59 protein-coding genes, 4 tRNA genes and 1 other RNA gene (1 of these 64 running past the window's edge) are annotated in these 56217 nt (G+C 62.1%); 26 read left to right on the top strand and 38 right to left on the bottom strand.

All coding sequences use genetic code 11. The annotated features are described in order from the left end of the window. Window positions 1-112 precede the first annotated feature (112 nt). A complete protein-coding gene (gene map / locus FO013_RS05700) occupies window positions 113-1021 on the top strand; it encodes a type I methionyl aminopeptidase (protein WP_143921608.1) in 909 nt (302 codons plus the stop codon). Window position 1022: 1 nt separating this feature from the next. Continuing rightward, window positions 1023-1856: a polyphosphate--glucose phosphotransferase gene (ppgK, locus tag FO013_RS05695; RefSeq protein WP_143921607.1), complete on the top strand. Its 834-nt coding sequence runs from the start codon at window positions 1023-1025 to the stop codon at window positions 1854-1856. 43 nt (window positions 1857-1899) lie between these two features. On the opposite strand, the gene rnpB is transcribed toward ppgK, so the two are convergent. Next, an RNA gene (rnpB, locus tag FO013_RS05690) (RNase P RNA component class A) lies at window positions 1900-2267 on the bottom strand. A gap of 120 nt (window positions 2268-2387) precedes the next feature. Here rnpB and FO013_RS05685 point away from each other — a divergent pair. Continuing rightward, window positions 2388-3164 carry a YaaA family protein gene (locus tag FO013_RS05685; RefSeq protein WP_260848012.1) on the top strand — a complete coding sequence of 259 codons (777 nt, stop codon included), beginning with the start codon at window positions 2388-2390 and terminating at the stop codon, window positions 3162-3164. A 44-nt stretch (window positions 3165-3208) separates the two neighbouring features. On the opposite strand, the gene FO013_RS05680 is transcribed toward FO013_RS05685, so the two are convergent. Both FO013_RS05680 and FO013_RS05675 read right to left on the bottom strand, forming a co-directional pair. Continuing rightward, window positions 3209-3937 carry a zinc ribbon domain-containing protein gene (locus FO013_RS05680; protein ID WP_143921606.1) on the bottom strand — a complete coding sequence of 243 codons (729 nt, stop codon included), beginning with the start codon at window positions 3935-3937 and terminating at the stop codon, window positions 3209-3211. Between the two features lie 45 nt (window positions 3938-3982). Then, the gene (locus FO013_RS05675; protein ID WP_143921605.1) at window positions 3983-4816 is read right to left on the bottom strand and encodes a Nif3-like dinuclear metal center hexameric protein; all 834 of its coding nucleotides are present in this window, start codon (window positions 4814-4816) and stop codon (window positions 3983-3985) included. Window positions 4817-4970: 154 nt separating this feature from the next. On the opposite strand from FO013_RS05675, the gene FO013_RS05670 reads away from it, so the two are divergent. Continuing rightward, window positions 4971-6512: a fatty acyl-CoA synthetase gene (locus tag FO013_RS05670; RefSeq protein ID WP_143921604.1), complete on the top strand. Its 1542-nt coding sequence runs from the start codon at window positions 4971-4973 to the stop codon at window positions 6510-6512. 44 nt (window positions 6513-6556) lie between these two features. Here FO013_RS05670 and bioB read toward each other — a convergent pair whose 3' ends face one another. Next, the gene (bioB, locus tag FO013_RS05665; protein ID WP_143921603.1) at window positions 6557-7612 is read right to left on the bottom strand and encodes a biotin synthase BioB; all 1056 of its coding nucleotides are present in this window, start codon (window positions 7610-7612) and stop codon (window positions 6557-6559) included. A gap of 331 nt (window positions 7613-7943) precedes the next feature. Here bioB and FO013_RS05660 point away from each other — a divergent pair, with 331 nt between their 5' ends. The 3 genes from FO013_RS05660 to FO013_RS05650 all read left to right on the top strand — a co-directional run bounded on the left by FO013_RS05660 (window position 7944) and on the right by FO013_RS05650 (window position 10037). Further along, window positions 7944-9215, top strand: a complete 1272-nt coding sequence (locus tag FO013_RS05660; protein ID WP_395949466.1) for a uracil-xanthine permease family protein — start codon at window positions 7944-7946, stop codon at window positions 9213-9215. A 69-nt stretch (window positions 9216-9284) separates the two neighbouring features. Beyond that, window positions 9285-9554, top strand: coding sequence for a hypothetical protein (locus FO013_RS05655; RefSeq protein ID WP_143921602.1), 270 nt, complete (start codon window positions 9285-9287; stop codon window positions 9552-9554). Between the two features lie 21 nt (window positions 9555-9575). Then, entirely contained in the window at window positions 9576-10037 is a 462-nt protein-coding gene (locus FO013_RS05650) for a L,D-transpeptidase family protein (protein WP_143921601.1), read from the top strand. Window positions 10038-10075: 38 nt separating this feature from the next. Here the strand turns inward: FO013_RS05650 and FO013_RS05645 are convergent, their stop codons facing one another. After that, window positions 10076-10621, bottom strand: a complete 546-nt coding sequence (locus FO013_RS05645) for a YceI family protein (protein ID WP_143921600.1) — start codon at window positions 10619-10621, stop codon at window positions 10076-10078. Between the two features lie 290 nt (window positions 10622-10911). Here FO013_RS05645 and FO013_RS22790 point away from each other — a divergent pair, with 290 nt between their 5' ends. After that, window positions 10912-11037 (top strand): hypothetical protein, encoded by a 126-nt coding sequence (locus tag FO013_RS22790; protein WP_260848011.1) that lies wholly within the window; start codon window positions 10912-10914, stop codon window positions 11035-11037. An 84-nt stretch (window positions 11038-11121) separates the two neighbouring features. Here FO013_RS22790 and FO013_RS05640 read toward each other — a convergent pair. Continuing rightward, a tRNA-Val gene (locus FO013_RS05640) sits at window positions 11122-11195 on the bottom strand. A 78-nt stretch (window positions 11196-11273) separates the two neighbouring features. Beyond that, window positions 11274-11765 (bottom strand): TetR family transcriptional regulator, encoded by a 492-nt coding sequence (locus FO013_RS05635; RefSeq protein ID WP_143921599.1) that lies wholly within the window; start codon window positions 11763-11765, stop codon window positions 11274-11276. An 82-nt stretch (window positions 11766-11847) separates the two neighbouring features. On the opposite strand from FO013_RS05635, the gene FO013_RS05630 reads away from it, so the two are divergent. Next, window positions 11848-11924 (top strand) — tRNA-Pro (locus FO013_RS05630). A 123-nt stretch (window positions 11925-12047) separates the two neighbouring features. On the opposite strand, the gene FO013_RS05625 is transcribed toward FO013_RS05630, so the two are convergent. After that, window positions 12048-12392 carry a cupin domain-containing protein gene (locus tag FO013_RS05625; RefSeq protein WP_143921598.1) on the bottom strand — a complete coding sequence of 115 codons (345 nt, stop codon included), beginning with the start codon at window positions 12390-12392 and terminating at the stop codon, window positions 12048-12050. A 98-nt stretch (window positions 12393-12490) separates the two neighbouring features. On the opposite strand from FO013_RS05625, the gene FO013_RS05620 reads away from it, so the two are divergent. Beyond that, window positions 12491-13090 (top strand): DUF2249 domain-containing protein, encoded by a 600-nt coding sequence (locus FO013_RS05620; protein ID WP_143921597.1) that lies wholly within the window; start codon window positions 12491-12493, stop codon window positions 13088-13090. Window positions 13091-13132: 42 nt separating this feature from the next. Here the strand turns inward: FO013_RS05620 and FO013_RS05615 are convergent, their stop codons facing one another. Further along, window positions 13133-13561 (bottom strand): DUF1801 domain-containing protein, encoded by a 429-nt coding sequence (locus tag FO013_RS05615; protein WP_143921596.1) that lies wholly within the window; start codon window positions 13559-13561, stop codon window positions 13133-13135. Window positions 13562-13607: 46 nt separating this feature from the next. Continuing rightward, entirely contained in the window at window positions 13608-14084 is a 477-nt protein-coding gene (locus tag FO013_RS05610; protein WP_143921595.1) for an Lrp/AsnC family transcriptional regulator, read from the bottom strand. A 109-nt stretch (window positions 14085-14193) separates the two neighbouring features. On the opposite strand from FO013_RS05610, the gene FO013_RS05605 reads away from it, so the two are divergent. Further along, window positions 14194-15375, top strand: coding sequence for a trans-sulfuration enzyme family protein (locus FO013_RS05605; protein ID WP_143921594.1), 1182 nt, complete (start codon window positions 14194-14196; stop codon window positions 15373-15375). A gap of 93 nt (window positions 15376-15468) precedes the next feature. Then, entirely contained in the window at window positions 15469-16233 is a 765-nt protein-coding gene (locus FO013_RS05600) for a MerR family transcriptional regulator (protein ID WP_143921593.1), read from the top strand. A gap of 6 nt (window positions 16234-16239) precedes the next feature. Here FO013_RS05600 and FO013_RS05595 read toward each other — a convergent pair whose 3' ends face one another. Genes FO013_RS05595 through FO013_RS05585 form a run of 3 tightly spaced genes read right to left on the bottom strand, consistent with a single transcriptional unit; the run spans window position 16240 to window position 17593 of the window. Next, on the bottom strand, window positions 16240-16644 hold the full coding sequence (locus FO013_RS05595; RefSeq protein ID WP_143921592.1) for an HIT family protein: 405 nt from the start codon (window positions 16642-16644) through the stop codon (window positions 16240-16242). 38 nt (window positions 16645-16682) lie between these two features. Next, window positions 16683-17153, bottom strand: a complete 471-nt coding sequence (locus FO013_RS05590) for a peroxiredoxin (protein WP_143921591.1) — start codon at window positions 17151-17153, stop codon at window positions 16683-16685. Beyond that, window positions 17150-17593: a DUF3052 domain-containing protein gene (locus FO013_RS05585; protein WP_260848010.1), complete on the bottom strand. Its 444-nt coding sequence runs from the start codon at window positions 17591-17593 to the stop codon at window positions 17150-17152. Before FO013_RS05585 ends, FO013_RS05590 begins: the two co-directional genes overlap by 4 nt. 262 nt (window positions 17594-17855) lie before the next feature. Here FO013_RS05585 and aceE point away from each other — a divergent pair, with 262 nt between their 5' ends. The 6 genes from aceE (at window position 17856) to FO013_RS05555 (ending at window position 25630) form a co-directional block, all read left to right on the top strand. Then, entirely contained in the window at window positions 17856-20618 is a 2763-nt protein-coding gene (gene aceE, locus FO013_RS05580; protein WP_143921590.1) for a pyruvate dehydrogenase (acetyl-transferring), homodimeric type, read from the top strand. A gap of 150 nt (window positions 20619-20768) precedes the next feature. Beyond that, window positions 20769-21968 (top strand): PucR family transcriptional regulator, encoded by a 1200-nt coding sequence (locus FO013_RS05575; protein WP_143921589.1) that lies wholly within the window; start codon window positions 20769-20771, stop codon window positions 21966-21968. 55 nt (window positions 21969-22023) lie between these two features. Beyond that, the gene (locus tag FO013_RS05570; RefSeq protein WP_143921588.1) at window positions 22024-22929 is read left to right on the top strand and encodes an ACP S-malonyltransferase; all 906 of its coding nucleotides are present in this window, start codon (window positions 22024-22026) and stop codon (window positions 22927-22929) included. 19 nt (window positions 22930-22948) lie between these two features. Then, a complete protein-coding gene (locus FO013_RS05565; protein WP_143921587.1) occupies window positions 22949-23950 on the top strand; it encodes a beta-ketoacyl-ACP synthase III in 1002 nt (333 codons plus the stop codon). A gap of 118 nt (window positions 23951-24068) precedes the next feature. Beyond that, on the top strand, window positions 24069-24320 hold the full coding sequence (locus FO013_RS05560) for an acyl carrier protein (RefSeq protein ID WP_009882400.1): 252 nt from the start codon (window positions 24069-24071) through the stop codon (window positions 24318-24320). 65 nt (window positions 24321-24385) lie between these two features. Beyond that, window positions 24386-25630, top strand: coding sequence for a beta-ketoacyl-[acyl-carrier-protein] synthase family protein (locus tag FO013_RS05555; protein WP_143921586.1), 1245 nt, complete (start codon window positions 24386-24388; stop codon window positions 25628-25630). Window positions 25631-25978: 348 nt separating this feature from the next. Here the strand turns inward: FO013_RS05555 and FO013_RS05550 are convergent, their stop codons facing one another. After that, window positions 25979-26470: a DUF3145 domain-containing protein gene (locus tag FO013_RS05550; protein WP_143921891.1), complete on the bottom strand. Its 492-nt coding sequence runs from the start codon at window positions 26468-26470 to the stop codon at window positions 25979-25981. 212 nt (window positions 26471-26682) lie between these two features. On the opposite strand from FO013_RS05550, the gene FO013_RS05545 reads away from it, so the two are divergent. Further along, window positions 26683-27213, top strand: a complete 531-nt coding sequence (locus FO013_RS05545; RefSeq protein WP_143921585.1) for a hypothetical protein — start codon at window positions 26683-26685, stop codon at window positions 27211-27213. A 187-nt stretch (window positions 27214-27400) separates the two neighbouring features. On the opposite strand, the gene FO013_RS05540 is transcribed toward FO013_RS05545, so the two are convergent. The 5 genes from FO013_RS05540 to FO013_RS05520 form a co-directional block, all read right to left on the bottom strand. Next, window positions 27401-27474, bottom strand: a tRNA-Ile gene (locus FO013_RS05540). A 136-nt stretch (window positions 27475-27610) separates the two neighbouring features. Next, on the bottom strand, window positions 27611-28870 hold the full coding sequence (locus FO013_RS05535; RefSeq protein ID WP_143921584.1) for an EAL domain-containing protein: 1260 nt from the start codon (window positions 28868-28870) through the stop codon (window positions 27611-27613). Between the two features lie 84 nt (window positions 28871-28954). After that, window positions 28955-30433 (bottom strand): MFS transporter, encoded by a 1479-nt coding sequence (locus FO013_RS05530; RefSeq protein WP_143921583.1) that lies wholly within the window; start codon window positions 30431-30433, stop codon window positions 28955-28957. 123 nt (window positions 30434-30556) lie between these two features. Then, complete coding sequence (locus tag FO013_RS05525; protein WP_143921582.1) at window positions 30557-31609, bottom strand: LLM class flavin-dependent oxidoreductase; 1053 nt, start codon at window positions 31607-31609, stop codon at window positions 30557-30559. Between the two features lie 120 nt (window positions 31610-31729). Beyond that, window positions 31730-31802: transfer RNA gene (locus tag FO013_RS05520), tRNA-Asn, on the bottom strand. 224 nt (window positions 31803-32026) lie between these two features. Here FO013_RS05520 and FO013_RS05515 point away from each other — a divergent pair. Both FO013_RS05515 and FO013_RS05510 read left to right on the top strand, forming a co-directional pair. Next, the gene (locus FO013_RS05515; RefSeq protein WP_260848009.1) at window positions 32027-32938 is read left to right on the top strand and encodes a DMT family transporter; all 912 of its coding nucleotides are present in this window, start codon (window positions 32027-32029) and stop codon (window positions 32936-32938) included. Continuing rightward, window positions 32939-34246 (top strand): glycosyltransferase, encoded by a 1308-nt coding sequence (locus tag FO013_RS05510; RefSeq protein WP_313900573.1) that lies wholly within the window; start codon window positions 32939-32941, stop codon window positions 34244-34246. A 21-nt stretch (window positions 34247-34267) separates the two neighbouring features. On the opposite strand, the gene gluQRS is transcribed toward FO013_RS05510, so the two are convergent. The 13 genes from gluQRS to FO013_RS05445 form a co-directional block, all read right to left on the bottom strand. Next, window positions 34268-35227, bottom strand: a complete 960-nt coding sequence (gene gluQRS, locus FO013_RS05505) for a tRNA glutamyl-Q(34) synthetase GluQRS (protein WP_260848008.1) — start codon at window positions 35225-35227, stop codon at window positions 34268-34270. Beyond that, on the bottom strand, window positions 35224-35541 hold the full coding sequence (locus tag FO013_RS05500; protein WP_143921580.1) for a GNAT family N-acetyltransferase: 318 nt from the start codon (window positions 35539-35541) through the stop codon (window positions 35224-35226). The genes gluQRS and FO013_RS05500 overlap by 4 nt, the downstream gene beginning before the upstream one ends. Before the next feature lie 93 nt (window positions 35542-35634). Continuing rightward, window positions 35635-36477 carry an amino acid ABC transporter permease gene (locus FO013_RS05495; protein WP_143921579.1) on the bottom strand — a complete coding sequence of 281 codons (843 nt, stop codon included), beginning with the start codon at window positions 36475-36477 and terminating at the stop codon, window positions 35635-35637. Next, window positions 36474-37136, bottom strand: coding sequence for an amino acid ABC transporter permease (locus FO013_RS05490; protein ID WP_143921578.1), 663 nt, complete (start codon window positions 37134-37136; stop codon window positions 36474-36476). The genes FO013_RS05495 and FO013_RS05490 overlap by 4 nt, the downstream gene beginning before the upstream one ends. Before the next feature lie 67 nt (window positions 37137-37203). After that, the gene (locus tag FO013_RS05485; RefSeq protein ID WP_143921577.1) at window positions 37204-38103 is read right to left on the bottom strand and encodes a glutamate ABC transporter substrate-binding protein; all 900 of its coding nucleotides are present in this window, start codon (window positions 38101-38103) and stop codon (window positions 37204-37206) included. 52 nt (window positions 38104-38155) lie between these two features. Further along, window positions 38156-38905, bottom strand: coding sequence for an amino acid ABC transporter ATP-binding protein (locus FO013_RS05480; RefSeq protein WP_143921576.1), 750 nt, complete (start codon window positions 38903-38905; stop codon window positions 38156-38158). Between the two features lie 145 nt (window positions 38906-39050). Beyond that, the gene (locus FO013_RS05475; RefSeq protein WP_143921575.1) at window positions 39051-40745 is read right to left on the bottom strand and encodes an AMP-binding protein; all 1695 of its coding nucleotides are present in this window, start codon (window positions 40743-40745) and stop codon (window positions 39051-39053) included. A 33-nt stretch (window positions 40746-40778) separates the two neighbouring features. Next, window positions 40779-42479: an ABC transporter permease gene (locus FO013_RS05470; RefSeq protein WP_143921574.1), complete on the bottom strand. Its 1701-nt coding sequence runs from the start codon at window positions 42477-42479 to the stop codon at window positions 40779-40781. A gap of 29 nt (window positions 42480-42508) precedes the next feature. Then, window positions 42509-43261 (bottom strand): molybdate ABC transporter substrate-binding protein, encoded by a 753-nt coding sequence (gene modA / locus FO013_RS05465; RefSeq protein ID WP_143921573.1) that lies wholly within the window; start codon window positions 43259-43261, stop codon window positions 42509-42511. A gap of 73 nt (window positions 43262-43334) precedes the next feature. Beyond that, window positions 43335-43736: a TOBE domain-containing protein gene (locus FO013_RS05460; RefSeq protein ID WP_143921572.1), complete on the bottom strand. Its 402-nt coding sequence runs from the start codon at window positions 43734-43736 to the stop codon at window positions 43335-43337. After that, complete coding sequence (locus FO013_RS05455) at window positions 43733-44155, bottom strand: molybdenum cofactor biosynthesis protein MoaE (protein WP_143921571.1); 423 nt, start codon at window positions 44153-44155, stop codon at window positions 43733-43735. Before FO013_RS05455 ends, FO013_RS05460 begins: the two co-directional genes overlap by 4 nt. Further along, window positions 44152-44622: a cyclic pyranopterin monophosphate synthase MoaC gene (gene moaC, locus FO013_RS05450; RefSeq protein WP_143921570.1), complete on the bottom strand. Its 471-nt coding sequence runs from the start codon at window positions 44620-44622 to the stop codon at window positions 44152-44154. Before moaC ends, FO013_RS05455 begins: the two co-directional genes overlap by 4 nt. Next, window positions 44619-45884, bottom strand: coding sequence for a molybdopterin molybdotransferase MoeA (locus tag FO013_RS05445; protein WP_260848007.1), 1266 nt, complete (start codon window positions 45882-45884; stop codon window positions 44619-44621). The genes moaC and FO013_RS05445 overlap by 4 nt, the downstream gene beginning before the upstream one ends. 42 nt (window positions 45885-45926) lie before the next feature. On the opposite strand from FO013_RS05445, the gene moaA reads away from it, so the two are divergent. Then, window positions 45927-47015, top strand: a complete 1089-nt coding sequence (gene moaA / locus FO013_RS05440; RefSeq protein ID WP_143921569.1) for a GTP 3',8-cyclase MoaA — start codon at window positions 45927-45929, stop codon at window positions 47013-47015. Further along, window positions 47016-47261 (top strand): MoaD/ThiS family protein, encoded by a 246-nt coding sequence (locus FO013_RS05435; protein ID WP_143921568.1) that lies wholly within the window; start codon window positions 47016-47018, stop codon window positions 47259-47261. Window positions 47262-47308: 47 nt separating this feature from the next. Here FO013_RS05435 and FO013_RS05430 read toward each other — a convergent pair whose 3' ends face one another. Continuing rightward, window positions 47309-48424, bottom strand: a complete 1116-nt coding sequence (locus FO013_RS05430; protein WP_143921567.1) for a ThiF family adenylyltransferase — start codon at window positions 48422-48424, stop codon at window positions 47309-47311. A 63-nt stretch (window positions 48425-48487) separates the two neighbouring features. Continuing rightward, the gene (locus FO013_RS05425; protein WP_143921566.1) at window positions 48488-49669 is read right to left on the bottom strand and encodes a molybdopterin molybdotransferase MoeA; all 1182 of its coding nucleotides are present in this window, start codon (window positions 49667-49669) and stop codon (window positions 48488-48490) included. An 87-nt stretch (window positions 49670-49756) separates the two neighbouring features. Here FO013_RS05425 and FO013_RS05420 point away from each other — a divergent pair, with 87 nt between their 5' ends. Next, window positions 49757-50605 (top strand): CPBP family intramembrane glutamic endopeptidase, encoded by an 849-nt coding sequence (locus tag FO013_RS05420; RefSeq protein ID WP_260848006.1) that lies wholly within the window; start codon window positions 49757-49759, stop codon window positions 50603-50605. A gap of 146 nt (window positions 50606-50751) precedes the next feature. Here the strand turns inward: FO013_RS05420 and FO013_RS05415 are convergent, their stop codons facing one another. Then, the gene (locus FO013_RS05415; RefSeq protein ID WP_143921564.1) at window positions 50752-52221 is read right to left on the bottom strand and encodes a peptide MFS transporter; all 1470 of its coding nucleotides are present in this window, start codon (window positions 52219-52221) and stop codon (window positions 50752-50754) included. A gap of 136 nt (window positions 52222-52357) precedes the next feature. Beyond that, complete coding sequence (locus tag FO013_RS05410; RefSeq protein ID WP_143921563.1) at window positions 52358-53620, bottom strand: MFS transporter; 1263 nt, start codon at window positions 53618-53620, stop codon at window positions 52358-52360. Window positions 53621-53881: 261 nt separating this feature from the next. Here FO013_RS05410 and FO013_RS05405 point away from each other — a divergent pair, with 261 nt between their 5' ends. Together FO013_RS05405 and FO013_RS05400 are read left to right on the top strand one after the other, a co-directional pair. Continuing rightward, window positions 53882-54295, top strand: a complete 414-nt coding sequence (locus FO013_RS05405; protein WP_143921562.1) for a phage holin family protein — start codon at window positions 53882-53884, stop codon at window positions 54293-54295. 109 nt (window positions 54296-54404) lie between these two features. Beyond that, window positions 54405-54635, top strand: a complete 231-nt coding sequence (locus FO013_RS05400; RefSeq protein WP_143921561.1) for a hypothetical protein — start codon at window positions 54405-54407, stop codon at window positions 54633-54635. A 60-nt stretch (window positions 54636-54695) separates the two neighbouring features. Here the strand turns inward: FO013_RS05400 and FO013_RS05395 are convergent, their stop codons facing one another. Further along, entirely contained in the window at window positions 54696-55565 is an 870-nt protein-coding gene (locus FO013_RS05395) for an alpha/beta fold hydrolase (RefSeq protein ID WP_143921560.1), read from the bottom strand. Beyond that, on the bottom strand, window positions 55562-56217 hold the 3' portion of the coding sequence (locus FO013_RS05390) for a universal stress protein (RefSeq protein ID WP_143921559.1). Its footprint extends 244 nt past the window's final position; only the last 656 of its 900 coding nucleotides appear in the window; its start codon lies beyond the right edge, outside the window; it ends in the stop codon at window positions 55562-55564. The genes FO013_RS05395 and FO013_RS05390 overlap by 4 nt, the downstream gene beginning before the upstream one ends.

Here is a 56217-nt window from a genome sequence, read left to right as displayed (position 1 = left end):
GCAGGCGACAATACCTGTCTCCACTCTAATTCCTCTCCGATGGCCCCCTCGCACCGGCAGACAGCGCAATTGTGGAATATCGGGGCTCAACCGCTCTAGAATCGAAGTCACCATGACTGATATGCCTCGCCTGCTCACGCCCGGAACCATCTCTCCTGAACTGGGTGTCCCCCAGAACATCACCCGACCCGAATACGTCGGTCGCGCCGATGCCGACGAAGGCAGGGGCAGCAACTTCTACTCCGCCGAGGAGATCGAGAAGGTCCGCGTGGCGGGCAGTATCGCGGCGAACGCTCTGGCCGTTGTGGGTGACATGATCGAACCCGGAGTGACTACCGATGCGATCGACCGAGTCGCCCATGAGTACATGTGCGACCACGGTGCCTATCCTTCGACACTGGGCTATCGCGGATTCCCGAAGTCCGTGTGCACATCGCTCAACGAGGTGATCTGTCACGGCATCCCCGACTCGACGGTCATCGCCGACGGGGACATCGTCAATGTCGACATCACCGCCTACATCGAGGGCATGCATGGAGACACGAACTACACCTTCTATGCCGGCGAGGTCGATGACGAGTCCCGACTGCTCGTGGAGCGGACGTGGGAGGCCACGATGCGCGGAATCAAAGCCGTCAAACCGGGCCGCGAGATCAACGTCATCGGTCGAGTCATCGAGAAGTATGCCAAGCGCTTCGACTACGGAGTCGTCCGTGACTACAGCGGACACGGGGTGGGACGGGAGTTCCATACCGGTCTCATCGTTCCCCACTACGACGCCGCGCCCGCCCACGCCGAGGTGATGGAACCGGGGATGATCTTCACCATCGAACCGATGCTCAACCTCGGAACCGTCGACTGGGACGTCTGGGACGATGCCTGGACAGTGGTCACCAAGGACCGGAAGCGCTCCGCCCAGTTCGAACACACACTTGTCGTCACCGAGACCGGTGCCGACATCCTCACCCTCCCCGATGCCGATGCAGCCATCGCTGCAGGGCCCATGACCCGACAGGACTGAGATGACAGACGATCAGCAGGGACGCTTCGCCATTGGAGTCGACGTGGGCGGAACGGGAATCAAATCCGCGCTCGTCGACACGGAGACCGGCAATCTGGCGTTCAAGCGGGCGCGGGTGCTCACCCCCAAGCCCAGCTCCCCTGTCGCTGTGGCCGAGGCGATCACACAGGTGGTCGAACTCCTCGTGTCCAAGGCGCTCGAGTTGGGAGTCGTCGATGACAGATCTGCTCTGGACGCTCTGCCGATCGGCTGCGGGTTCCCCGGCGTTGTCCGTGATGACCATGTGGACTACGCCGCGAACCTCGACCAGTCATGGATCGGGTCGAACATCACCGCGATCCTCACCGAACACACCGGCCGGCGCTTCTACATCATGAACGACGCGGACGCGGCAGGACTGGCCGAGATGACCTTCGGTGCCGGTCGCAGATACCGGAAGAAGACAGTGCTGCTGACGACCCTGGGCACCGGCATCGGAACAGCACTCTTCACCCAGGGGCGTCTGGTGCCCTACACGGAGCTGGGACACATCGAGATGAACGGCCGGGACGCGGAGACCCAGGCAGCTGAATCGGTCAAGGTGCGCGAGGATCTCAGCTACGTGGAGTGGGCTCAGCGGTTGCAGCAGTACTATTCGCAGGTCGAACTTCTGGTGGCCCCCGATGTGATCCTCATCGGCGGAGGCATCTCGAAATCGCATGCAGAGTTCCTGCATCTGATCAGCACCCGCGCCGAGCTGCGGCCGGCGAAGCTGTTCAACAATGCCGGCATCGTCGGTGCCGCCATTCTGGCTGCCAACAACGGCAAGGCCAAAGTGAAGAAGGGGTCGGCCTAGATCTGACGCGACTGCCAGACGTCGCGACCGCCAGACGTGAGGTGAGGACAGGCCACCGATACGCCGGGTTCTGTCATCGAGTCGGTTGCCCTTCTCGACGGACGGTCATCTATCTGGGACCGATGTTGCCACCGGCCTCGAGCAATCCACCCGACGACTCGGCGAGCAGCCTCGAACGTCGCCTGTCTGATCTTGCTCCGGATGGGGTTTACCCAGCGGTGCCGGTCACCCGGCACCCTGGTGGTCTCTTACACCACCGTTTCACCCTTACCCAGTCGGAACTGGGCGGTCTGCTCTCTGTTGCACTGGCCCGCGGGTTACCCCGGGTGGGTGTTACCCACCATCCCTGCTCTGTGGAGCCCGGACGTTCCTCAGCCCTCGTGAAAGAGCCGCGACCGTCTGGTGACCTGTCCTCGAGTACAGAAGTCTACCCTCATCGCCGGGACCCTTCGTCGCGGCGATGAGCCAGCAGTGATGAATCTAACGTGGACGGCGATTCGAGGCCCAAGGGTTGGGACCTACGATGGTGAGGTGAAGATCCTATTGCCGCCCTCAGAAGGTAAGACTCCCGCGAATTCGGGTTCCCCACTCAACCTCCCAGGACTTTCGGCACCGGATCTCAACCCGCAGCGCAAGAAGGTCCTGAGTGCCCTGCAGAAGGTCTCCAAAAGAAAAGACGCGCTGGGTCAGTTGGGCGTGGGAGCCTCACTCTCAGCCGACGTCGAACGCAATATCAGTCTCGACACCATCCCGTGCGCCCCGGCCCTGCAGACGTACTCCGGAGTCCTCTACGAAGCGATGGGCGCCCCGGACCTCGTTGCCGATGCCATGGCCGACGAGACCCTGGCGCAGCGGCTGCGCAACGTCCACGTGTTCTCGGCACTCTTCGGCCAAGTCAACGGTCTCGATCCGATCCCCGCCTATCGGCTGGCGATGAAGACGGACCTGGGCACCCTCGGAAAGCTGTCTTCGTGGTGGAAGCCGGTCCTGGCCAAATCATTCACGATCGACCCCGCCGAGGTGATCCTCGACTGCCGCTCCAGCGACTACCGAGCCGCTTGGCCGGGCCCGCATGAGCAGGTCGTGACCCTGGGCGCAGTCAAGGTCAACGGCACCAAACGCAGCGTGGTCTCCCATTGGGCGAAGTACTATCGCGGCGAGCTCGTCGGCCGACTGCTCGCAGACGAGCGTGAGCTGCCGACAAGCTCTGCGGATCTGCTCTCACGGGCCGAAGAGTCCTATGAGGTCGAGTTCACCCCGCATGCCAAGAGCCGACCGGCGGCGCTGACGATCGTGCTGCGCGACTGAGGCCCTGCAGCTCTCAGAGGTCAGTCACAGTCCGTGGGCTCGCCTCAGCCTTTGCGCAGCAGAACCGCCTCGCACTCCTCGCACTCATAGGTCTGATTCGGGTCCTCGAGCAGCATGCCCTTCCATGCCATGCCGCTGATCTCCTGGCCACAGGCTTGGCAGTTCGGCCCGTTCAGGATCGCAGCCCCGGGCCCGCCCGCAGCGACATTCTGGTCAAACTGTCGAACTAATGCCTCGGGCAGGTCGGCCTTCAGCTTCTGCGCCGAGGCACTGTTGGCCTCAAGCTCCGCGGCCAACTCCGCCTTGCGGTCCTTGATGGACTTCTGCATGGTACGGCCGGAGGCGATCACCTCGGCGAGGGAGGACTCCACCTCTGAGAGAACGGCCTCAGCGGATTCGAGTTCCTCCATGGAACCGAGCTCAGCCTCCTCGAGTTCAGCGACCCGTTCCTCATGGCCGGAGATCTCGCCCTGCAGATTCACGAGATCTCGGCTGGTCAGTCCGGTTCCGTCGTTGAGTTCGAGAGTCTTCTTCTTGATCTGAGCGTTCTGCGATTCGATGGCCGCGGCATGCTCGGCAACGTCGGTACGGAACTTCTCCACCACCTCGGCGGCCTCGGTCTTCTTGGCCTCGAGCTCTTTGTGCGAAGACACGAGGTCCTTCAACGCCGACGCTTGGGTGGGATTGTCGTGCTCGTGTCGCAGCGCGCGTCCGTGGGAGGCGAGTTCGATGAGTGACTCGAGTTCTGTGCGTTGTTCGGCGGTGATCAGCATTCTGGGTTCCTTGTCATCGAGGCGTCAGGGGTCGTGTGCAGAGAGTCAATAGCGTTCGACCCAGGGATCGGTGTTGACCGCCGAATGCTGCAGGGCGATGCTGAATCCGCGCTCGGCGAATTCGGTCTCCAGCTGTTCCGCGGCCGCGGTGAGCCAGACGGTCTCCGACGCCCAATGGGAGACATCGATGAGCTGTGGTCGACCTCCCTGCCTATTGGCGGTGTCGCGGGCCTCGGTGGCGGGATGGTGGCGAAGGTCAGCGGTGATGTAGACATCTGCGCCGCTGGCCCTGACCTCGTCGAACAGGGAGTCCCCCGCTCCACCGCAGACGGCGACTCGGGTCACGGCTGCGGCCGGGTCGCCGGCGATGCGCACACCCGTCGTCGTCCGCGGCAGACGGTTCGAGAGAGTGCGGGCGATATCGCGGACGGGCGTCGGCGTGGGGAGGTCTCCGACGCGGCCGATGCCGGTGCTCGATCCCTCAGCATGAGGGACGAGTGGGACTGCGTCCTCGATGCCGAGCAGGGAGATGAGCGCATCCGAGACTCCCCCACGCGCCGAATCCGCATTCGTGTGGGCGTTGAACAAGGCGATGTCATTGCTGATCAGGGTGTGAACGGCGCCGCCCTTCAGGGTTGCGGCATTGACGGACTTCACAGGTTTGAGCATGAGCGGATGATGGTTGAACACGAGGTCCGAGCCCAGCACCACCGCCTCGGCGATGACCGCGTCCATGGGGTCGAGTGCGAGCAGGATAGAACGGACCTCGGCATCGGGATCCCCCACGGCCAGCCCCACCGAATCCCAGCTCTCAGCCAGGGCCGCAGGCCACAGTGTTTCGAAGACGTCCACACACTCACTGACCTTCGGGTATCTCATGCCACCACAGTATTACATCCGAGCAGCAGCGGTCAGGCGCTGGTCACCACGGGGCCTCAGCGGGAGCGACTTCGCAACACAGAATTGTCTGGGACACCGGGAAAATATGTGAGACGCGGTTCACCCGGCGATCCTTCGGCTATAGATTTGGGCCATGACTACGAATGCATCGACCACACCGTCGCCCGATCTTCACTTCTCCTCGACCGTCGCCGATATCGCGCGTCGCAGCGCGGGACGTTTCGGCGACGACATCGCCGTCGAGTTCGGCGACCGCACCTGGACCTATTCCAGCCTGGACTCTGCGGTCACGGCCGTCGCGCGTGAACTCGTAGCCCTCGGAGCGCAGAAGGGTGATCGCGTCGCCGCCTACGGGAAGAACTCAGATCTCTATCTCCTCCTCTACCTCGGATGTGCTCGCGCCGGTCTCATCCATGTGCCGGTGAACTATCAGCTCAAGAACGACGAGCTCAACTACATTCTGGAAAACTCCGGAGCGAAGTTCGCTTTCGCCGATGCCGATCTCCTCGACGCAGTCAGCGCAACGCCGACCGGTGCCGCCGTACAGGTCAGGGACTTCGCCACGCTCCTTGAAACTGCCACCGCCACGGACACTGCTCCGGCCGCTCCTGGCGAATTCGACGTCGCGGACACCGACGTCGCACAGCTGCTCTACACCTCGGGCACCACCTCGGCGCCCAAGGGAGCGATCATGACCCACCGTGCACTCGTGCACGAATACATGTCATCGCTGATGAGCCTCGATTTCGCACCCACTGACCGCGTCGTCCACGCTCTTCCGCTGTATCACTCGGCGCAGATGCACGTCTTTCTGATTCCTCTGCTGTCCATCGGGGCGCACAACATCGTCGTGCCCGCACCTGTTCCCGAGCAGCTGCTGGCGATCTTCGAAGAACGCGAGATCAACTCCTTCTTCGCGGCCCCCACGGTATGGGTCGCCCTGGCCAACAGCCCGGACCTCGACACCCGTAACCTGGAGAGCCTGCGCAAGGCCTACTACGGCGCCTCGATCATGCCCGGACCGGTGCTTGGGAAGCTTCGGCAGCGTCTGCCGAAGCTCGGCTTCTACAACTGCTTCGGCCAATCCGAGATGGGGCCCCTGTGCACCGTGCTGCGGCCCGAGGAACACGATGACCACGCCTCCTCGGCCGGCAGACCCGTCTTCTTCGTCGAGACCCGCGTCGTCGACAGCACCGGAAACGATGTCGGCGTCGGGGAACAGGGCGAGATCCTCTACCGCTCGCCGCAGCTGTGCGAAGGCTACTGGGATCGGCCCGAGGCAACCGCTGAAGCCTTCGACAACGGCTGGTTCCATTCCGGTGACCTCGTCACGGTGGACGAATCCGGTTTCATCGAGGTCATCGACCGAGTCAAGGATGTCATCAACACCGGCGGCGTGCTTGTGGCCAGTCGACAGGTCGAGGACGCAATCTTCGAACTCCCCCAGGTCGCCGAGGTGGCCGTCGTCGGGGTCGCAGATGAGAAATGGATCGAAGCCGTCACCGCTTTCGTCGTCGTCAAATCCGACCAGCCCGAGATCACCGAGGCGGATGTGCTCACCCATGTCAAGGACCGTCTGGCTGGATTCAAGGTGCCAAAGCGAGTCGACTTCGTGGCCGAACTGCCCAAGAACTCCGCAGGCAAGATCCTCAAACGTCAGCTGCGCGAGGCCTGAACCTCAGACCAGGTTCCGGCCGCGAATTGGTGCCAGGGTCGCCCTCACGCGTTGGCGCCCTGCGTGGTGCCCGCGCCCCGAGCCCTGATCGTGGGAGGGCGTGAGGCATCGGGACCAGCCTCCTGGCCGATGATGGTGAACCCATTATCTCGGATGAGCGCGATGTCGTCTTCGGCGGCCTGTCCCTCCGCTGTGAGGTAGTCGCCGAGGAAGATTGAGTTCGCCACGTGCAGCGCCTGGGCCTGCAGCGACCGGAGGTGGATCTCTCGCCCACCGGCGAGGCGGATCTCCTTGTCGGGACATACGAATCGTGCTGTGACGACGATTCGCAGACATTGGGCGGGAGTGAGATTCCATTGTCCCTCCATGGGCGTTCCGTCGAAGGGGACCAGGAAGTTGATGGGGATCGAGTCGGAGTCGAGCTCACGCAGCGCGAACAGGGCTTCGACGACCTGTTCGTCGCTTTCGCCCAGGCCGACGATGAGCCCGCTGCACGGAGAGAGTCCGGCCGATTTCGCCTTGGCGACCGTGTTCGTCCGATCGGTGTAGGTGTGGGACTTCACAATGGTGTCGTGAAACGACTCAGCGGTGTTGATGTTGTGATTGTAGGCATCGACACCGGCCTCCAAGAGGGACTCTGCCTGACCGTCCTTGAGGATTCCCAGGCATGCGCAGACCTCGACGTCGTCATGAGCGTCTTTGAGTCGTGTGACGATGTCATTGACGCGTTCGACGTCTCGATTCCCCGGTCCTCGTCCACTGGCGACCAGGCAGACCCGAGAGGCGCCTCCGCGGATCCCGATATCTGCCTGCTTCACCGCCTCGTCGGTTTTCAGCCACGAGTACTTCAGGATCGGTGCCGCCGATCCAAGGGCCTGCGAACAATAGCTGCAGCTTTCGGGGCACAGGCCCGATTTGAGGTTGACCAGGTAGTTGAGCTTGATGGTCATACCGAAGTGCGTGCGTCTGAGTCTGGATCCGGCGGCCACGAGCTCAAGCAGGTCGGCGTCGGACGTTGCCAGCATTGCCACCGCCTGTCCCTCGGTGATCACGCCCCCATCGAGAATCGAGTCGGCAAGGCTGTCGAACCAGTTGGTCATCGGTGGATTCTCCTCTTTGCGGCAGATGAGCGTTCGGTGCAGGCACACGCTCCTGAACGGTGTTCAATAGAGTATCAGGGCTTGGCTGGGTCGGCTCATGCAGGGTGGGTGAAAACGAATAGACTGCTCACGGCAGAGAATGCATGACGAACAGACGCCGCCGCCTTCGGGTGGGCGGATGAGGAGACGAGTGGTGGCATCCCCCAACGAGGCGACACCGGCATCCAGCCCCTTTGACGGCAAGTCGGGTTGGAGGCAGCACGGGGATGGAAAGACGATCCGTCCTGGTGAGACCGTTCTGCCCGAGGAAAGGCTGAGCTGGCCGCGGACAGTGGGAATCGGAGCCCAGCACGTCGTCGCCATGTTCGGAGCGACATTCCTCGTGCCGCTGCTCACCGGCTTCCCTCCCTCGACGACACTGTTCTTCACTGCAATCGGAACACTCCTGTTCCTACTCATCACCAAAGGCATGATGCCCTCCTATCTGGGATCATCCTTCGGACTGCTGGCGCCCATCGGTGCCGTCACAGGGTTCGCGGCCACCTCGGGTGAGGACCTCGACGCCCATGCCATGGCACTGGCTCAGGGCGGCATCATCTCCGTGGGCGTGACTCTCGCGCTGGTGGGTATCGTCGTTCACTTCGCCGGGGTGCGATGGATAGAGGTCACCATGCCGCCGGTCGTCACCGGTTCCATCGTCGCTCTCATCGGGCTGAATCTGGCGCCCGCAGCCTGGGACTGGGTGAAGGAAGCTCCCCTGACCGCGCTCATCACGATAGCCACCATCCTGGTCACCAGTGTGGTGTTTCGCGGAATGCTCGGCCGGCTGTCCATCCTCATCGGCGTCCTCGTCGGCTACGGTGCCGCATGGGTGCAGGGACAGATCGACTTCTCGACTGTTGGTCAGGCTGATTGGGTGGGTCTGCCCGCATTCCACGCTCCCGCCTTCGACCTGGGTTATCTGGGGCTCTTCCTCCCCGTCGTCTTCGTCCTCATCGCCGAGAACATCGGACACGTGAAATCAGTGTCGGCCATGACCGGACGTGACCTTGATTCGATCACGGGCCGCACGCTGTTCGCCGATGGGCTCTCCACGGTCCTCGCCGGGTCAGGCGGAGGGTCGGGCACGACGACCTATGCGGAGAACATCGGGGTCATGGCGGCGACTCGCATCTTCTCAACGGCCGCCTACCTGTGTGCAGGCGTCATCGCCTTGATCCTGAGCCTGTTGCCGAAGTTCGGGGAGGTCATCGCAACCATCCCGCCTGGAGTCCTCGGCGGAGCGGCGACCGTCCTCTACGGGATGATCGGAATGCTGGGTGTGCGCATCTGGGTGGAGAATAAGGTCGACTTCTCCAACCCCATCAACCTCAACACTGCAGCGGTGGCTCTGATCGTCGCGATCGCCAATTTCACGTGGACTCCTGGTGACCTTCAGTTCGAGGGCATTGCACTGGGTTCCGCCTCGGCGATCATCATCTATCAGGTGATGCGCGGCATAGCGAAATGGCGCGGCACAGACCAGGACCTGGACCTCGATCACAAGGCTGGCACCGAGGCCGGTCCGGAGATAGCGGAGGAGGCGCCGCCCGCGTCGCCCTGAAGTCCGTGGCCCGAATGGGCATGTAGGTCCTTCCCCCGATGATGAGGATCCGACGAAGAGGAGACAATCATGAAACCTGTATATTCACTCTCCCGCGGAACGCGCCGCCGGCTGACATCGAGTTTCGCCGTCGCCTTAGTCGCAGGTGGCTTGTTCGCAGGAACCACAGATCAGGCTGCACAGGGACTCGGCGCCGGGCTGATCGACGGCACTTCCGCGGACAAGCCGGATCACCTCGGCGACACATGTTCCCTCAGTTCAACAGCGACAGCGGAGAAGGTGCTTGCCGTCTCGGGCACCGGCGGCTCCACAGCGGAGGTGCAGGCCTGCGAGAAATGAGACGGGCAGTACTATTCGGCGATGAACGTCGACGGATATGTCGGCTCCAACGGCATCGCTGCGGCAGGAGAGAAGCGCGAGGGGGACGGCATGACTCCCTCCGGCGTGTACAGCATGGGCTACGGGTTCGGAGTGAAAACAGAACCGAAGCAGTTCCACGGGCCCGAATACGTCACGGTCACCAAGGACGATGTCTGGGTCGACGGAGACGCAGTGAAGAACTACAACACCATGCAGAAGAAGTCCGAGGGCTACTCTGGGGAATCCATGTACCAGAGTCCGGCCTACGACTACGGCCAGGTCATTGACTTCAACTCTGCCGCAACGCCAGGTAGGGGTTCAGCGATCTTCCTCCACGTCAACACTGGCAGCCAGCAGACAGCAGGCTGCGTATCGGTGTCCGAGGATGAGCTGCTGAGAATCTTCGAGTGGGAAGATGACGGCGCGGTTGAGATGGCGATCAGCAGCCAGGCGCAATTGTGAACCCGACTATCGCCGTTTTTCTCCTGCTGCCGGACCGGCTACCGTTTGATCAGTGAGAATTCGAACTCCAATGTGATCTTGTCGCTGATGAGCAAGCCTCCAGAGTCCAGAGGTGTGTTCCATTTCACTCCCCAGTCCCTTCGGTCAATTCGGCGTTTACCCTCGAACCCGACCCTCAACGCACCGTTCTGATCGGTGTCAACACCCAGGAGTTCAATGGGAACCGAAACGCTCCGAGTGATGTCCCGAATGGTGAGATCTCCGTTGACGATATAACTGCCCTCTTCGACCTCATCGATTCCTGTGGAGACGAACGTGATCGTCGGGTACTTCTCGACGTCGAAGAAGTCGGCGCTGCGAAGGTGTGCATCACGATCGGGGGTTCGAGTATCGACACTATCGGTCTGAATCGTGATGGTCACATCAGTCTTCGAGAGATCGCCTGCATCAATGTGCGCAACTCCTTCAACGACGTTGAAGGCACCACGCACCCGGCTGACCATTGAGTGACGGGCAGAGAAACCGAGACGGGCATGTTGGGGATCAAGGTCCCAAGTTCCGGTCAGCTGTTCATCTGATGACATTGTCGTGCTCCTTCGGCCAAGCTGAGATCGTGGGACCCGGGTGTCGAGAGCCCAAATCAGTACTGTGAAAGTACTGGTGTGCATATGCGTTCAGCGTAGCGGCTATTCGGCTGTACTGTCATGTCGAACATACGTGAAATTGAACAGACAAGCATCCTTGGGCCCAGGAGCCCTGCATTTTGGTGAATCCACTGGGATCACGGAGGAAGTCATTTGCACCCCGAATGGGAATGAAATGGGGAAGGGAATCTCCGGAATGCGGAAAGGATGCCCTATCTCGGCCTCCCCGAATGCGGGCTCCCCTAGTATCCGCAGCCACACTGCACGCCAGCGCCATCGGCAGACGCGCTTCGGAGGCAGCCGGCAACGCCACGGACAGACCATTCCCTGTCATCGAGACCGTCGACGGGATCTGACGCGTTGTTAGTGCGACCGACCTGTGTCGGAAAAAGAAATGTGTCGCGACAGCGTAGGAACGACGTCGCGACACAGCGCAGGGGTGGGCCCAGAGGGACTTGAACCCCCGACCCTCTCGGTGTAAGCGAGATGCTCTAGCCAACTGAGCTATAGGCCCCACAGCAACTCGGGAGCAACACTCCCGAACGCGCTTGATCAGTATGCCATATGGCAGGCAGACAGACGAATTCTTGGTTCAGTCGCTCCCAGCGTGCAGGAGGCGTGCCGCGATTATCGCGAAGTTCTCACCGGCATCGTCATTCTCTATGCCGAAGAGTCTGCGGTTCTGTTCGATCGCCACGGCACCCAGTGCATGTGCCATCACACCCTGGGAGACCGTCTGCCCCAATGCGTCGACGCTCAACGCGCCAGGAGTCACTTCGCCGGGGGAAATCGAGTATCCGAGCAACATGATCTCAGCACCGTCACGGTATGTGAGCAGGATGTCTCTCAACGCCATCGCAGCCACAAGCGGGTCAGAAGTCGACGGGCATCGCGCATCCACCTCAGCGTTCATCCGTGTGGCGATGAGGACGAAGAGCTCCTGTTTATCCTTGACGTGCCAATACAGGGCGGAGGGCTGAACCTCGAGCTCACGTGCGAGCCTGCGCATCGACAGATCGCCCAATCCGTATCGTGAAAGGATGTCGAGGGCAGTTGTCGTGATGCTCCCGGCAGTCAGTGCCAATGAGACCTTCCTTCCATTCGCAGTTGGTCGACCGAACCGATTTTTCAGAACGCGTCGCCATCGCTATAGTAGTTCCTGGTCACGGGATATAGCGCAGCTTGGTAGCGCGCCTCGTTCGGGACGAGGAGGTCGTGGGTTCGAATCCCGCTATCCCGACCATTGTGATGTGTCGCGACATCGTTCCTACGATGTCGCGGCACTTTTTTCTATTTCTTACGGGCCCCGCTGGGCATCCTGCCTGGTCAGAGCCGCTGGAATCCCCACTGGAGCTGGCCCGGTTGATCAGCTGACATCGGTTCGAATCGTCAGCAGGAATGCTGAGTCCTCATGCGCCTGCACTGAATGTCGCTCCGGAGGAATCGTCATGAGGTCTCCGACGCGAAGGTCCCACGAGTCCATCGCTGACGATAAAGCCACACTCCCCCGCAGCACCTGCAACGTCGCCTCCGGCGGTGAATCATGCTCAGCCATCGTCGTCCCCGCCGTCAATGTCAGCAGGGCCTGCTTGAGATAGTGCCCGCTGTAGACGCTGTGGGCTGCCCGACCGCTGGTGGCGCCCCGTGCCTTTTGCAGAAGTTCGGCGGCCAGCTCGCCGAGGTTCTGGGTTTGTGGATTGTCATTCATCATCTGCCCCGTCCTGCTCGTTCGACTTCTGCCGCTTAGACCTCTCAGCCCTGATGTTAACTTGTAGTTGATCGATGTGAGACTGACTTTGGAGGTTGACCATGGCCGGTGGCCCAGTATCCGAAACCTTTGACGTTCGGACGGTTCCCAAGCCTGAGCGGCATCCGCTCATCATGGCGGCCTATCGGAAACTCGATGTCGGTTCCGGTCTGATCCTCATCAACGACCACGAACCCAAGCATCTCAAGCGCGAGATGGAGGCGGAGTTCGCCGAGGCAATGGCCTGGGAACCACAGTCGTCAATTGACGTGGAATTCCGGGTTCTCATCAGCAAGCGAGCAGCGACGCCTCTCCCCCGCGTCCTGGCCGATCTCGAGGAACTTAACGGACCTGCGGAGGCCTCAGGTTCCGTGTGGCAGCTCCAGCCACAGTCGCGTGATCTCGATGCGAACATCATCGCACTCTCACCCGGTGGTGAGATCAAGGAACACATTGGGCCCGGCCTCGACGTGCTCATCCACATCCTCGACGGCGGCGGAACCCTGGAGACAGAGCTGACCACGATCCCGCTCGCGCCGGGCCAGATCGTCTGGTTGCCCCGTCTCTCTCGTCGACGCTTCCTCGCCGACGAGGTTCAGGGCCTGCGGTACTTCTCGGTCCATCAGCGCAAACAGGGACTGACGATCACCAGTCGACACTGACTCAGCCGAAACAGCCGTGCAATGTGGCAGTCCAGACAGCAGTCAGGACGCGGGTTCGGGATCGTCGGGGCGCTCAAACGCAATGGCGATGAGTCTGCGCAGCACCGCCTCGTCGATGTCTTCCAGCTTGCGCACATACACGCATCCGGCACCCTCGGTGTATGTACCGAGGCTGGTCAGCAACGCCGCTCCGGTTGGTGTGTCTTTGAGCCCGTACAGCGATAGCTGAGCCTTACGTGGTGAGAATCCAGTCTTGGGCCAGTGACCACGGTTGCGCGGATTCGATGGTGAAACGTACTGGTATTGTCCGTACCCCACGATCGACGGACCCCACATCACCGGCTGCGTGCCGGTGACCTCGGTGAAGATCGCTGCCAGCGCGAATCCATCCTCGCGTCGCTTGTTCGGGCTGGCAGCTGCGAGGAACTCGTTGACGTCAACGTCGGTGGGCTGTGTCTTCTGAGTGGTCATGGTTCAATTATGGCTTCTCGATGGTGATGAAGCCCCGCAGCGAGGTTCAGGCTCTGTCGGGAATCCAGGCTGAACCATCCTGAACCTTGTAGATGAGGTTGGTGCGGGTGTGCGCGACCGCCGGGTAGCGGGTGAGGTAGTCCAGAACGAATGACTGGACCGCCTCGGTGTCGGTGGCGACGATGTGGAGCAGATAGTCATCGGCTCCGGCCATGTGATACATCCGCACCACCCCGGGGAACTGCGGTGCCGCGGCGGTGAAGGCATCAATCTCGGCTCGGTCATGTTTGGCCAGACGGATGGAGATCAGTGCCTGCAGCGGGATGCCCACAGCTGCGGCATCGATGTCGACCCGAAAGCCTCTGATCACGCCCAGCGTCTTCAGGCGTTTGAGACGAAGCGAAACCGTCGACTCGGAGATGCCGACCGCCGCGGCCAAAGCGGTCCCGGATGCTCTGGCATCATCGCTGAGAGCCTTGAGCAGCTGTCGATCAACATCATCGAGTTCCACTTTCTGCGACATGACTCACAGTCTGGCATAAGAGATTCAAGAAGTTTCGATGAGAACACGGAAAATCACGGATTCTTGACTGATGATTGCGGTTCATAGCAGGAATAGCTTGAATGCTGACATGACCTCACTGCATGCAGAAACTCTCATGGTCCATGGCGGGTTGGAAGGCCTCACCGAGGCTGGAGTCCATGTTCCGGCCATCGACCTCTCGACCACCAATCCAGTCAACGATGTCGCCACCGGCGGTGACTCCTACGAATGGCTGGCGAGCGGGCATTCGCTCAAGGACGGCGATTCGGCCGTCTACCAGCGCCTGTGGCAGCCTGGTGTCGCACGTTTCGAGACGGCCCTGGCCGAGCTTGAACATGCCGACGAGGCGGTCGCATTCGCCACGGGCATGGCCGCAATGACCGCGGCTCTCCTCGCAGCCGTCAGCGCAGGAACACCGCACATCGTCGCAGTGCGTCCGCTCTACGGCGGAAGCGATCACCTCCTCGAATCCGGGCTGCTGGGCACGAGGGTCACGTGGGCCGAAGAATCCGAGATCGCCTCGGCGATCCAGGACGACACCGGACTCGTCATCGTGGAGACCCCGGCCAACCCTAGTCTCGACCTCGTGGATCTCGATGGTGTCGTCGCAGCCGCCGGCAACGTGCCTGTGCTGGTCGACAACACCTTCTGCACCCCTGTGCTCCAGCAGCCCATCTCCCACGGAGCGGCCCTCGTTCTGCACAGCGCGACGAAGTATCTCGGCGGTCATGGTGATGCCATGGGCGGCATCATCGCGACCAACTCCGACTGGGCGATGCGCCTGCGACAGGTCCGAGCCATCACGGGAGCCCTTCTCCACCCGATGGGTGCCTACCTCCTCCATCGGGGCCTGCGCACTCTGGCCGTGCGCATGCGCGCGGCACAGACCACCGCTGGTGAACTCGCCGAGCGCCTGGCTGCGCACCCTGCCATCGCAGCTGTGCACTACCCAGGACTGGACGGCCAGGACCCACGCGGACTTCTCGGGCGCCAGATGTCCGGTGGTGGAGCCATGATCGCAATGGAGCTGGCCGGAGGATTCGAGGCGGCGCGCAGCTTCGTCGAACACTGCAGTCTCGTCGTTCACGCAGTATCCCTGGGCGGCGTCGACACGCTCATCCAACATCCGGCGTCTCTGACACACAGGCCGGTTGCGGCCACCGCACGGCCGGGCGACGGTCTCATCCGGCTCTCTGTCGGACTCGAGCACGTCGATGACCTGGCAGACGATCTCATCGCTGCCCTCGACGCGCGCCGAGCAGCCGCCTGAGCCGGCCGACCGTCCTCCGCTGCCGATCCAGGGAGTACCCGTGCCCATGTCCTCGTTGACATTGACGCGACGTCAACTTCTAAGCTGATCGGTATGGACTGGTCCATACAGGAAACAGCGCGGATGACGGGGACGACGAGCCGAACACTGCGTCACTATGACGCAATCGGCTTACTGCCACCGACGTACACTGCCGACAACGGATATCGCTACTACGACGAGACAGGGCTGGTGCGCCTACAGCGCATTCTCCTGCTCAGGGAGCTCGGGATGTCGTTGGATCGGATCGCTGAGGCGCTCGAAGGCACCTCCGACCCGATTGCGGCATTGGGCGAACACGTGCACAGCCTCGGACGCGAGCGTGCACGAATCGAGCGGCAGATCGCCGCCGTCACCGCGACCATCGCACGATTGGAAGCGGGTGAACCTCTCATGGCAGAGGAAATGTTCGATGGTTTCGACCATCGCAAGTACAAAGAGGAAGTGACGCAGCGCTGGGGCCAAGCGGCTTATGAGTCGTCTGCGCAGTGGTGGGAGTCGATGAGACCCGAAGACAAGGCGTCATGGAAGGCGACAGTCGACCAGCTGAGTCAGGACTGGACGAACGCCGCCGCAGCAGGAGCCGATCCCGAATCGGAGCGCTGCCAGGACCTGGCTCACCGTCACGTTCAGTGGCTGCGAGCTGTTCCGGGGACTCCGGCGAATGATCCCGACGGTGACATGGACGGATATGTCCGCGGTTTGGCAGACATGTACGTCAGCGATCCGCGCTTCGGTGCCAATTACGGCGGCACCGAGGGCGCCGAGCTGGTCCGGGACTCACTTCATCTCTACCTGGACGCCAACATGGATTCCTAGGAGCAGTCAGGACTTTCGCTCCAGGGCTCGCCGAATCTTCTCGGCGGGCCCTGCCAGCTGTTCGGGGGTCTGCATGGGCGCACGGTCAGAGATATCGAAATCGTCCATCGAGTTCGTCGGCAGGACGTGGATGTGCAGATGTGGAACCTCGTAGCCGACGACGAGCAGGCCGATGCGCTCACAGTCGAGGGCCTCCTGCTGGGCACGTCCGATCTGTCGCGCCACCGCCATCAGGTGATCGAGCAGATCCTGGTCGGCGTCGATCCAGTGTGAGATCTCTTCCCGGGGCACGACCATAGTGTGGCCCTCGGTCATCGGCGACACATCGAGGAATGCAACGCACACGTCGTCCTGGTAGACGAAAGTGCCCGGAATTTCCCCGTTGATGATCTTGGTGAAGATGGTGGCCATGTTTCATTCCTCCTTGCTGATCCGATGATCAGATTCGCTCAACCGCAGAGTGCTCGCGCTTGAGCGACATCAACGGAGAAGTCACGCGTCTCAGTTCGTGCGACCTGACGACTGGTCACGATCGTACCTGTTCGGGAGATGACGAACACTCCGCGTTCGGCCACACCGTGATAAGCGTCGAAGACGCCATAAGACTGGGCGACATCGCCGTGCGGCCAGAAGTCCGAGCCGAGATCAAGGCTGATCTCGCGTTCCTCCGACCACGCGGCGAGCGTGTACTTCGAATCCACGGACATGGTGATGATCTCGACCGGAAGAGACTCGGTCTCCAGCGACTGTCGCAGGTCATCAAGGGCGCTGACCTCATCGCCGCACACGGGCGAGAAGGCGAACGGAAAGAAGACGAGGATGACAGCCGAGCGACGTAGAACCTCGGCGAGGTGGAGCGTGGACCCGAACTGATCGGGCACGCGGAAATCAGGGGCCCGGTCTCCGGGCCGAAGGATCATGAATAGTTCTTCTTGCCCACCAAACGGAAGCCGGCCCAGTGTTCGGCAGCACTGACCGTCGAGGTCACATGCATGCCAGCTGTGGGAGCTGCCTCAGAAATGTCGGCCGGGCTGATATGCCCGGGGCGACTTGCCTTGGGAGACAGGAGCCAGACGACTCCGCCTTCCTTCAATGTTGCCTGCGCGTCGACAAGACCATCAATGAGGTCGTCGTCGTCGGAGCGCCACCACATCAGAATGACGTCGAAGACATCATCGACATCACCGTCCGCGATCTTCTCACCGATGATGTTTTCGATCGCTTGGCACAGGTCCAAGTCGACGTCATCGTCGTAGCCGATTTCTTGCACATAGTCTCCCGCAGCCAAACCAAGGTTCTGGCCCAGCTCGTTGGGGAGGGTCGACGTGGAAGATGTCCTTTCAGAAGAGGAGTTACTCATGCCCTTATTGTTCCGTCAAGTGTGCCGGAGGTGCAAATGGCGGCGCGCCAACCGGATGCAATCCACCTCAAAGAGCATCGAAGACCACGAACTCGTCATCGAGATCACAAAATTTCGCCCCAGCGAACTTCGCGCGGGAGGACTAGGCTGATGGGAGTATCTGGTGGACCCTGGGCTCAATCATGATTTGATCTTCCATTCCACTCGATCACCCGGATCTCAACACCAACGAAGATCGTGGAGCGGAAGAGAGGACCACACCGTGGACAATCGGAAACAGGGCGGACCGATACTCAATGGGCTGCCCAGCCAGGTGCCCGACATCGATCCCGAAGAGACTGAGGAGTGGCTGGCATCGCTGGACGGCCTCATCGACGAGGGCGGACGGTCACGTGCACGTTACGTCATGCTGCGGATGCTTCAGCGTTCGCGAGAGAAGCAGATCGGCGTGCCCAGCCTGACCGCCACCGACTACGTGAATACGATCGGTCCTGAGAACGAACCGTGGTTCCCCGGTGACGAAGAGGTCGAGCGCCGCTACCGACGCTGGAACCGCTGGAATGCCGCGATGCTCGTCCACCGTGCCCAGCGGCCCGGAGTCGAGGTCGGCGGACACATCTCAACCTATGCCTCGTCTGCCACGCTCTACGAAGTCGGACTCAACCACTTCTTCCGCGGCAAAGACCACCCCGGCGGCGGCGACCATATCTTCTACCAGGGCCACGCCTCGCCCGGTATGTATGCTCGCGCCTACCTCGAAGGCCGGATGAGTGAACAGGACCTCGACGGATTCCGTCAGCAGCAGTCCCACCAGATCGACGGCAAGCCCAGCGGACTGCCCTCGTACCCTCACCCGCATCAGCTCCCCGACTTCTGGGAGCACCCGACGGTGTCGATGGGCCTGGGCCCGATGAACGCGATTGCGCAGGCACAGTTCGACAAGTACCTGCAAAACCGTGGAGTCAAGGACACCTCGCAGCAGCAGACCTGGGCGTTCCTCGGCGATGGAGAGCTCGATGAGCCGGAGAGTCGCGGCATGCTCCATGTCGCCGCGTTCGAAGAACTCGACAATCTCAACTTCGTCATCAACTGCAACCTGCAGCGTCTCGACGGCCCCGTCCGTGGCAACGGCAAGATCATTCAGGAGCTCGAAGCCTACTTCCGGGGCGCCGGATGGAACGTCATCAAGGTCGTCTGGGGCCGCGAATGGGACACCCTCCTGGGCAAGGACCGAGACGGCGCACTGGTCAACCTCATGAACGCCACCCCCGATGGTGACTACCAGACCTACAAAGGAGAGTCCGGCGGATTCGTCCGTGACAACTTCTTCGGTCGCGATCCCCGCACGAAGGCCATGGTCGAGGACTACAGCGACGAGAGGATCTGGAACCTCAAGCGCGGCGGTCACGACTACCGCAAGGTCTTCGCTGCATACAAGGCCGCCGCCGAGCACACCGGCCAGCCGACCGTGATCCTCGTCAAGACCGTCAAGGGCTACTCGCTGGGACCTCACTTCGAGGCTCGCAATGCGACCCACCAGATGAAGAAGCTGACGATCGACGACCTCAAGTTGGCCCGCGATCATTTCCAGATCCCGATCTCGGACAAGGATCTCGAAGCCGACCCGAAGCTGCCCCCGTACTATCACCCTGGGCAGGACGCTCCGGAGATCAAGTACATGCAGGAACGTCGTCGGACACTGGGCGGATACTCCCCCGATCGACGCAGCACGCACATCGATCTCAAGCTTCCTTCCGACAAGGCCTTCGACGCAGGCAAACGCGGTTCGGGCAAGCAGACGATCGCCACCACCATGGGCTTCGTCCGAGTGCTCAAGGACCTGATGCGAGAGAAGGAGTTCGGCAAGCGCATCGTGCCGATCATCCCGGACGAGGCCCGTACCTTCGGCATGGACTCGTTCTTCCCGACGGCGAAGATCTACAACCCGCACGGCCAGAACTACATTTCGGTCGACCGCGATCTCTTCCTCGCCTACAAGGAGGCCACCGACGGCCAGCTGCTCCATGTTGGCATCAACGAGGCCGGTGCCACCGCAGCGCTGACCGCTGTGGGCACCTCGTATGCTACGCATGGTGAGCCGATGATCCCGTTCTACATCTTCTACTCGATGTTCGGCTTCCAACGCAGCGGCGACTTCTTCTGGGCAGCCGGCGACCAGATGGCACGCGGATTCGTCCTCGGCGCCACCGCCGGTCGCACAACGCTGGTGGCCGAGGGATTGCAGCATGGTGACGGTCATTCGCATCTGCTGGCATCGACCTATCCGTCGATCGTGTCCTACGATCCCGCCTACACCTACGAGATCGCCCGCATCGTCCGTGACGGCATCCACCGTATGTACGATCCGGCCGATGAGCGCGACCCCAACGTCATGTACTACCTGACGATGTACAACGAGCCGATGGTCCAGCCCCCTGAGCCAGAGGACCTCGACGTCGACGGCGTGCTCAAGGGGATGTATCTCCTGTCGAAGGGTCCGGACAACGGCGGCCCGAAGGTCCAGCTCATGGCCTCCGGCGTGGGCGTCCCCTGGGTTCTCGAAGCCCAAGAGCTGCTCGCCGAGGACTGGGGCGTTTCGGCAGATGTGTGGTCGGTGACCTCGTGGACCGAGCTGCGTCGCGATGGCCTGAAATCAGAAGACGACCGACTGCTCACCCCAGACGTCGAGGCACGTGTGCCGTATGTGACTCAGAAGATGGCCGAGACCGAAGGCCCTGTTGTGGCGACCTCGGACTTCATGCGCGCGGTTCCGGATCAGATCCGTCAGTATGTGCCAGGCCACTTCACATCCCTGGGCACCGACGGCTACGCGATCTCGGACACCCGTCCTGCAGCACGCCGCTATTACCACGTCGATGGACCGTCGGTCGTGACACAGGCTCTGATCTCCCTGGCCGACACCGGGGCGATCTCGATCGACAAGGCCGCCGAGGCGGCACGGAAGTACCAGCTCGACGACGTCACAGCGGGCACCTCAGGCTCGACCGAAGGTGCCGGCGCCTGATCGCAGCGCGCTGGGCGGATTCGACACTGCGATCGACACCGCTATGAGTATGGCCGGAGTCTCTAAGACTCCGGCCATGCTTGTCTCAATCGACAAAAAATTGTGTGTCGCATACAAGCGAATTGTGACGAAGCCTTTAAAGTGGTGCCTATGACAACTGACGCCGAGACGCTCCGGCGCCGGGCAGAGACGGCGCGCCGTCTGCGGGCAGGAGTGGGAGTCCTCTCCACTGTGACCCTGCAGAGACTTGAAGCTCGGCTCCCCTGGTACCGCAGCATGTCCCCCTCTGATCGATCCTGGGTCGGACTGTTGGCCCAGTCGGGCATTTCATCCTTCATCGACTGGTACCGCAAACCCGATACGGATCTGCGGGTCGTCAGCGAGATCTTCAAATCCGCCCCGCGCGACCTGATTCGAGCAATCAGTCTCCAGCAGACCCTGCAGCTGCTCAAGATCGTCGTCGAAGTCGTCGAGGAGAGAGTGCCCGACATTGCACGTGCGGTCGAGCAGCCGGCGCTGCGGGAAGCCGTTCTCGTCTACTCCCGTGAGATCGCCTTCGCCGCCGCAGACGTCTATGCCCGAGCCGCCGAGGCCAGGGGCAGTTGGGACGCTCGCTTAGAGGCAATGGTCGTTGATGCCCTGGTTCGCGGCGACTCCGTCGATGAGCTGGCCAGCCGTACCGCTGCCTTCGGGTGGCAGTCGGAGGGTCCCGTCAGCGTACTTGTCGGACGGGCCCCGCAGAGGTCGGCCAAGCGCGGACTCGACGTTATCCGACGCAAGGCCCGCAAATGGGCCGATGATGCCCTCGTCGGCATTCACGATAACCGACTGCTCATCGTCCTCGGCGGTGCCACCGAACTCGATGACGCCGTTGAGGAACTCTCCGAATCCTTCGGACCATCCGAAGTCATCGTCGGACCCAGCGTTCCGAGCCTGGCAGAGGCCGCCACCTCGGCGAGGGCAGCTATCATGGCGCTCAGGGCCGCCACCGCCCGCCCCGACTCACCCCGACCCGTCAGGGCTGAAGAGCTCCTACCTGAACGAGCCCTGGCCGGAGACACCGTCGCCCTGAGCGAACTCATCAGCCGATACTACGAACCACTGACCTCTGGGACCGGGCAACTGCTCAAAACGGTCAGCGCCTACGTCGAATTCGGATCGTCGTTGGAAGCCACGGCCAAGGCACTCTCAGTCCACCCGAATACGGTGAGATACCGGCTCCGGAAGATCACCTCGGCGATCTCACTCGATCCGACGGTCTCCCGCGACGCGTTCGTCATCCACATCGCATTGGTCTACGGGCGACTGTCAGATGCCGGGCTATTGTCGAACACCGACAAAACACACTGATCCGAAAGATCCATCCACTAGATTGAACACCGAAGTCGAGTGAAAAGAGAACTGAGTGCTAGCAATCACGTGCCCGGGCCAAGGTGCCCAGAAGTCGGGCTTTCTGAGTTCCTTCCTGGAACTCGACGCCTTCGCCGCGCAGATCGACGAACTCTCCTCCGCATCCGGGATCGACCTGCGCCTGCACGGAACCGAATCGGATGACGAGACCATCAAGGACACAGCACTGGCACAGCCGCTGCTCGTCGCCTCAGCGATCGCGTGCGCCGCTGAGCTCGGAGCTCGGGCAGAGTATGTTGCCGGGCATTCCGTCGGCGAGATCGCTGCCGCACAGATCGCCGGTGTCTTCTCTCCAGCCGATGCCATGCGCTTCGTCGCAGTGCGCGGCGCAGGGATGGCAGCGGCCGCGGCCCAGACGCCGACAGGCATGTCAGCCGTCGTCGGGGGCGAACCTGCCGACGTTCTGACGGCCATCGAGGCAGCCGGTGCCAGCCCAGCCAACGTCAATGGAGGCGGGCAGACGGTGGCAGCGGGATCCTTGGAAGATCTGGAGAAGCTGGCGGAGAACCCGCCGGAGAGAGCACGCGTCATTGCTCTGCCCGTCGCTGGTGCCTTCCATACCGAGTACATGGCTTCGGCGACCCAGGAACTGGCCGCCACTGCCTCGGCGCTGGAGATCGCAGATCCTGCCACGTATATCCTCAGCAACTCGGATGGAACAGTCATTGAGAGCGGTCAGGACTATGTCGACCGCCTCGTCAAGCTAGTCACGAACCCGGTTCGCTGGGATCTGTGCCAGGAGACGCTGCTGAATGCGGGAATCACCGGAATGATCGAACTGGTCCCCGGTGGCACCCTGACCGGAATCGCACGACGCGCCATGAAGGGCGTGGAGACATTCGCCATCAAGTCCGCTGCAGACCTCGACGGTGCGCGTGAGTTCGCCGCGGCCCACGCCTGATCATCAAAGGAAGACCATCATGCCAACACTGAAGACCGCAGAATCCGGAACCTTCTCCAAGATCACTGGCATCGGTGCCTACCGTGCCGAAAACCTCGTCACCAACGACGACATCGCCGGGCCCATCAACTCCTCCGATGAGTGGATCCGTCAGCGCACCGGCATCATCACTCGGCGTCGCGCCAGCAAGGACGTCGGTGTCATCGACATGTGCGAAGAGGCCGCGTTGGAAGCGATCGCATCCTCCGGGCTCAAGCCCGAAGACATCGGCGGCATCATCATCGCCACCGTCACCTTCGAATACTTCACTCCTTCGGCGGCAGCAGCGCTGACTGACCGCTTGGGGACGGGCCCCATCCCCGCCTGGGACATCAGTGCGGCATGTGCCGGTTACTGCTACGGCATCGGACAGGCCGACGCATTGGTCCGTTCCGGGGCCATGGACAATATTCTGGTCATCGGTGCGGAGAAGCTCTCCGAGGTCATCGACCCCGAGGACCGTTCGATCTCCTTCATCCTCGGCGACGGAGCCGGTGCTGTCGTCGTCTCGTCGTCTGACGAGCCGGGCATCTCGAAGACCGTCTGGGGCTCGAAGGGCGAGAACTGGTCGACGATCCGCATGACCGAGTCTCTCTACGACGTCCGCGACGACCGCGACACTCCGTTCCCCACCTTGCGCCAGGATGGGCCGACCGTATTCCGCTGGGCCGTCTGGGACGGCGCCGAGGTGGCCAAAGAGGCTCTTGCCGAGTCCGGCATCGAAGCCTCCGACCTGGCTGCCTTCATCCCGCATCAGGCGAACATGCGCATCATCGACGAACTCGCCAAACAGCTCAAGCTGCCCGAGCACGTCGTCATCGCCCGCGACATCGCCGACAACGGGAACACCTCCTCGGCATCCATCCCGCTGGCGACCGAGCGTCTGCTTCGCGAGCAGCCTGAACTCAGTGGTGGATACGCTCTGCAGATCGGCTTCGGAGCCGGTCTGGTCTTCGGCGCACAAGTGATCCGCCTCCCTTAAACGGGTTCATTCACGGAAAACTCTCCGTGAATGTCCTAAGATATTCGGCGGGACACTCGTCGAAAAGTTCCTCAACCGGTCGAACAACCCTCGGCTGACACTAGAAAGTAGGAAAGAAATGGCATTCACCGAAGCTGAAGTCCTCGCTGGACTGGCAGAGATCGTCAACGAAGAAACCGGTTTGGCTGTGGAAGCAGTCGAGGCCAACAAGTCCTTCACCGACGACCTCGACATCGACTCCATCTCGATGATGACCATCGTCGTCAACGCTGAGAAGAAGTTCGGCGTGAAGATTCCGGATGACGACGTCAAAGACCTCGTCACCGTCCAGGACGCTGTTGACTACATCAACAAGGCTCAAGAGGCCTGAGAAATTAGCCGAACACGGCCCGTCCACCGACGGGCCGTGTCCACACTATCGACGAGGTTTGTACCATGACACCTAAAGTTGTCGTCACCGGGATTGGTGCGGTAACCCCATTGGGCGCGACGGCCGATGCCACGTGGCAAGCCATACTGGCCGGCAAGTCCGGCGTCCACACAATGGACAATGACTGGTCCGAGAAGTACGGCCTCGCCGTCGACTTCGCAGCACAGGTCGACCCACAGGTCGTGCCCGAAAATCTCAAACGCGTCCAGGCCAAGCGCCTCGACCCCTCCTCCCAGTTCGCACTGATCTCCGCTCGTGAGGCCATGGCCGATGCCAGCCTCGAGGAGACGGACCCGGACCGCACCGCGGTCTCCTGGGCTACCGGAATCGGCGGTGTCTGGACTCTGCTCGATGCCTGGGACACGCTTCAGGAAGAGGGCCCGCGCCGGGTCATGCCGCTGACCGTTCCGATGCTCATGCCCAACGGGCCTGCAGCAGCCATCGGCATGGAGTTCAAGGCCCGTGCTGGTGTCCAGACTATGGTCTCCGCATGTGCGTCGTCGACCGAGAGCCTGGGCCACGCCTACGACGTTGTGGCCTCCGGTCACGCCGATGTCGTCATCGCCGGCGGCTCCGAGGCTGCTATCCACCCGATCACAATCGCCGCCTTCAACTCCATGCAGGCACTCTCACGCCGCACCGATTCCCCTGAGACCGCATCACGACCCTATGACGTCGATCGCGATGGATTCGTCATGGGCGAAGGTGCGGGAACCCTCATCCTTGAAACCGAGGAGCATGCCAAGGCGCGCGGAGCGAAGATCTACGCCGAGGTGTCCAGCTGGGGCATCTCCAACGACGCCTACCACATCACCGGTGGTGAGCCAGGCGGACAGTACGCGCTGCGTGCAATGCAGAGCGCGCTGGACAATGCGGAGCTCAGCCCCGCAGACGTCAAGCACGTCAATGCTCACGCAACCTCGACACCGGTCGGCGATATCCCTGAGTCCTTGGCGATCAGCCAGCTGCTGGGCTCTCACGTCGGTGACGCTCTGGTCAGTGCCACGAAGTCGATGACTGGCCACCTCCTGGGTGGTACAGGCGCTGTCGAATCGATCCTCACGGTCAAGGCGCTGCAGACACGCACCGCTCCCCCAACGATCAACATCGACGAGGTCGACCCGGAGGTCGTGGGCATCAACATCGTCCGCGACACCCCTGCAGAACTTCCTGCCGGAGACATCGCCGCGATTTCGAACTCATTCGGCTTCGGCGGCCACAATGCCGTCGTCGCCTTCAAGTCCGTGTGATGCGATAGCGCCTCTCGAGGCGGCGGTCCAGTCACAACTGGTCCAGCCTCTGAGCGACGATCAGATCAGGCCCCAGCAATCATGCTGGGGCCTGATCTGCGTCCGTGCCACCGATCAACTCATTCGCTCGTGCGCTCAATCAACGCTGAGTCAGATGCTCGCGCCTGCTCAGACTCGATAATCTGATTCCCCGTTCAACGAGGCGACACCGGGACCGAGCTAGCTGTATGCTGGCACATCTGCATACGACTATGGGCACACCCGAGGTAGGCAGGTGTGCCCATAGTCGTTTTTCCGGAGCTTCAGCGTCGCAGTTGGACCTACGGCGCAGGAAGCCTCGTGAGAGTCTCAGCCGACCTTGGTCAGCCAGCGCACCGGAGCGCCCTCGCCTGCGTGGCGGAAGGCATCGAGCTCTTCGTCCCAGGCTTCGCCCAGGGCCAGAGCCATCTCAGTGGAGAGTTTGGTCGGATCACCGGAAGCGCGTTCCATGACGGAGCGAATGCGATCTTCGGGGACCAGAATGTTACCGGCAGAGTCGGTGACTGCGTGATAGATCCCGAGGTCTGGAGTGTGGCTCCAACGCCCGCCGTCGACTCCGACAGATGGCTCCTCGGTCACTTCATAGCGCAGTGAGTCCCACCCGCGGAGAGCGGATGCGATGCGAGCACCAGAACCTGCTGGCGCACGCCAGCAGACTTCGGCACGCACAAGGCCTGGCGCTGCCGGCTGGGGTGTCCAGTCGAAGCGTGCCTGTGCACCGATTGCCCCGCCCGCTGCCCATTCGATGTGCGGGCATAGCGCGCGAGGTGCTGAGTGGACGAATAGTACGCCCTGTGTCATATCCATTTGTGCCTCCTACCTCGGATACGTCTTCCCCTACGATCCGAAAGGAGGTGCTAGAGCCAATGATAGACGAGTTTTGTCTGTGCGCCAAGCACTGAATGACCTGGTGGCGTCGGGTGTAGCCAGGTTCTGTACGAGGACGCGAAGTGAGGGCGTCCACAGGTTGCCCGCGCTAGACGAACGAAGGGTCGGTAAGGACCAGTGACCTTGTGCGCTACGATGGCGCCATGCTGCAGGAAAGCGCTGCACCGACCACGGTGCGAATGTTCCCGGACTATGCTGACACGGTCTTATGGCTCGTCTACCCCGTGGACTATGAGGACACCGCATTATCCCCGGGATTGATTCGTGAGCTGGAAACGTGGGAACGGTCGTACTACGAAACGCTGGACGCCGACTTCAACTGGAAATCACCGGAGGATGCCCAGGCCTTTACGAAGACAGGCATCGATCTGGCCGGACTGGTCGCGAACGAACTCGGCGAGGAATTCATTGTCGAATTCGCCTCTTACGAAATCGCTGCACCGACGTACACGGCTCACAGCCGCAGACGGGCAGACAACGTGGGAGCTGCCACAGCCTTTTCCGCTATCGCTGAAGAGCTCGAAGCCGAGCAGGAACGCGTGACACAGCTGGCGGCGGAAGCTGGTCCCAATGCCGAGTGGGCGGCATGCGCGCCGCTTGCCGGTGATGTCTTGCCCTTGGGCGGGAACGCCCCTCAAACAGAAGATCGTGACTGACACACAGTTGCGCAGTCCCTCATCCAGTCGCGCAGTCCCTATTCCGACAGTCGGGTCATGCGCAATTGTCAGAACTGCCGTCAACGAACCGAGAGTTCCACAATCGCATGCGCCTTGGCCATCGCGTTGACATCCTCCGCAGCCGGGATCGGACGACAATAGACATGAACGAAGACTACAACAGCGGTGCCCCCGGTCGGACTTGAACCGACGACCAAGGAATTATGAGTTCCCTGCTCTGACCAGCTGAGCTACGGGGGCGAGCAGAAATAAGATTAACACCAACTGACGGCCTGGACCCATTCGGCTCACGCGCAGCCCGAGGAAGTCGGAATCGTCAAATCCCGTTCTTGCTCATTCCTCTCGCAGGCAGAGTCCGCTCAGGGACAGCAGACGATCAGCTCGTTGAGGAGATCGGTGATATGCGCGTCAGCGCACTTCGAGCGGCATCGACACAGGTATAACGCTCGGTCGTGATGTACACGTCGAATACGACCTGACCGTCGCTGCCGGGATCGTTGCGTTTGGAGGCGGCGACGAGACCTGACCAGTCGGGACCGACCACGACGACGCCGTGCTCATTGCGCATGGGATCTGATGCGTCGACGACCCCTGTGCGCACACCCGGGATCGGCGGCTCTGTGAAGCCACCCGAGAACATCGCCGTCAGCCCGACCGTGTCGCGTATACGTTCATAGCGGTCTCGGGTGGCTTGGGAGAAGGTCTCATCTTCACCGAAGACGCCGAGTGTGATTGTGGCGGCACCTGAAGCCAGGGCGCGCTCTTCGAGCGCAGCTATCTGGGCGACCAGAAGCTCACGATTCATCACGAGCGGTTCGCGTCGCAGGCCCTGAGCAACCGAATAGGGAGTTCCCAGAGCCGCAAGATTACGCGAATGATGATCGATCAATCCGTCCTCGATCGGCTCGGCGAATGGCTCGGGCTGCTTGGTTGCGGGACCGAAGAACGGACCAGACATGAAGCGTGCGCCCAACGCGCGAACCCGGTCGAGATCGTCCTCGGTGGTAACACCCTCGGCGAGGATCACTGCGCCTGTGCGTTCGAGGTGAGCGTGGAGCAGACGGTTGAGTTCGGCCAGGTGCGATTCGCAGTCGATGCGCAGCACGTCGGGATGAAGACCGACCACCGACGGATTGACCAGAGGCACGAACGAGGTGCTGCGCAGGTCTGCGCCGACCGAGGACATACCCACACCCCATCCCATCGAGCGCGCCTGACGAACCGCACGGAGTACAGATGCAGGAGACGATGAAACGCGGGAGGCGTCGAGCTGGAGGATGACGGAGCGGTCAGGTTCTTCGGTGCGATCTTCAAGGGTGGCGAAGGATTCGTCTTCGGCGTGGAGGAAGAGCCGGTTCGACTTGGGCAGTCCGGCCGCCTCGGCGGTCCTCAGAGCTGTTGCCCGAAGCGAGGCATCGATGTCGCCGATCATTGCCGAGGCATGCATCTCGCGGCGGAGATTCTCGGATTTAGCGTGCCCGAGTGCCGGGTCATCGGTGGGGGCCTGGAGGATCTGATATCCCACCTTGTCGAAGGTGTACGCATCGACGACGGGGGCGAAATAGGTTTCGATCCCACCTGAGCGCACCAACTCTTCGAGAGCCAGGTCCAGATCGTGTACCGCCTCAACCACCATATGTCCTTCCATGGGCAAACGTGCGTTCACAGTCTTCCACATGAGGACAGACGCGATTGTCTAAATTCCGTAACATTATTGCGCTCAGAGCTGACGGCGCCGGCCTCGCCTGACCTCGGCCAAACCGACGATTCCGGCCAGAACCACGATGATCGCAATCGCTGCGAACGAGGCGATCATGCCGATGTTCCAATCGCTGACCGCTGTGACAGCGAAGGCCAAGGCGGTCATGATGGCCAAACCCATCGACGTGCCGATGCGCTGTCCGGTCTGCAGGACTCCCCCGGCCGAGCCTGCATACTTCAGTGGCACTTCCTGCAGGGTCAGGGTCTGGTTGGGGCTGATGACCATGCCCTGTGCGGCACCGATGAAGCTCAGAGTCAGCAGCATCCACCATTCGCTGCCGATGCCCTGGGTGAGCAGGAAAATCACGCCGATTGTCGAGACCAGACCCAGCAGGCAGGTGATGATCCCCCAGACGACGAGTCGGCGGCCGATCTGGAACACGAAACGTCCGGACACATCTGCCGATACAGCGGAGAGCAACGCTGCCGGAAGTCCGATCATGCCTGCTGCCAGCGCAGTGTGGCCCAAACCCTGCTGCATGTACATCGCGATGAGCACCCAGACGCTCGTCACGCCCATGAAGTAGAGGGTGATGATGATCGAACCGTTGCTGAAGCTGCGAATGCTGAACAAGTTCAGATCGACCATGGGAGCGTGTCCACGGGCCGAGTAACTGCGCTCCCAACGGGCCCAGAACCAGATGGTGAATAGTCCCAGTGGCAGGGCGAGCCAGATGAACCACCCGACAGAAGACTCGACGAAGGGCAGCAGCACAAGGAGGACTCCGACCCCGAGCAGAACCACTCCGAGTGGATCGAGGTCTCGATCCCTTTTCGATGGGTAACCCTCGTTCGCCGAGGCGGCCGCCGGGTTCGCATCGGTGCCGTCGTTGGCGGCAATCGGGTGCCAGGCTGATTTCGGCAACCAGCTTCTGGCAAGGATGAGGGAGATGACCGCGAAGGGGACATTGACCAGAAAGGCCGCACGCCAACCCAGCTCCGGGCCGAAGAGAGCGATGAATACACCGCCGAGGATAGGACCGGTTGCAACGGAGAGGCCGACGGTGGTGCCCATCAGTCCGAACGCGCGCCCGCGCTGTGGCCCTTGAAAGTACTGCTGCAGCAGCCCGACGACCTGCGGATTGAGCAGTCCTGACCCGAGTCCCATGAAGACGCGAGCAATATTGAGGGTCAGCGCCCCGGGCGCGATGCCGGCGACGAGTGAGGCCAGGCCGAACAGGGCCACTCCGATCATGAACAGCTGGCCGCGTCCGAAGACGTCGCCTGCTCGACCTGCTGCCACGAGAACAACGCCGAACGAGAGAGCATAGCCGGTCAGGACCCATTGCAGAGCCGAGGACGATGCTTGAAGATCCGCCTCGATGGCGGGCAGGACGACGTTGATGATCGATACCGACAGCAGAGACATGAAGAGCGGGACGAGACCGATGAGGACGATTCGTCTCTGAATCTGATTCATCCGCTGGCCGTCGCTCACCTGATCACCTCTGTTCAGACCGCATTCCGCACAGAGGTTGCCGTACGGAACCAAGTCGATTCGACAGTCCCCTATGTGGGAACTGTTTCATCATACGTGCCAGTGTTCAGGCCTCGGGCGAAATCACACTGCGGAACCGGTCACCGGGCCAGATGTATTGGGTTGCCATCCCAGAGCAGGAGCGACGTAGCTGGCGAAGGACTCCAGGATGTGGAGGTTGTAGTCCACGCCGAGTTGGCTCGGGATCGTCAGCAGGACCGTGTCCGCGGCTTCGACCGCTGGGTCGGCCTTCAGCGCCTCGATGAGTTCGTCGGGTTCGCCTGCATAGGTCTTGCCGAAGGTCGAGCGCGTACCATCGATGATCCCAATCTGATCACCTTCTCCACCTGAACGGCGACCGAAGTAGAGGTCATCGAGGTTCGTGGTGATCGGGAAGATGCTGCGGCTGACAGACACGCGCGGAGTCCAGTCATGGCCAGCATCCTTCCATGCTGCGCGATAGCGATCGATCTGATCGCGTTGCAGCGCACCGAAGGATGCACCGGTGGCTTCGGTCAGCAGGGTCGAGCTCATCATGTTCACGCCCTGGGCAGCGGCCCATTCAGCGGTCGCCGCAGTACCGGCGCCCCACCAGACACGTTGCTGGAGACCTGGAGAATGCGGTTCGACACGCAGCTTCTTGCCTGGACCGAACTGCGTCGGATCGGCTGGCACGAGTTCTTCGCCCTTGATTGCAGACAGGAACTTCGCGAACTTCGCGCGGGCCATGTTCGCGGCCTTCGCATCGTCACTGTCGCTGTAGCCGAAGGCTTCCCACCCCCGGTCTGCTGGTTCCGGTGATCCCCGGCTGATACCCAAAGCCACTCGCTGATCAGAGAGCAGGTCAAGGGCAGCGGATTCCTCTGCCAGATAGAGAGGGTTCTCGTAGCGCATGTCGATGACACCGGTCCCGACCTCGATTCGAGAGGTCTTGGCCGCGATCGCCGCCAGAAGCGGCATCGGCGAGGCTGCCTGCTCAGCGAAGTGATGAACCCGGAAATACGCGCCGTTGACGCCGATCTCGTCGGCCCCGACGCCGATCTCGACTGCCTGCTGCAGCGCCTCCTTGGCGCCGTACTCCCCCGGAGCACTTCCCGAACCGTAGTGACCGAAACTCAAGAAACCGAATGCCTTCATACCGTCGACAACCTACTTGATCGATCAACTATTCCCGTCTGCTCTGCGCGCGACCCAAGCCAGCGCACCAGACCTGCAGGCACGACAAAGGCCCCGTCCTTACGGACGGGGCCCAAGCGGCTCCCCCGGCTGGGCTCGAACCAGCGACCCTTCGATTAACAGTCGAATGCTCTGCCAACTGAGCTACGGAGGAAAGGCGCAGTTGCCTGCGCACGTTGTGTCAGCTTAGCAAAGACACTCGGCCCACGACAAAGCGGGCAACAGTGCTTTAGCTCACAGTTCCGGTTAACCCCACCACCGGACAGCGTGGAATCCATACAGTCAGGACAAACCCAGTCAACAACCACCTCGGCGAGGTGACCGCACTGTAAAATCAAGAGGATTCCTCACTCCACCCATGCAGCGGAAGAAGTGCACGTGACCTTAGTGGCAATCGCCCTCGCCGTCCTTGCGGCGGTGGCACTGGCCTATGGAGCGCTGTACCAGCATGACGCCGTCGCAGATCAGGACGACTCCCACAACGGGCTGAGCTGGGCTCACTTCAAAGAGCTGCTGAGCAACAGGAAATGGCTGATCGGACTGATCATCACCGGTCTGGGCACCGTGGGAAACATCGTCGCTCTGGCGCTGGCACCGGTCATGGTCGTCCAACCCGTCGGTGCCTTCTCCCTCATCGTGTCCGTCCTTCTGGGTGTGCGCCATCGTGGGCTCAAGGTCAATCGACGTCTGGTGCAGGCTGTCATCTGGTGCACTGTGGGGGTGACGATATTCGTTGCGCTCTCAGCCACCACCGCCCGCACAGAGGTCCACCTGGGATCCGACGCGCTGCCCCTGGTGTGGATCACTGCAGTCATCCTCGCGCTGGGCCTGGGCATCATGCTGTTCTTCCGGAGTGCGCCCCAACTCGTGCTCATCATGGCTGCGGGTCTGCTGTTCGCATGTGTTGCCACGAATACACACCTCGTCAGCGTGCAGCTGCTCCGCGCGGGAATCGACCAGGTCACGTGGCTCAACGTCATCGGCCTCGTCGCCGCGACTGCAATCGGAGCGTGGTTCGTCCAAAACGCGTATGCGGCCGGCCCCCCGGAGATGGTCATCGCAGGCCTGACTGTCGTTGATCCCATCGGCGCAGTGATCTTAGGTTCGGTCGTCCTCGGAGAAGCGGCATCTGCTCCGGCCTGGCTCGTCGCCATGATCGCAGCCACCGGATTGGTCGCGTGTCTGGGCGTCGTTGTATTGTCGCGGTATCACCCCGATGTCAAAGATCGAGAACACCAGCGTCGAGTCGCTCGTCGCACAGACCAGTTGACCGACACCGAGGAGAGTTGAATCCTGTCCGCGCATAGTCACACCCCAGCCCGCCGCATTCTCATTCCGACGGAAACCTACGCACCCGAGGTCAATGGCGCCGCGAAGTTCGCAGAACGTCTGGCCGCCGGGCTAGCTGCTCGCGGCAATGATGTTCACGTCGCCTGTCCATCCGCGACAGGAAAGGCCTCGGTGAGCACCGAGGACGGTGTCACGGTCCACAGACTGACCTCACATCGTTGGCCGCTGCATCCGACTTGGACCATCTGCATGCCCTGGGAGACGAAACCCGAACTGTCTCGTCTCCTCGACTCTCTTCAGCCCGACGTCGTGCATACTCAGGCGCATTTCGTCATCGGTCGCTACGCGTTCTCGGAGGCGAGCAAGCGCGGCATTCCCGTCGTCGCCACGAACCACTTCATGCCCGATAATGTGCGACCATATCTGCGGGCGCCGAAATCCCTCCTCGATGGTGGTACTGCCGTGGCCTGGTGGGACCTGCGCAGGAAATTCGAGTCCGCAGACTTCATCACGGTGCCCACGCAGCTCGCTGCCGACCTGCTGACGCAGAACGGGTTCACCTCCCCGATTCGCGCAGTCTCCTGCGGTATCGACCTGGAACGGTTCGCGCACCTGCGTGACGATCAGACTGCCCAGGACGATCAAGCCGTCCAGAACGATCGGATTGCCCAGCCTGAGCAGGCGTTCGGAGGGTCGCCGACGACGTCTGAGCGGTCGACTGCGGCTTCCGGCACCGAGGTCGCGGCACCACCGCGTGTCCTCTTCGTCGGCCGACTCTCTTCGGAGAAGCACGCCGCCGACATCGTCGAAGCGGTCGCGAAGACCGACCCGGCGCTCGGGCTCGAAGCCGACATCGTCGGCGGCGGGGATCAGGAGGAGCCGCTCAAGGAACTGGCCGCGGAGCTCGGAGTCGCCGATCGCATCCATGTGCTGGGCAAGGTCAGCGACAAAGAGCTCATGGACGCCTATCAGCGGTGCACGTTCTTCTGCATGCCCTCGACAGCTGAGCTCCAGTCCATCGCCACGCTGGAGGCACTGGCTTCACGCAAACCCGTCGTCCTCGCTGATGCGGTTGCGCTTCCACACCTGGTCAGGGACGGGGTCAATGGGTTCCTCTTCCCGCCGCGGGATATCGAGGAGCTGGCCTCGCGATTCGCCCAGATCTGCGAGCTCTCCGACACCGACCTCGACACTATGGCCAGGGCATCGCTCAATGTGGTCGCCAAGCATGACATCGAGTACACACTCGACACGTTCGAATCCATCTACAACAAGGTCATCACCGAAGGCCTGGAGGCAGCGGCCTGAAGCAGTCAGACCCTTGAGCCTTCAGCCATCTGCGCCCATCGGCGGAACAAACACCGTCTCCCCGGTACGAAGACGATCGAAGTCCACGCCTGCCACCATGTCATCGAGAGATGACCACGAACCTGTGGAGCCTGCAAACCCGAGGGATGAGCACATCCACGCGTAGACATCTTCGAGTGTCCAACCCTGGGCGCACAGCTGCTGGTAGGTGACCGCACCATCACGCTTGGCCAAGCGTCTGCCGGCAGAGTTCACGACCAGTGGAACATGCAGCCACGAGGGCTGTGGCAGGCCCAGCAGATGGGCCAGATGAGCTTGACGAGGCGCCGAGGTGGCCAGGTCGTCCCCGCGCACCACTTCGTCGACACCGCTGGCACCATCGTCGACGATGACGATGAGGTTGTAGGCGAAGACTCCATCGCCGCGCTTGAGGACCAGGTCATCAACCGGGGACGTGATCTCGCCCAGCAGCCTGTCCTGCACCGTGACCTCAGCATTGTCGGTCTTCAACCGCAGTGCCGGGCTGCGCCCCTGTTCGTCAAGACGCTGTCGGTGCCGTTCTCGTTCGGACTCCGACAGATCACGACAGGTCCCGGGATACGCTCCGGGCGGAGAGTGCGGTGCCGTTGGCGCCTGTTGGATGTCCTTGCGTGAGCAGTAGCACTCGTAGACGAGTCCCTGTCCCTCGAGGCGGCTCAGGGCTTCGGTGTACATGTCGAGACGCTCCGACTGGACGAGCGGCGGCTCATCAGGGCTGACGCCGAGTTCAGCGAAGACCTCGAGCTGTGATTGTGCCGCACCGGGCTGGACTCGATCGAGGTCCTCGATGCGCCAGAGGAACCGTCGCCCGGTCTGTCGCGCGCGGACATACGCCAGCAGTCCCGAACGAATGTTGCCGATGTGCAGGTCGCCGCTTGGGCTTGGTGCGAATCGCCCTGCCCCAGTGATCGACGTCTCGAGTCCTGTGGTCTGTATGCTCAAGCCTGCGTCACGAGGTCGGCGTACTGCGGGAAACGTTTGAGATAGTCCTGAACATAGCTGCAGGTCGGGACGATGCGGCCGCCTTCGTCCCGGATCTGATCGAGGACCGTGGTGACCAGTGTGCGGGCGAAGCCACGGCGAGAGAAGCCCTCGGAGATGATGGTGTGCTGGAGTTCGACGGTCTCGTCGTCAATGACCCGATAGCCGAGGAAGCCAGCGAACTCGACCGGATCCTCAGCGGTGAAGATCTCAAACCGTTCACGACCGGGATTCTTGACCACCGTGACGGGGGTGGAACTGAGCTCGGGTTGCATATGGGACTCCTTGTCAGCGGCATCGTCCTTGTCACGAACATTACAGGGTGGCGCCGGGATCTTCACTGACCGACGCCACCCCGTTCTGGTCGATCAGGCGGCGGTCTGCGCGGACAGACCTTCTGCCCCGACAGGCGCGGTGGACTTGCGCTGCAGTCGCTTCTCCAGCCAACGGGCGATTCCGGCGACGATCATATTGATGATGATGAACAGCACGGCACCGACCAGGAACGTCGGCAGCAGGTTGTTGTACTCGCGGCCGATGAGATTCACCTGGTAGAGCAGGTCCTGGTAGGTGACGATGAAGCCCAGGGCCGAGTCCTTGAGCAGCACGACGATCTGCGCAATGATCGTGGGCATCATGGCGCGCAGAGCCTGCGGCATCAGCACCAAGCTCATCACCTGTCCCGGGCGCAGGCCGATGGCCATGGCGGCTTCCCTCTGCCCCTTCGGGACGGCGAGGATACCGGCTCGGATGATCTCTGCGAGAACCATGCCGTTGTAGAGGGTGAGGCCGATGACGACGGACCAGAACGCTCCGATCGTGTTGCCGAAGATGAGGAACATCGCAAAGATGAGGAGCAGTACCGGGACCCCGCGGAAGAACTCGAGGACGATGGTTCCCGGTACCGAGATGACCTTCTTGCTCGAGAGCCGCAGCAGCGCGAATACGACGCCGACGACCAACGCCAGCACGGAAGCGACGACGGCCACCTTGAGGGTGGCCCCCATGCCCTTGAGGAGCACCAGCTGAATCTGGGAGAAGCTGAATGGATACCATTTCGCCGAGTCCAGCTGACCAGCATCGGCGAACTTCCAGATCACGAAGGCGATGAGGCCGGCCAACACAACGGCCGAGACGATCGAGAGGATGATGTTGTTCCGGCGAGCCTTGGGGCCGGGCTCGTCGAACAGGACCTGAGTCGGTGCGCTCATCGTAGGATCACCAGCTTCCTCTCGAGGTAGTCGAAGACGCGACCGAGGATCAGCGCCAGGATCAGGTACGCAAGGGCAGTCCCGAACAGCAGCGGGATCACCAGATCTCCGCGCACCTCAATGGCGTTGCGCATGGCCGAGATGAGTTCTCGATTGTTGAACGCCGAGGCGATTGAGGTGTTCTTCAGCAGCGCGATGATGACGCTGCCCAGGGGCGGGATGACGGTGCGGAACGCCTGGGGAAGGATCACCTGGCTCAGGGTCTGTCCGAAAGTGAGCCCGACTGCTCGTGCGGCTTCGGCTTGACCCACAGGAATCGTCGAGATGCCCGATTTCAGGGTCTCGGCGACGAAACATGCTGTGTAGGCCGTCAGCGCCAGAGTTGCATAGATGAAGGAGTTGAAGGAGCTGGTCGCGCCGAATCGGATGTCGAGGAACGGCAGCCCGAAGGCACAGAAGAACATCACCAGCGTCAGCGGCGTGTTCCTCACGACGTTGATGTACGTTGAGGCCGCGATCCGCAGGACCGGTGTCGGTGAGACTCTCATTCCAGCCAGGATCGTTCCCAGCACGAGGGCACCGATCAGGGCGACGGTGAAGAGTTTGATGGTTCCCCAGATGCCTGACAAGAACATCTCGAGAAGTTGCAGAAAATCCATTCCAGATTCCTTAATCGATGCGAGGGCACCATTGGGTGCCCTCGCATCATGTCAATCTGAAGGCTGGTCAGTAACGGTCGATCTTGGGCATCTCGACATCATCGGCGGAGCCGAGGGAGTATTCGAATGCCTTCTTCCAGTCACCGTCGTCCATCCCCTTCTGGAGGGCATCGTTGACGGCTTCGCGCATGGCGTCATCGCCCTTGGGCAGGCCGACTCCGTACGGCTCTTCGGTGAATGGCTGGCCGACGACCTTGAATTCGCCTTCGTACTGTTTGGCATAGCCCCGCAGGATCGCGTCGTCTGTGGTCACAGCGTCGACTGAGCCTGACTGCAGGTCGGTGACGCACTTCGAGTAGGTGTCATAGGCTACGAGCTCAGCCTTCTTGTACTTCTCTTCGATGTTCTGTGCAGGCGTCGAGCCGTCCACGGAGCAGACCTTCTTTCCGGCCAGGTCATCGGGGCCAGCGATGTCGGAATCGGCGGCCACAAGAAGATCCTGCCCGGCGACATAGTACGGTCCGGCGAAGTCGACGACCTTCTTGCGTTCGTCATTGATCGTGTAGGTGGCCACGACCATGTCGATGTTTCCCTGCTGCAGGAAGGGCTCACGGTTGGCCGAGACCGTCTCCGTGTATTTGATCTGGTCTGGGCTGAAGCCCAGCTGCGCGGCCACCATCTTCGCAATCTCGATATCGAATCCCTCGGGCTGCTCCGAGCCTGCCTTGACGTTGCCGAGACCGGGTTGGTCGTACTTGACTCCGACCTTCAGTTCGCCGGCGTCCTTAGCAGCCTTCCAGGTCTTGGAATCTTTGAAATCGGCGCTGTCGTTGACTGTGTACTCAGGGGCTTCCGCCTGGGCGCCGTCGCCCTCGGCAGGAGCGTCCGGAGTTCCGCCTTGACCGCAGCCGCTGAGCGCGAGCAGTCCGATTGCAACAGATGCGATTGAGAGTCTGAGCTTCTTCATCGTTTCTCCTTGTGAGTGTGGTGAGTACGACCGACAGTTTCGTTCGGTGTGATCAGCGGGTGAGGATCTTGGACAGGAAGTCCTTGGCACGCGGGGTCTGTGGATTGGTGAAGAACTCTTCGGGCTCGGCGACCTCGACGATCTCACCATCTGCCATGAATACGACGCGGTGAGCAGCCTTCCTTGCGAAGCCCATCTCGTGGGTTACGACCACCATGGTCATGCCTTCCTCGGCGAGTCCGACCATGACGTCGAGGACTTCGTTGATCATCTCCGGATCCAGCGCCGAGGTGGGCTCGTCGAAGAGCATCACCTTCGGTTTCATTGCCAGTGCACGGGCGATAGCGACTCGCTGCTGCTGCCCGCCGGAGAGCTGTGCTGGGTATTTATCGGCCTGGTGGGCGACTCCGACGCGTTCGAGCAGGGCCATTGACTGCTCTTCGGCTTCGGCTTTGGACAGTTTGCGGACCTTGATCGGACCGAGGGTGACGTTCTCGAGAATCGTCTTGTGGGCGAAGAGGTTGAAGGCCTGGAAGACCATGCCCACGTCCGAGCGCAGCGCTGCCAGGGCAGCGCCTTCAGCAGGCAGTTCCTTGCCGTCGATCGTGATCGAACCGGAGGTGATGGTCTCCAGACGATTGATCGTACGGCACAGCGTCGATTTGCCGGATCCGGACGGACCGATGACGACGACGACTTCGCGTTCTTTGATATTGAGGTTGATGTGCTTCAGAGCGTGAAAATCACCGTAGTGTTTCTCGACATCTGTGACTGACACCAACGGTTGTGATTCAGCTCTCATGAGAGTTGATCTTAGTGAATAAAGTTCTCACATGAAAAACGTGAAGTCTTGCCGGATGAACTGCAACCGACTTGTGACCTGGGTCAGGAGCCGGCTGCAGTCTCTTCTGCGGCCCTCCCGCCGTCCGCGAAAGGGCGAATCGCGCTCAGCCTGCGATCGTGCTGTGGACGATCTTCTCGCCTTCCTCGCGCAACTCGATCTTGCGGATCTTGCCCGAGACCGTCATCGGGAAAGACTCCCGAACCTCGACGTAGCGCGGGATCTTGAAGTGAGCGAGCTTGCCTGAGCAGAACTCGCGGACCGCCTCGGCGTCCAAGTTCTCGACGCCGTCCTTGAGGATCACCCAGGCCATGAGCTCCTCGCCGTACTTCTCATCGGGGATCCCGACGACCTGGACGTCTCTGATCGAGGGGTGGTGGTAGAGGAACTCCTCGACCTCACGGGGATAGACGTTCTCTCCGCCGCGGATGACCATGTCCTTGATCCGCCCGGAGATGTCGACGTAGCCGTTATCGTCCATGATGCCGAGGTCGCCTGTATGGATCCAACGGGACTCATCGATCGCCTCGGCGGTCTTCTCCGGGTTCTCCCAGTACCCGAGCATGACAGCGTATCCGCGGGTGCACAGTTCTCCCTTCTGTCCGCGGGGGACGGCCTGACCTGTGACCGGGTCGGCGATCTTGATCTCGAGATGGGGCATGACACGGCCGACGGTCTGAGTGCGGGCCTCGAGGGTGTCATCGACGCGGGTCATCATGGACACCGGCGAGGTCTCCGTCATGCCGTAGCAGATGGCGACCTCTTCCATGTTCATGTCGGTGATGACACGTTTCATGATCTCGACCGGGCAGGGTGAGCCGGCCATGACGCCGGTGCGCAGCGAGCTGAGGTCGTAGCTCGAGAAGTCAGGATGCTCGAGTTCGGCGATGAACATCGTGGGCACACCGTAGAGCGAGGTCGCCTTCTCCTCGGAGACTGCGCTCAGACTCGCCACGGGGTTGAATCCGGGAGAGGGCAGGATGATGGCAGCGCCGTGGCTGAGAGCCGCGAGGTTTCCGATGACCATCCCGAAGCAGTGGTAGTACGGGACCGGCAGGACGACGGAGTCCTTCGAGGAGTAGCCCAGCATCTCTCCGATGAAGAACCCGTTGTTGAGTATGTTGTGATGGCTCAGCGTCACCCCTTTGGGGAAGCCTGTCGTGCCGGAGGTGTACTGGATGTTGATCGGGTCGTCCATCGCGAGCTCGTCCATGAGCTTCTGCAGGCGGACCGAATACTTGGCGCTCTCATCGTCGAGGAGGCTGCGACCGCTGCCGATCAGTCGGGCAAAGGACTGACGTTCGCCGATGAGCGCATCGCCGATGAGCTCGGACGGGAGCGTATCGAGAAAGACGAGTTCGAGTCCCGGCACCTTTGCCGCCACCTCGGTCGCGATCGCATGGAAATCCGAGTGGGGCGGGGCGGTGATCTGGGAGACGAGCATGCTCATGCCCGACTGCTTGACGACGTATTCGAGCTCGTGGCTGCGGTATGAGGGGTTGACGTTGACGAGGATTGCGCCGACCTTCGCGGTAGCGTACTGGATCTGTGCCCATTCGGCGACGTTCTGCGCCCAGATGCCGACCCGATCACCCTTCTTGATTCCACGTTCGAGCAGCCCGATGGCCAGGGCATCCGTATCCCGGTCGAATTCGGCATAGGTCCACCGACGGTCTGAATAGCGGTCGACGAGCGCCAGACCATTCGCGTGAGCAGCTGCAGTCGCCTTGATGTGCGCGGGGATGGTTTCTCCCAGCAGTGGTGTGTCCGACGGTCCTGAGGAATAGGAAAGTTCTGCCACGTCGTTGTGCTCCTTTGTACCGGTTCGATGTTGCTAGCGTGATCTACTGCACAGTATGCCTTCTGTGTCCCCCTCGCAAAAGCTGTGGAGGAAGTCACGTCCAGGTATGTTCGACGACTGGCGAGAAGTCGCCGACAGGCTGGCTCCGACCTCTCCCACAGGTGCGCTGAACGCAACGCTTCCGGAGTCGATGAGCACCAGCGTGGACGCCAGGGCGGTGACGTCGTCGACATCGTGGGTGATGATGACGGCGCTTCGACCTGACAGCACCTGGCCGAGCACGAGTCGTGTCTCGACTCTGACGTCGACGTCCAGGGCCGACAGGGGCTCGTCGAGGAGCAGCAGCTTCGGGTCGGTGACCAGTGCTCGGGCCAGAGCGATTCGGGCTGCCTGTCCCCCTGATACGGCATCGGGTCTGCGGTCCGCGCAGTGACCGACGCCGAGGCTCGAGAGCATGCGTCCGGCGATTCTCCGTGCGTCCGCAGTGCGCTGTCCGTGGGCTCTGAGGCCGAAGGCCACATTGTCGATGACGTTCAGATGCGGGAACAGGTGCGGGTTCTGCGCCAGGTGGACGATGCCTCTGGCGTGAACGGGCGGCCATCGGTTCGCGTCGAGGTCGAAGACGGTCTCATCACCGACGTGCAGGGAGCCGGATTCGGCAGAGATCGCGCCGATCATCAGCTGGAAGAGGCTGGACTTTCCCGCTCCGTTGCGACCGATGATCGCCGTCGTCGAGCCGGTCGGCATCGTGAGATCGACGTTGATGCCGCGCTCAGGCAGCCGGGCGCTGAGACGGACCTCGGGGGTCTCCGGCCGCGGCCGCTCGGTGTGCGACTCGGGGGCGAGTGCTCCCGAGAACGTCGATGACGGACCCGGACGGAATGTCGAAGCCTCGACCGCCTCCGGTGCCGCGGCCGAACGCGGAGCGCGCAGTTTCGGTGCGTGAGGAGAACGATAGGCGAGGACGATGATGACCAAGGCGACGACGATGAGGAGCAGGGACAAGGCGATTGCCGACTGCGGGTCGGACTCGCGGACCAGATAGATCTGCAGCGGCATCGTTCGGGTGACTCCTGCGAGGGAGCCTGCAAATGTCAGAGTCGCCCCGAACTCCCCCAGCGCTCGGGCGAAGCAGAGGATGGCGCCGGTCATGATTCCTTGGCGCAGAAGCGGAAGCGTGATATGGAAGAACACGCGGTTGGGCGTTGCGCCGAGCTCGGCTGCGGCGAGTTCGAAGTCCTGCCCGCGGGCGGCGACCGCCGTCTCGACCGACATGACCATGAATGGAAGTGACACGAAGATCTGCGCAAACACCACGGCTGCCGTTGTATATGCCAACCCCAGTCCCATGTCGGTGAGCAGGGACCCGAGGAAGGCTGTTCTTCCCCAGGTGTAGAGGAGTGCCAGACCGCTGACGACCGGCGGCAGGACGAGTGGCAGCAGAATGAGCGTGCGCACGACTCGCTGCCCGCGGAAGGTGCGTGTCGCGTGCAGGTAGCCCAGGGGGAAGCCGATGCTCACGCTCACCAGGGCTGCGATGACGGAGGTGAGCAGTGAGAGTCCCATAGCCAGTTGAGATTCCGGCGCCAGAATGATCTCGCCGAGGTGGCCGGGCTCGATTCGTGTGATCATCCCGATGATCGGGACGAGGAGGAAGGTGATGCCGAGACCGGCGGGGATCCAGAGCCACGGCGGCACCGTTGAGTGGCCGCGTCTCCTGCGTGTTTTCGTCATATCAGGACGCCCCAGTCAGAACGGTCATATCAGGGGGTCGAGAATCCGGCGGCGTCGAACAACCCGACCGCCTTGTCAGACTTCAGGAACGAGACAAACTCATCGGCGGCTTCCTGGTTCACACTCGATCCGACCGTCGCCGCCGGGTACTTGTTGATGACCTTGTCCGCGCCGTCGAGCGCGACCTGTTCGACGTCTCCGTTCCCACGGGCGACATCGGTGACGTAGACGATACCGGCGTCGGCCTGGCCGGCACTGACCTTGCCCAGGACATCGGTGACCGAATTCTCCTCGCTGACGGGATCGAGTGCGACATCGTTGCGCTGCGCCCACTTTTCGGTGGCGGCTCCGCAGGGGACCTGGGGCGCGCAGACGACGAGGTCCTTGCCCGTGAAGTCATTCGACGATGCGATGTTGCCCGGGTTTGCCTTCGGCACCGCCAGGGTCAGCGTGTTCGAGGCGAAGATCTGCGGCGCCCCGGCCAGCAGGTCATCACCGTTGAGCGTGTTCATTGTCGACTCATCGGCGGTGGCGATCACGTCAGCGGGAGCCCCTTCCGAGATCTGTGAGACGAGGTCGGAGGAGCCCGCGAAGGAGAACGTCACTTCGACGTTCGGCTCGGTCTTGTTGAACTCCTCTGCGACATCGTCGAAGACCTCGGTCAATGATGCCGCGGCGAAGACCGTCAGAGTTGTCTTCTCCCCCGGATCCGAGCCTGAGCCGGTCGAACACGCGGTGAGCGTGAGCAGGGCAACGATGCACGCTGCAGATAGATGCTTCATCTGTCCATTAAACCCGCATTCGCGGATAGAACGCACATTCATCCCAGCATCTGCGACAAATAGGGCGAATCCGTCAGCCGGTTGCCGCAGTGTCGATGGAGACCATCGTTGCCTTCACCGAGGCGGTGGCAAGACTGCCCGGCTCGAGTTGCAGCTGCCTGCAGGCCTCTGCTGACATCAGGGATACGACGCGGAAAGGGCCGCACTGGAGACCGACCTGCGCCATCACCCCGTCGATGACCACGTCGGTGACGAGACCGGCGAACCGATTGCGGGCAGAACTCACGACGCCGGTCGGATCATCGAGTGCCGCAGAACTCGACTGGGCCAGGGCCACGAGTTCGCGCCCCTCGACTACTGCCCTATTGGATCCGTCCTTGTGCTGGGTGAGTCTTCCTTCGCTGACCCACCGGCGGATCGTGTCATCACTGACCCCGAGGAACCGGGCCGCATCATTGATGCGCAGTTCCGTCATTCGAGAGCTCCCACCCATTCGTCGTCACCGTCGGAGAAGAACTGATGCTTCCAGATCGCGACCCGCGCCTTGACCTCGTCGATGAGCTCCGAGCAGGCAGCGAAGGAATCATGGCGATGTGGTGAGGCGACGACGGCGGCCAGGGCCACGTCTCCGATCTCGAGTGCGCCGACTCGATGGACGACGGACAGGCGCACGGCCGGGTGCTTCGCCGAGATCTCAGCGGCCACCTCGGCGATCTGGGTCGTTGCCAGCGGATGGGATTCGTAGGACAGCCTGTGGACGCCCCGCCCCTCGTCGTGGTCTCGGATGACACCGGAGAAGCTGACCACAGCACCGCAGGTGTCGTTGAGGACATCGGTCTCGAGAGCGTCGGTGCTGATAGGAGTCTCGACGATGTCGGTGTGGATGACGCTCATGTGTCCCGGCTCCAGTCGCCGCTGCGTCCACCCGACTTCTCGATGACTTTGATATCGCCGATGATCGCCTGGTGGTCGACGGCCTTGATCATATCGAAGATGGTCAATGCGGCGATGGATACAGCGGTCAGCGCCTCCATCTCGACACCGGTCTTCGATACGGTTTTGACAGCGCCGTTGATGCGGACGGCGTCATCGAGGAGTTCGAAGTCGACGTCGATGCCGGTCAGCGGCAGAGGGTGACACAGCGGGATGAGCTCACTGGTGCGCTTGGCGCCCATGACTGCTGCGATGCGGGCCACCGGCAGGGCATCACCCTTGGGCAGACCCGCCTCGGCGATCATATCGATGACCTCGCTTCGAGTGGTGATGAGTGCGGTGGCGACGGCGCGACGTTTGGTTACGTCCTTGTCTCCGACGTCGACCATATGGGCGGCGCCGGAATCGTCGATGTGCGTCAGTGTCATGTGATCTTCCACGTCTTCAGCCTATCGTCTGCGCGGCGGTCGGTCTCAATCGACTGCGGGCCGGAAGCTGCCGGTGGGATGAAGACGAGATGCGTGCTCTGGGCATAGTTGTGGAGCAGGTGGGAGCGAGATCCACCCATGAGCTCGAGGCCGGAACCCGTCATCACGGCCCGCCGCACCTGCAGCTTTCCGCTCGGCGGGGCTTCGTCGAGCCCCCCGAGCAGATGGTGGTATTCGGTTTCACGCGGGTCTTCGTCCACGCCGAGTCCCAACAATGCGGGACGGATGAACATCTCGAAGCTGATCAGGGCGCTGACCGGGTTACCGGGCAGCGCCACCCATGCGAGTCCGGCCAGTGTTCCGCATCCCTGCGGTCCCCCCGGCTGCATCGCGATGGGTTCGAAGACCATGGTCGAGGCTTCGTCGACGTCGGCGGCGAGCTTGACGACCTCATGCGCACCCTTCGAGATCCCGCCGGTCGAGATGACGAGGTCGCACTCGGATGCCCGCACCGCGTCGAGAAGTGCCTGCGGATCGTCGGGCACGGTGACGATGGTCGCGTCGACTCCCAGGCGGCGGAGGCTGGCACCCAGGGTGATCGAGTTTGCGTCATGGATTCCGGCGGCGGCATCGGCGGTGATCTCATCCCCGGTGCTCACGATGAGCACCCGAGGCAGGGTCTGAACCTCGAGCGCGGTGATCCCGCACGCTGCTGCGACGCCGAGGTGGGCCGGCGTGAGCATCAGTCCGGCACTGAGCACGATGGCTCCAGCGGCAACGTCGCTGCCTCGAGAGCGCACGAAGTCACCCGGCTGAGGGCCTGCAGCCGTGGCCGGCAGGGTGATGGTGATCTCCGGGGACTCAAAGTTCCCCGGTTGCGTATCCTCGATCCTGATCACTGTGTCGGTGCCCGCAGGCAGCGGTGCCCCGGTCATGATCTCGACCGCTGTTCCGGCCGCCACCTCTCTGCCGCGTGCTCCGGCCGCAACCCTGCCGCGTACCGGGATGGGGCCGTAGACTGTATGTGCGCTGCCATCGGCGTCTGTGTCGTGGCTGTGCTGCGCGTTGCGAAGCGTGGAGGCGGACACGGCATATCCGTCCATGCTGGAGTTGTCGAAACCCGGAACATCGATCGGTGAGCTGACGGTGGTGCTCAGGCGCCGTGGTGAGTCGAGGAGTTCGCCGATCGCCCTTGTCTGCGTGTGGAGAAGCGGGCCGATCGTGTCGAGCACACGACGACGATGCATGATGGCGGTAGTCATGGGACGATGATAACGAAGAAGTTGATCAAGGAGGATGGCAGAATGCGCAAGATCAGCCTGCCCACGCCCGTTCTGAGGACTCCGACAGTGGACCCGGGCGAGACTTTTACGGCCCATCAGGAGGATTCGCTCCTGGACACCTTCGATCGACGTGCCCGCGATATGCGCATCTCGCTGACCGACTTCTGCAATCTGCGCTGCAGCTACTGCATGCCCGAGGAGGGTGTGGAGTTCATGTCTCGCGATGCGGCGATGACGGCCGAGGAGATCATCCGCTTCGTCCGCATCGGCGTCGAGAAGTTCGGCGTCGACCAGGTCCGGTTCACCGGTGGCGAACCGCTGACCCGCAAAGACGTCACCGACATCATTGCCGGTGTCGCCGCACTTGATCCCCGCCCCAATATCGCACTGACCACGAATGCGATCGGTCTCGACAAGCGTGCCGCGAAGCTGCGGGACGCGGGCCTCGACCGCATCAACGTCTCACTCGACACCGTCGATCCCGAGACCTTCGCGACGATCACTCGACGCCCGTTCCTGGACAGGGTGCTCGATGGGATCAAGGGTGCCCAGGCTGCCGGAATGGATCCGGTGAAGATCAACGCCGTGCTGCTGCCTGGCGTCAACGACCATCAGGCTCCGCAGCTGCTGCGCTGGTGTCTCGATCGCGGGCTCAAGCTGCGCTTCATCGAACAGATGCCTCTCGACGCCGGACATTCCTGGGAACGCGGCACAATGATCACGGCCGCCGACATCTTCGCCCTGCTCGAACCCGATTTCGTCCTCACCCCCGACTCTGCGCCGCGGGGTGGTGCTCCAGCGGAGAAGTTCCTGGTTGCGAGCAGGGACGATCCGGAGACCGTCATCGGCGACGTCGGCATCATCGCCTCGGTGACCCGACCCTTCTGTGCCGATTGCACCCGCACCCGACTGACTGCAGAGGGACGAGTGCGCACCTGCCTGTTCTCACACACGGAGGTGGATCTGCTCACCGCCATGCGGGGCGGTGCTGACGATGAAGCGATCGCGAACCTGTGGAAGGGTGCGCATTGGAAGAAGCTGGCCGGACACGGCATGGATTCCGAGAGCTTCGAACAGCCCCAACGTCCTATGAGCGCCATCGGAGGATAAGTGCCCCAGATCAGAGTCCGCTTCTTCGCAGCCGCGCGAGAGGCCTTCGGAACCAAAGAATGCAGCGCCGAGGCTGCCACCATCGACGGGCTGATCACAACCCTGACGAAGGATGCCGCCGCCGAGGCGAGGACGGTCATCTCCCGTTCGAGCTTCCTGGTCAACGCGATCGCTGCCACGGATCCTCACGCCGCGCTGAGCGAGGGCGATACCGTCGACGTCCTCCCGCCTTTCGCAGGCGGCTGAGACGAAGCTGGGTCGGCTTGCCTGGCCGTCGGTCGCGGCTGAGTTCGTCAGTGCGGCAGTGACAGATAGGCGAGATATCCCCCGGAGACAGAGCTGACCTCGCTACCCTGCGCGCGCAGCTGTGCGCAGGCCCGGGCAGAGCGCACTCCCGAACGGCAGTAGAGAGCCACTTTCCCGTTCCCCGAGATCAGTCCGGGATCGTCCAAGAGGATGTCCATCGGTATGTGCCGAGCGCCTGGAACCATTCCTGCCGAGACCTCCTCCGCATCTCTGATGTCGACGAGGTGCGTGCCGGGTGTGATCGACTCCCACGTCACGCTGGGATCACTCCCTGCGGGCGTCCCGGCGTTCATCTCAGCACGAAGGCTGCCGAGTGCATCGGCATAGTCGCCGAGGTGGCTGCCCAACTCCGTGATCGGCTCACGTTCAGGTAGTCGTCGAACCGGAATGCTCTCCCAACTGGCGTCGAGACTGCTGTGGATGGAGACCGCGTTGTAGAGAGGGGTGCCGATGCCGGCGAGGACCTTGATCGTCTCCATCGCCATGGCCGCACCGATGCTTCCGCAGAGAGCTCCGAGGACACCGGCAGTTGCGCAGTCGGGTACTGATCCGGGAGCTGGGACGACCGGGTAGAGGTCGCGCAGCGTTGCCCCCTGCATTGTGTCGAAGACGGCGACCTGCCCGTCGAAGCCGAGGATCGTGCCCCAGACGAGGGGCTTGTTCAGGATCTCGCAGGCGTCGTTGGCTAAGTACCTGGTCGCGAAGTTGTCGCTGCCATCGATGACGATATCGGCTGCACCGATGAGTTCGAGGGCGTTGTCCGGTGTCAGCAGCACGGGGTGCGTGATGATGTCGAGGGTCGAATTCAGCTCTCCCATGCGCGCTTTGGCGGAATCGACCTTCCGGTGGCCCACGCGCGCTTCGGAATGGATGAATTGGCGGTGCAGGTTGCTCAGTTCCACCGTGTCGGGGTCGATGATGCTGATGCGTCCGACCCCCGCCGCGGCCAGATACGTCAGGACCGGTGCCCCGAGCCCACCGGCGCCGATGACGAGCACATGAGATGCAAGAAGTGCGGATTGGGCTTGCGGGCCGAAACCGTTGAGGCGGATCTGACGGGCATAGCGCTTCGTGTCCGCAGGGGTGAGTGCATGTGCTGACATGTGCCTCAGTCTAGTTGGCTTCATTGGTCAGTGGCGCAGCTTCAGCAGTCACCGGGCACAGCTTCAGCAGTCGAGGACGGAGATGATGTCCCCGGTCCGAATCGTCCCGGGGGCTCGTGGTGCACGGATGATGACGTCGGCGCCGGCGAAGTCTCGCAGTCGTGACCGGTCCGAGACAATGACATCTCCAGCGGTGGTGAATCTGCCAGGCAGCAGGCTGACGGCCTTGTTGTGTCCGATGATGTCGGGACCGGCGTAGACGGCCTTCTTCCACCGTGATCCGAGGGGACGTGCCTCGAGCAGAGAGCGTGCGAAGAGGTGGAAGGACAGGAAGGCTCCGGTCGGTGTGCCTGGGAAATGCAGGAGTGGGACATCACCGCAGCGTCCGTACCCCTGGGGCCCACCCGGTCGCAGTGCCAGACGCAGGAACGACGAGTGGTCGCCGCTGAGGGCCTGTCTGACGACTTCGAAAGCACCGGCGCTGATGCCGCCGGTGGTGATGATCAGGTCAACGCCGGCGGCGAACTCGTCGATGATCTGCCGGAAGGCCCCCGGGTCGTCCCCGCAGCTGCGTTCGACGGGAATGGCTCCGGCGGCGGTGATCGCCGAGCGGAGCATGGGCAGATTCGAGTTGTTGATGAATGGCTGCAACGACGTGGTGAGACCGGTGCGCAGTTCATCCCCGGTGACGATGAGACCGATGGTGAGAGGGCGGAGGACGCTGACGTTCTCAAGTCCCATCATGGCCAGTGTGCCCACACCGGCCGAGTTGATCGTCTCGCCTGATCGGATGACGGTGTCTCCGACCTGGGTGTCCTCCCCTACTGCTCTGATGTTCCATCCGGATTGCAGGCCCGTGGGCAAAGATGGGACACGGACGCGATCGGGAGCTGGCCCTGTGGCCTCGGCATCGGTGAGTTCGACGGGAACGACCACCACGGCGCTGGAGGGCACCTGCGCTCCGGTCATCACCCGCACGGCGGTGCTTGGTGCGATGTCCACCGGCAAGGCCCCGGCGGGGATGTCACCGCTGAGGGCCACCTCGGCGCCGGACCGGGAACTGTCCAGTGCCGACTCATCGAATGCGAAGCCGTCCATCGCCGCGGTGGCGAACGCTGGGATGGGCGCGTCGGCGATCACGTCAGCGGCAGCGATTCTGTCGATCGCCGTCGCTGTGGGAATCGTCTCCACGGTGCGCGGCGGGGCCGACGAGATGATGAGTCGGCAGTATTCCTCTGGTTCCACGGGTGTCCTTTCGCCTGTGTCAGATACTACGAGGAGTTGCCGGTTCTCGCGCTGGTGTTCGGACTGTGGTGATTTAGAGTGTCAAGCGTGGACACACAAACGCGATTCGAACCTGATTCCAAACGATTCGATCTCATTTCCTGGCCGGGACTGGCCGCAGTGCTGTTGGCGCTGTCCGCCTTCGTCCTATTCGGGCTCGGAACCACGTTTCCCGAGTTGAGGGCGTTCGGCTACGCGCCGATGGTGGCCTCCCTCATCGTCGCATGGATGGCCGACCGAGAGTTCGCACGCGACCTCAGCGTCATCGCCGGCTGCCTGGGACTGATCTCCTCCATCTCGGTGGCAGCCGATATCTCATGGTCCAACATCGCTCGGATGGGAGTCGTGCTGTCCGCCGTGGTGATCGGGCCGTGGCTGATCACCCGATATGGGTTCAGGGACCGGACCATCGTCTTCCCTCTGCGTCGTGGGCAGAAGTGGTCGCGCATGGAATGGGCATGGCTGGCCTTCGTCATCGTCGTCGCCTGGCTCGTCCTCCCCCAGTACTTCATGCGCACCGGGGTCTATCTCAACTGGCCGCCGGTGACTCAGTGGGATGAGATCGTGCGCCTCTTCTTCGGCGTCAACGCTGTCGGCATCTGGGATGAGCTGTTCTTCATCTGCACGGTCTTCGCCCTGCTGCGCAAGCACTTCGCCTTCTGGACTGCGAACGTGTTCACCACCATCATCTTCGTGTCCTTCCTGTGGGAGTTGGGCTATCGATCGATCGGCCCGGTGCTGACGATCCCCTTCGCACTCGTGCAGGCCTATATCTTCACTCGAACGAAATCGCTGCCCTATACCGTGACGGTCCACCTCCTCTTCGACGCGCTCGTCTTCCTCACTATCGTCTACGCACATCATCCCGAGGCGCTGCCCATCTTCATCGGAGTGTGAGAGCCCGCGGCCGGCCGCAGTTGTCATCCACCGGTGCCAGGCTTCTCCCGCGTACATGATGAGACGCCCTGGATCACGAGGTGTGAGCCAGGGCGTCTCATCGAATCAGAGCATGCGCACACGGGAAGCGTCCCCTGTGCGAGATGTCAGCGTATTCCTCGCAGTGCTTTGAGCATCGGCTTCGTGAGGGTCAGTGCCAGCAACCCGAGAATGATCGATGCAGCGCCGATCGAAGTCCAATACGGCGTCTGATTGTCGGCCGAGTAGTAGCCGCCGAGGACACCCGACAGTGCGGTTCCCACGCCAGAGGCGAGGAAGAACACGGCGATCATCTGTGACTGGAACACCTTCGGTGCGACCTTCGACGAGAAGGACAGACCGATCGGAGAGATGAGCAGTTCGGCGAAGACGAAGAGCAGCAGGATGAAGGCCACCCACAGCAGCGGAGTCTCATGTTCGCCGGCATTCGCATACGGCAGGAACAGCAGGAACGCGATGCCGATGAGGATGAGCGAGAGCCCTGCCTTGACCGGGGTCGAGATCTGGCGCGTGCCGAGCTTGAACCAGATGGCCGAGAAGACCGGGGCGAAGGCGATGACGAAGATCGGTGGGATGAGCTGGAGCCAGTTGATCGGCATCTGCCAGCCGAAGATCACGCGATTCATCTGAGTGTCCGAGTACGCGGTGAGCGTCCCGAAGATCTGCTGGTACAGGGACCAGAAGACCACGCAGGTGACGAAGAAGGGAATGAACGCCAGCACGCGTGAGCGCTCATCGGAGTTCGTCTGCGGGCTGACGTACATGACGACGAAGTAGCATGCCGCAGCGCCCGCCGAGATTCCCGCGATCCACCAGTCCAGATTGTCCGGGTTCACGACACCTGAGAACCAGAGCACGACGATGAGGATGACTGCGAGGACAATGGCCGCTATGAAGAGGTAGAGCCTCGAAGACGGCAGCGGGTTGACCGCGCCGCGTGATTCGTCCGGCAGGTTCTTCCGACCTGTGGCATAGATGATCAGACCCAGAGCCATACCGACTGCTGCGGCGCCGAAGCCGAAATGGAAGCCGATCTCCTTCTGCAGGAGGCCGGTGATGAGCGGTCCCAGGAAGGCACCGAGGTTGACGCCCATGTAGAACAGCGTGAACCCGGCATCCCTGCGCGGGTCCTTCTCCGAGTAGAGCTCACCGACGAGGGCCGAGGCGTTGGCCTTGAGGCCACCGGAGCCGAGAGCGACGAGGATGAGACCGGCGGCGACTCCGCCGAAGCCGGGGATGAGCGCCAGACAGATGTGGCCGACCATGATGATGATCGCCGAGTAGAAGAGAATCCTCTCCGCGCCGAGGATCCGGTCTGCGACCCATGCACCGAGGATCGTCGCCAAGAACACGGCGCCGCCGTAGGCGCCGACGATTCCGATGGCTGTCGGCTGAGGCATGCCCAGGCCGCCCTCGGACACCTGGAAGTACAGGTAGATGGCGAGGATGCCGTTCATGCCGTAGTAGGAGAACCGTTCCCACAGTTCGAGGCTGAAGAGCTGCATGAGCGGAAGCGGGTGCCCGAAGAACCGGGTGTCGTTCCGCGTGGCCTCAGCCGTTGAGGTGCTTGATGACATATCGTGCTTTCCGTTGTGACGTGCAAACGCGCACTGCGATGCGCGATTCACTGTGAACAAGCGGCAATGCTACTCCCCGTTATTGCTCAGGTCACACGATCTCAATGCTGGGACGTCGCGTCCCAACAAGCGGAAACTACGAGTGAACCAGGTCTCTTTTTCGGGCTTCTTTGCCGACGAGGAGGTTGAGCATGCCGGCGACGAGGACGAGTGCGGAAGCTGCCATCGGGACAGCCATTGCGGCCGAGGTTCCGGCCTCCTCGGCGAGGATTCCGTTGACTGCCGATGCCACCGACTGGCCGACGATGATCGCGGAACCCGCCATGGACATCACTGTCGCCGAGCGACCGAGCGGACTGCGTTCGGCAGCGAGGCTGAACAGGGTCACCAAGGTCGGCCCGACGGCGCAGCCCATCAGCAGGAGGGCGATGATCACGGTGACCATCGACGTCGACGACGCCATGATCACGGCTCCGATGAGCATCAGGGGCGCGAAGGACAGCAGTCGTGCCCACAGCGCATAGCGTGGGGAGAACACTGCGACGGTGATGGCCAGAATGGCAGAGCCGATGCCCATGATTCCGTAGATGAGACCGGCTTCCTCGGGGCGTCCGAGATCGTTCGTCAGTGAAGTCAGTGCCGTCAGCGTCGACCCGAATACGAGCCCGATGCCGAAGACGCCGAGGACGACGACGAAGACGCCGAAGGTGAACAGCTCCTTTGCCGGAGCCTGGACTCGTGGCTGTGCTGAGGTGCTCTCAACGGCCCTGCCCGTGGGGTGGAGGGCGAAAGAGGACACGAAGACCAAGGTCATGATGACCGCGCCGATGATCGGCGCGACCGGGTGGAGGGTCGTGGCGAGGAGACCGACGATGAAGGGGCCGAAGACGAATACGAACTCATCGGCTGCCGACTCGTAGGCCATTGTGCCGTTGAGAGTCTTCTGCTGTCTGGGGCCGTTGAGCGTGGACATGATGATCTCAACGAGGCGTGAGCGTGACATCGGGGCGACCTGCGGGGCTGTAGCACCGATGGCGAAGGCGGCGATGAGCACCACGGAATCAGGGAGGGGGCTGAAGACGACCCAGGCCATGAAGATCAGGGCGATGCTGTTGAGCAGACCCACGATCAGCAGGACGCGGCGTTGCCCCCAACGGTCAGCTGCGGCGCCGATGAAGGAGCCGAAGATCGCCGTTCCCAGGCCGACCATGGCCGAGTTGACTCCGCCGAGGCTCAGCGAGTCACGGCCGGCGACGACGAGGGTGAGGACACCGATGACCACCATGGCATAGGGCAATCTGGCCACGAAGGCGATCGGAAAGTAGGTGCGGCCCACGATGCTCAGCAGCGTCGGTGCTGCGATCTGGTCGGGACGGGTGCGGGTTTCGTTGCTGGGCATATCAATCCAGTTTCTCCCCCATCACTGCGATGGGGATCGGTGCCGCCGTGGTGACCTGGATCGAAATCACTCGGTAGATGCACTCTTGCTGTCCGTGTCGGCGCCAGTGGGCGCTTCTTCCAGGCTACCGGGATCGGAGCCGGCAGACGAGGGTGATCGTGAGCTCAAGCGTTTGAGCTTGCTCACCTTCGCCATCTGGCACAGACCTCATTCCCATCCGCGACTCAGTAAGAATGCAGACGAGAATGGGAAGATAACTGCATGAACTTCCTCTCTCGAGTAGTCGTCAACGCATGTGCGATCTGGGTTGCGGCTTGGATCCTGCCTGGTGTTGCCATCGCAGGAAACCGAGTCGTGGAAGACCAGACCGGGCCGATCGCCGCCACGATCATCTCCTACCTCGTTGTCGGGTTGATCTTCGGTTTGGCGAACGCGTTCATCAAACCGATCCTCAGCATCGTGTCCGCACCGATCACCTGTCTGACTCTGGGGCTGTTCTCGATCGTCATCAATGCGATCATGCTGGCGCTGACCAGTTGGCTCAGCGGCTTCACCCCGTTCCAGTTCACCATCGACACCTTCTTCCCTTCGGCCATCCTCGCCGCGATCATCATCTCCATCGTCTCCGCCCTGCTGGGCTGGTTGGTCCCGGAGAAGAGCTCCGCACGCGACTGATCGGTTCCCACCGTGACTCGGGCCTCAGCCGCGCCCGGAATCTTCTCTACTGCGTGTAGACTTCATCTCAGTGTGTCAGTCTGCACCCCAAAGACCGTCGGAGGAGAACATGTCCAATATCGCCACCACGAAGAGAACTCGGAACTCAGCATCGTTCGCTGACGTCATCGTCTTCGTCTTCTCGTTTGCCCTCTTCGTGTTCGGTCTCTACCTCTTCGGTGCCGGATTCTTCGGCGCACCGGGGACCGAGTTCTGGCTCTTCTGGGCCGGTCTGCTCGCCTCCTGCCTCGCGTTCATCGTCCCCATGGTCTATCACTGGATCGTTGACCGTAAGGGCTGAGTCCCTGGTATGAGCGAAAGGGGGCCGATGCGATGATTCGCATCGGCCCCCTTTCGGTGTTCATTCCCTGCCGCGACAGAATCCCATGATCGCCGAGGCGGCTTCCTCGGGACGCTCATAGTGCACCAAGTGCCCCACACCGGAGAGCTCGACGAACTGTGCACACGCCAACTCCGATGCGAATTCGCGAGTTGCCGGGATCGGGGCGATGGCGTCCTTGTCTCCGGCGATGACGAGCATGGGCATCCTCAGGTCGCCGGCCACCTCGGTGACGGTGTGGGCGACCGAAACCTCGAAGGCCGCTGCCAGCGAATCCCGATCGCTGAAGGTGGAGAAATGCCGAGCATGCTGATCGTGGATATAGCGGCGCAGACCGCGGTCACTGGTGGTGGCCATGACCTCACTCATCGCCCGCACGATGATCGGATTGGCCAGCAGCTGGTGACCGATCGTCTCCGGCAGCTGGGCTCCGAGGTTGTAGTAGAGACGGGTCAGAGCCGTCAGCACTTTGGCGGAGCCCTCGAGCGCCGGTGTCGTGATCGGGTTGATGAGGATGAGCTCACCGACAGTCGCCGGTCGGCGCGCAGCCATATGTGCGACCAGAATCGAGCCGAAGGAGTGGCCGAGAACGATCGGCGCGGCCTGCCAACGCGAAGCCACCTCTGCGATGAGCCCGACGAGATGATCGCAGTAGCTGTCAAGACTCAGACCTGCCGACAGTGGTGGCGTGAGGCCGAATCCGGGAAGATCGCCGACGATGACATCGCGATCACGGATCGCCCCTGCCATGAGGTCCATTCCGTGGTGGTCGCCGCGGAATCCGTGGACCATGAGCACAGGACGCGCGGTCGATCCCGAGGAGTGCACCCACACGGCGGTTGGGTGACCGTCGACGGTGAAGTCGGTGCGCTCAGGAGCAGGGAGGCTCACTTCGTCGAGACAGTGCTGCTCGCGCGCCGGGGCACAACGACGACAGGCACCGGCAGCACACGCAGAAGTCGCCTGGCACGCGCACCGATGAAGACGCGTCCGCCTCGGCCGAGTCTGCTCGAACCGATGAATGCGATCTCGCCAGGTTGGAAGTCCACGTTCGCGGCCGCGTCTTCGATGTCGGCTCCGGCCTGAGACTTGACGACGGCCCGGCCCGACTCGAACATCTCGGCCGCGCGGCCGGCCAACACCGCTCCCCCGTATTCCTCGGCGAATTCCTGAATCTCCACGGTATCGTCCTCGCCGAGCCCGTCGTTCTCGATCAGCGACAGCAGCCGCAGATCCACGTCGAGGGCCGCGGCTGACTGCACGGCGGCACCGATGAGCGCCGCGGCTCCGGGGCGTGCGCCGAAGAGCGTGGTGATTCGAGAGACGGGACCGATGTCCGAGTTGCCTGCAGGAGCCAGGACCACCGGGACCACTGAGGAATGGAGCAACGAGGTCGCGACGGTCCCGATGCGGAATGAGCGCATCAGCGTCGTGGCTCGAGCACCGATGACTATGCCGAGTGCACCTTCGGTCTCGGCGACCTCCATCAGACCTTTGGACTCATTGGACGAGGTGTGGATGACACCGCGGGCCGTGACGTCAT

The sequence above is a fragment of the Brevibacterium aurantiacum genome (assembly GCF_007558825.1).
Classification (GTDB): domain Bacteria; phylum Actinomycetota; class Actinomycetes; order Actinomycetales; family Brevibacteriaceae; genus Brevibacterium; species Brevibacterium aurantiacum_A.
This window is presented reverse-complemented; position numbering and strand designations above follow the sequence as displayed.

Coding starts and splice junctions, on each gene's coding strand:
- map (WP_143921608.1), top strand. CDS start 113: ATGACTGATATGCCTCGCCTGCTCACGCCCGGAACCATCTCTCCTGAA.
- ppgK (WP_143921607.1), top strand. CDS start 1,023: ATGACAGACGATCAGCAGGGACGCTTCGCCATTGGAGTCGACGTGGGC.
- FO013_RS05680 (WP_143921606.1), bottom strand. CDS start 3,937: ATGCTGATCACCGCCGAACAACGCACAGAACTCGAGTCACTCATCGAA.
- FO013_RS05675 (WP_143921605.1), bottom strand. CDS start 4,816: ATGAGATACCCGAAGGTCAGTGAGTGTGTGGACGTCTTCGAAACACTG.
- FO013_RS05670 (WP_143921604.1), top strand. CDS start 4,971: ATGACTACGAATGCATCGACCACACCGTCGCCCGATCTTCACTTCTCC.
- bioB (WP_143921603.1), bottom strand. CDS start 7,612: ATGACCAACTGGTTCGACAGCCTTGCCGACTCGATTCTCGATGGGGGC.
- FO013_RS05655 (WP_143921602.1), top strand. CDS start 9,285: ATGAAACCTGTATATTCACTCTCCCGCGGAACGCGCCGCCGGCTGACA.
- FO013_RS05650 (WP_143921601.1), top strand. CDS start 9,576: ATGAACGTCGACGGATATGTCGGCTCCAACGGCATCGCTGCGGCAGGA.
- FO013_RS05645 (WP_143921600.1), bottom strand. CDS start 10,621: ATGTCATCAGATGAACAGCTGACCGGAACTTGGGACCTTGATCCCCAA.
- FO013_RS22790 (WP_260848011.1), top strand. CDS start 10,912: ATGCGGGCTCCCCTAGTATCCGCAGCCACACTGCACGCCAGCGCCATC.
- FO013_RS05625 (WP_143921598.1), bottom strand. CDS start 12,392: ATGATGAATGACAATCCACAAACCCAGAACCTCGGCGAGCTGGCCGCC.
- FO013_RS05620 (WP_143921597.1), top strand. CDS start 12,491: ATGGCCGGTGGCCCAGTATCCGAAACCTTTGACGTTCGGACGGTTCCC.
- FO013_RS05615 (WP_143921596.1), bottom strand. CDS start 13,561: ATGACCACTCAGAAGACACAGCCCACCGACGTTGACGTCAACGAGTTC.
- FO013_RS05610 (WP_143921595.1), bottom strand. CDS start 14,084: ATGTCGCAGAAAGTGGAACTCGATGATGTTGATCGACAGCTGCTCAAG.
- FO013_RS05605 (WP_143921594.1), top strand. CDS start 14,194: ATGACCTCACTGCATGCAGAAACTCTCATGGTCCATGGCGGGTTGGAA.
- FO013_RS05600 (WP_143921593.1), top strand. CDS start 15,469: ATGGACTGGTCCATACAGGAAACAGCGCGGATGACGGGGACGACGAGC.
- FO013_RS05595 (WP_143921592.1), bottom strand. CDS start 16,644: ATGGCCACCATCTTCACCAAGATCATCAACGGGGAAATTCCGGGCACT.
- FO013_RS05590 (WP_143921591.1), bottom strand. CDS start 17,153: ATGATCCTTCGGCCCGGAGACCGGGCCCCTGATTTCCGCGTGCCCGAT.
- FO013_RS05585 (WP_260848010.1), bottom strand. CDS start 17,593: ATGAGTAACTCCTCTTCTGAAAGGACATCTTCCACGTCGACCCTCCCC.
- FO013_RS05575 (WP_143921589.1), top strand. CDS start 20,769: ATGACAACTGACGCCGAGACGCTCCGGCGCCGGGCAGAGACGGCGCGC.
- FO013_RS05565 (WP_143921587.1), top strand. CDS start 22,949: ATGCCAACACTGAAGACCGCAGAATCCGGAACCTTCTCCAAGATCACT.
- FO013_RS05560 (WP_009882400.1), top strand. CDS start 24,069: ATGGCATTCACCGAAGCTGAAGTCCTCGCTGGACTGGCAGAGATCGTC.
- FO013_RS05555 (WP_143921586.1), top strand. CDS start 24,386: ATGACACCTAAAGTTGTCGTCACCGGGATTGGTGCGGTAACCCCATTG.
- FO013_RS05550 (WP_143921891.1), bottom strand. CDS start 26,470: ATGACACAGGGCGTACTATTCGTCCACTCAGCACCTCGCGCGCTATGC.
- FO013_RS05535 (WP_143921584.1), bottom strand. CDS start 28,870: ATGGTGGTTGAGGCGGTACACGATCTGGACCTGGCTCTCGAAGAGTTG.
- FO013_RS05525 (WP_143921582.1), bottom strand. CDS start 31,609: ATGAAGGCATTCGGTTTCTTGAGTTTCGGTCACTACGGTTCGGGAAGT.
- FO013_RS05500 (WP_143921580.1), bottom strand. CDS start 35,541: ATGCAACCCGAGCTCAGTTCCACCCCCGTCACGGTGGTCAAGAATCCC.
- FO013_RS05495 (WP_143921579.1), bottom strand. CDS start 36,477: ATGAGCGCACCGACTCAGGTCCTGTTCGACGAGCCCGGCCCCAAGGCT.
- FO013_RS05490 (WP_143921578.1), bottom strand. CDS start 37,136: ATGGATTTTCTGCAACTTCTCGAGATGTTCTTGTCAGGCATCTGGGGA.
- FO013_RS05485 (WP_143921577.1), bottom strand. CDS start 38,103: ATGAAGAAGCTCAGACTCTCAATCGCATCTGTTGCAATCGGACTGCTC.
- FO013_RS05480 (WP_143921576.1), bottom strand. CDS start 38,905: ATGAGAGCTGAATCACAACCGTTGGTGTCAGTCACAGATGTCGAGAAA.
- FO013_RS05470 (WP_143921574.1), bottom strand. CDS start 42,479: ATGACGAAAACACGCAGGAGACGCGGCCACTCAACGGTGCCGCCGTGG.
- modA (WP_143921573.1), bottom strand. CDS start 43,261: ATGAAGCATCTATCTGCAGCGTGCATCGTTGCCCTGCTCACGCTCACC.
- FO013_RS05460 (WP_143921572.1), bottom strand. CDS start 43,736: ATGACGGAACTGCGCATCAATGATGCGGCCCGGTTCCTCGGGGTCAGT.
- FO013_RS05455 (WP_143921571.1), bottom strand. CDS start 44,155: ATGAGCGTCATCCACACCGACATCGTCGAGACTCCTATCAGCACCGAC.
- moaC (WP_143921570.1), bottom strand. CDS start 44,622: ATGACACTGACGCACATCGACGATTCCGGCGCCGCCCATATGGTCGAC.
- FO013_RS05445 (WP_260848007.1), bottom strand. CDS start 45,884: ATGACTACCGCCATCATGCATCGTCGTCGTGTGCTCGACACGATCGGC.
- moaA (WP_143921569.1), top strand. CDS start 45,927: ATGCGCAAGATCAGCCTGCCCACGCCCGTTCTGAGGACTCCGACAGTG.
- FO013_RS05430 (WP_143921567.1), bottom strand. CDS start 48,424: ATGTCAGCACATGCACTCACCCCTGCGGACACGAAGCGCTATGCCCGT.
- FO013_RS05415 (WP_143921564.1), bottom strand. CDS start 52,221: ATGTCATCAAGCACCTCAACGGCTGAGGCCACGCGGAACGACACCCGG.
- FO013_RS05410 (WP_143921563.1), bottom strand. CDS start 53,620: ATGCCCAGCAACGAAACCCGCACCCGTCCCGACCAGATCGCAGCACCG.
- FO013_RS05405 (WP_143921562.1), top strand. CDS start 53,882: ATGAACTTCCTCTCTCGAGTAGTCGTCAACGCATGTGCGATCTGGGTT.
- FO013_RS05400 (WP_143921561.1), top strand. CDS start 54,405: ATGTCCAATATCGCCACCACGAAGAGAACTCGGAACTCAGCATCGTTC.